Here is a 57671-nt window from a genome sequence, read left to right as displayed (position 1 = left end):
GTGCTTCACCATCTTCACGACCAAAGACATTACGGTCAATAAAGTCACCGACCACACGTGCAAAGAACATGACGAACGCATTCACAACACCTTGAATCAGCGATAAGGTGACCATGTCACCATTGGCAACGTGACCAATCTCATGAGCAAGTACTGCACGTAGCTCATCTTTATTCATGCGTTCAAGCAAACCTGTCGATACAGAAACGAGCGCATCGTTTTTGTTCCAACCTGTTGCAAAGGCATTCGATTGATAAGATGGGAAGATCCCGACATCAGGCATTTTAATACCCGCGTGTTGAGAAAGTTGAGCAACCTCTTGGACTAACCATGCTTCAGCTTGGTTACGAGGTGCATTAGGATCAATTAATTCTGTACCTGTTGTTTTTAACGCCATCCATTTAGACATGAACAGTGAGATGAGAGAGCCCACCATACCAAAGACAAAACAGATGACCAATAGGTTACCTAAGTTGAGGCCGCCAGCGCCGTGGTAACTGCCAACACCTAAAACTGATAGGATAATGCCAGCTACAACCAGTACCGCGAGGTTGGTAAGCAGAAACAAACCAATCCGCATCATCGAAAAAATCCTCTTAATAATAAAATAGTTTGATCTATAAATGATAAATCTATCAAGGAATATGAGGATAATTATGTGAAAATTCAAGAAGAATTGAAAAAAACCATGTTGATAATTTTATATTGATTTTGTTATGGGTAGAGTCAAGCCAAAAAAATAGCCAAAATAAATCGACTATTTTTATGCATTCTCTTGATGAGAGAATGGGGTTTATTTTTAGATTATTTATTTAAGACATCACTTTAGAATATTTTTTTAATTGGAAATGTAGATTTTAGCCGTTGCACTGGCATTGTTGGTGGTATACGTGCCAGCTGGTGCATCTGTAAAACTATTACCACTTGCGACAATAATTTGCCGCTGTGAATATTGAGGTTTAGTCACTGTAGTATTTTCATTTGACGTATTGTAGTTATTTGACTGGGCAATGACTTGGGGTTGTGATGTACTTGTCGTACTGTTCGTTGTATTGCTTGAGCTTAAACCTACGCCATTCGCATATAAATTACTGTAACGGCTTGATACACGTCTTACATAATCTTGGGTTTCACGAAACGGTGGGACATCGCCATATTTTTGCACATTGCCTTCACCTGCATTGTAGCCTGCCAACGCCAAACGAGTACTATTATTAAAACGTTTGAGTAGCCATGCCAGATATTTGGCACCTGCCATAATGTTTTGCTGTGGATCATAAGGATTATTCACATTAAAACGGCGTGCTGTAGCAGGCATCAGTTGCATTAAGCCTTGAGCACCCACAGGGGAGCGTGCGTAAGGATTAAAACCTGATTCAGTATGAATAACCGCTTTAATTAATCCTTCAGAAACGCCATGGGTTGCTGCTGCTTGTCGAATGATATGGTCATAGGTATTTTTGTTGCGGCTGTAACTTGGTAATACCGATGCTTCAGATTTGCCCCAATTGCTATAACTATGAATATTACTGTCTGGATAATAGGTCACTTTTACTTTTTGTAGTGAGCGATCTGAGCTTTGTTTATTGGTGAGTAAGGTGCTGCCTTGTTCATCTTTATAGATATACATTTGCCCTGCAAAACTCGGCGTAGTCCAGAGTGTAACATTTAAGCAAGCGACATAGCATAAAACCGATGTACGGATAAAATTATTCATTTTAATATTATATTTGTCCCCAATATGCTTGGAGTGTAGCAAAATTCGATACAGAGTAAAACTGTGAATTGTTTTTTATCAATACAAATAGAAAAAATCAAGCACTAACTGTTGTGCATTTGAACAAAAAAAAATTTAATTTTTTTTTAATTCAGATTGCTTGACTATCATAAACAGTTGAAAAATATAAATAAAAAACATTGGTTAAAAAATAACCAATCTAAAGAGAACGCCCATCACCGCGGTCATATCGTGTGTCAAGCCCTGAACAATCCACAATTTTATCCACAGCTTTTGTGGAAAACTGTGGAAAAGTTTAAAAGATAAACACTTAGTCGATTATTTATACGCAACAGGCTATTTTAAATGCTGCTATGCGACAACAAAATGACAAATACACATCAGGACAAAAAAACAAAAATCTTTAGATGTCATATGTCGACAAATCAGCTAAAATTGCGCAGTATTTTTTTATGGGTAATTTGCCTCTATGTACTCGCCAGTTGAGTCCGAACAAGGATTTAATTTCAAACCAGAACTTCCTACAAGTTCAGCGTATTATCGTTTGTTAAAAAAACTTCGTCGTCAGGTTGGTCACGCCATTCGTGATTTTAAAATGATCGAAGAAGGTGACAAAGTGATGGTCTGTGTCTCTGGCGGTAAGGACAGTTACACATTACTTGATATTTTGTTGCAGTTTAAACGCATCGCACCGATTAATTTTGATGTCGTTGCCGTAAACCTTGATCAAAAGCAACCAGGTTTCCCTGAAGACGTGTTGCCACGTTATATGGAAGAAAACAACATTCCATATTATATTTTGGAAAAAGATACCTATAGCATTACTAAACGTTTAACGCCTGAAGGTAAAACGTACTGTGCAGTATGTTCACGTTTGCGCCGTGGTTCATTATATGGTTTTGCACAAGAAATTGGTGCAACCAAGGTGGCTTTGGGGCATCATCGTGATGATATTTTAGCCACTTTCTTTTTAAACTTATTTCATGGTGGTAGCTTAAAAGCAATGCCACCTAAATTATTGTCTTCAGATAAAAAGAATATCTTAATTCGTCCACTTGCGTACGTGGAAGAAAAAGACATTATTAAATATGCTGAAATGCGTAAGTTCCCAATTATTCCATGTAACTTATGTGGTTCACAGGAAAACTTACAACGTGCGATTTTAAATGATATGTTGCGTGATTGGGACAAACAGTATCCGAAACGTTTACATAGTATTTTTGGTGCTTTACAGAATGTTTCACCATCGCAATTGGCAGATCGTGATTTATTTGATTTTGAAAAATTAGATGAAGAACGTGAGTTTGATCTGAAATGCGATACTGAAGAAGCGAAAAAACGTTTAGATGTTGTAAATTTAAGTTTCGCAGCTGATTGAGCATTTTTACTATTTAAATGAACAAATCAGACATTTATATTGATATGAGTGTCTGATTCTTAAATATAAAACGATAAAATCAATCAAAATAGAATAACCAGTACAAAAAACTTTAGCCTAAATTGAAATTATCGTGTTATAACCTTTAGCAAGCGAAAAGCTTCATGATGTTGTTCGGATAGACAACACAATAAATGAATAAATATTTTTGAGGAATGAACATGCCTGCATTTTTAACTGATGATTGGTTTGCAACTGTAGAAAAACTAACTGCTGAAGCGGGTGATCTTAATTTACCACCAGCATTGTCTGGTTTGGCAATTAACCTCGTAGTTGCAGATGCAGCTGGAAATACTGAGCTTGCACTTGATGGCGGTAAGATCGTAAAAGGAACTTCGCCAAATGCAAAAACAACTTTGAATATGGATGCAGAAACCTTACGTAAAGTATTCCTAGAATTTGATATGGCTGCTGCAATGCAAGCATTCATGACAGGTAAAATTAAAGTAACAGGTGATATGTCGCAATTGATGGCATTACAAACTGCTAAGCCAAGCCAAGAGCAAAAAGATTTATTTAAGAAAGTACTTGAGCAAACCGTTTAAGTGCATTTTTGAAAAAAGAGCTTACATCAATGTAAGCTCTTTTTTTCTGCGTTATTACCCAGCTCAGATCGTCATTAAAGCAGGGGTATTTTTAATATGTTCTAAATAGGCACGAATACGTGTGACATATTGAACAGCTTGTTTGTAGCGACTATTACGTGTTTGATTCTTATTTAAAAATTCATACATATTGATCCAATCATTTGGGTCTTTACCTTGAGATTTTAAACGTTTCTGAATCGAATCCACAGCACCTGGCCCCATATTATAGGCGACCAACGCATACCAGTGACGATCAGGGTTCTGGATATAGTGATAACGCGTTAACATTTGATTAAAGTACTTCGCACCACCTTGAATACTTTGAGTGGGGTCTGTACGGTTAGATACCCCCATAGCACGTGCAGTTGAATTGGTTAACATCATTAAACCACGGACACCTGTGGGAGAAACAGAGTCTGGTTTTAGGTAAGATTCTTGATAACCAATGGCAGCGAGTAAATGCCAATCCATATCGTATTGCTGTGCAGTTTTTTTGAAACTGGCTTTATAAATCGGTAAGCGTTGCTTTAAATCACGCTGAATGACATTCCAATCATTTTGCTTCACCACATTGCGGTTATAAAAAGAAGCCAAATGTTGAATAGCACCATTTTGTTTGCTTTGACAGACGAAACCACTTGCAGCTTCAGTAAGTGGGTCATCTGCGTGTTTAAATACCCAATTAATTTCAGGATTTAACCCATTTTTTTGCAAACTGTTCAAATCACCACAGGTGGCAGAAAATGAAGTCAATTTCTTGGCTTCAATACGTTCCAATGTTGCAGTCGTAATAGCGAAATTCGCTTTACCTTGTGCAACTATTTTCAATGCTGTTGCATTGTCTGAAACAGTTTTAAAATTGAGTTTTACATTTAAATTTTGCGCATAGTTATGTGCTAAATCATAGCCAAAACCGTGTTGGTATGGACCTTCGTTAAAGACAATTGTTGGTGTAGATACGGCGACAACAGTTAGAGTGTTGGTATTGACAACAGCATTGTATTGATTGGTTTTTGTTGCATTAATGGTATGAAATGGAACAAAAACACTTGCGAGTACTAAAGCTTTCAGTGGGAGTGTGGAAAAAAAAGAATCGAAGTTTAACCTCGACCCAGATGTTGAATTACTGTGCATGTTGTCTCCGCTACAAGCAATTTATGCCCAAAAAGCCGTAGCAAAAAGCTACTCAAACTTTTTAAAGTTGATAAATTCGATAAGGGTGGGCAGGCATGGACGTCATTCAAAAAATGACATTTGGGAAATAAAAAACTTTATGGAAAAACCATAAAGTATAAAAAATAGACAATCTAAAACATGTGCGAATAATAAAGTTGAAAATTTGAAATGTCAAATTTTGTACTAAAAATATTTATTTTATGTGACATAATCTACTGATTTAATTGGTAAAAAAGTTTTATAATATTTTTATGTGTAGAAAATGTGCATTTTTCATTTAAAAATGTTGAGATTATCAGCTGAAATAATAGGGCGAAATCATGAAATCAAACCTAATTACACGCGCTGGACACGATCAATTGGTGGCTGAATTGCAGCATTTATGGCACGAAGAACGTCCAGAAATTACCAAAAAAGTGAATTGGGCTGCAAGTCTCGGTGATCGTAGTGAAAATGCAGATTATCAATATAATAAACAAATACTTAGGAAAATTGATCGGCGTGTACGATATTTAGGTAAGCGTTTGGAAGAACTACGCATTATTGATTTTTCTCCTGAGCAAGAAGGTAAGGTTTATTTTGGTGCATGGGTCGAAATTGAAAATGAGGCAGGGGAACAAAAAAAAATTAGAATTGTTGGTGTTGATGAAATTTACGATCATCATCCACAAAATATTTCTGTTGATTCACCGATGGCACGTGCTTTGTTGTCGAAAGAAGTAGATGATGAGATCGAAGTACTGACACCATTGGGTAAAAAAACTTGGTTTATTAATAAAATTGAATATGAAAAGCCTGAAAATTCATCAAATTAATGATTTTTGATTTTATTTTGTACATTTAAATGCATTTTGATAGAAAAACATTTGCCAAAATTAATTTTTATTTATATGATAGCCGCCATTGGAAGCGTGGCAGAGCGGTTTAATGCACCGGTCTTGAAAACCGACGAGGGTGTGAGTCCTCCGTGAGTTCGAATCTCACCGCTTCCGCCAAATATCTAAATAAGCCCTTGTTTTTACAAGGGCTTATTTTTTGTCTGTAGTTTTACCCCACAACCTACCCCTCATCAAATTTTGGATTGGATTGGCTATTTTTAGCTGTATTTAGAAGACTAAGGAATGCAGTTTAAAAAACTGTATTTAAATCTAACTATATTCTTATTCAAACGATTCTTAATTCTAAATATTTTCACTATCCATTTGCTTAGCTTGCTTGACGCTCTATAACGTGCAGATTATCCTTAGCCTGCTGACCTACATCGTCAGCGGGTTTTGGCAGACCCATTAACAAAGACAATATGCGAAATCTCATTTTGCATGTTGTGGACCCGTTCGTCCCCCTTTCTTTGCGGTAGGGCGGAGGGGGGACGCGCTTGCGCGTGCTGGTTTCTTTGTTACCAGTCTGTCAACCCTCCTTCGTTCTGCCACCATCAATTGACAGTGATTTGGCAGAATGATGTGTGCTGATAAAAACGGAGACTTTAACTTGGTAAACTAAACTTACTCAACAGGAGTTTACCATGAGTAAAAAGCAAAAAATTTATACAACAGAATTTAAAGCTGAAGCAATAAAAGCCATTGAAGAAAATAAAGGTAATGTTTCCGAAACAGCACGACAACTCGGTATTTCCATGCAAACGCTATCGAATTGGCATAAAAAAGCAAAGGCAGGAACATTAGCTGGCACACAACAATATTCGCCTGATCTCGTTGCTCTACTCGAAGAAAATAAGAAGCTGAAACAACAACTTAAAACTTCCGAAATGGAAAGAGAATTTCTAAAAAAAGCAGCGGCGTACTTTGCCAAGGAAAATCAGTGAAGTACGCTTATATGAAAGAGCATAAAAACACATATCCAACAATAATGATGGCTAGGTTGCTAAAAATTTCAATATCAAGGTTTTATGATTGGTTAAAGCGGGGCTTAAGTAAACGAGTTATTCAAAGAAACCAACAGACCATCTTGGTCAAAATTGCCCATCAAGAAACTAAAGAAAGTTATGGACATATTCGCTTAACAAGGTATTTACAGTCACAAGGCATTCAAATTAGCGAGTATGCAGTACGTTGCATTAAACAGCAGAATCATCTGTATTGTAAGCGTCATAAGCGTTTCAAAAGGACAACAAATAGCGATCACAATCGTTCTGTTTACAATAATTTGTTAGAGCAAAACTTTATAGAGACTACCCCAAACATTGCGTGGGTAAGTGACATTACATATATATGGACAGCTGAAGGCTGGCTGTATTTAGCTGTGTTAAAAGACCTTTGCACTAAACAAGTAGTTGGGTATAGCTTGAGTGCAAGGATGACAACACAACTTGTTTGTAATGCACTGAGTATGGCTATTCGCAATCATAAACCACCTCGAAACTTAATTATTCATTCGGACAGAGGCAGTCAATATTGTAGTCATGAATATCGGAATATGCTTGAAAAATATAGTTTTCAAGGTTCGATGAGTAAAAAGGGTGACTGTTTTGATAATGCACCAATTGAAAGTTTCTGGGGAATATTAAAGAACGAACTTGTACATCATCGGAACTATAAAACGAGGGAAGAAGCTAAGGCAGATATTACAAAATACATAGAGCTCTTCTATAATCAGCAGAGAATTCAGAAAGGACTGAATTTTAAGACACCAAATCAAATGGCAGAGGACTTTTACAAGTTAGTTGCCTAGAATCTCCCAAGTGGAAGTGTCCTGTTATTTCAGCACACATCACTAGGTACAGAGTACAAAAACAAGAAAAAGAAAATTACAGAAGAAATGTTTCAAATAGTATTTTTGTGACCAAATTTAGTCACAATTTATAGGGGATTTTACCTATATGAATAAGAGCAAATTGATATTTTATTTATAGTAAATATTTATGCATTTAAGCAAAATTAAATATTTCTACAAGAAAAATTCTTAACTCAACATAGATTCATCCTTATATTTCCATGCCACCTTTCACGACTAAATTAAGTCATGCGCTAGACGATCTTACACAGCGTCAACAAGGACTTGAGCAATAAAAAGGGTGTGGTAAATGATAGGGAAATATCTAATATCTGTGGCGATGACCACATTTCTATACAGTGGAGCAACTTTAGCGATTGCAGCTGAGAATGGTGGAAGTGCTTATCCTGATGGAACAGAAAGCTTTTTTGGGGGGGCAATGCCTCCACCAGGTATGTATCTCGTAAGTTATAACCAATATTACAACGCAGACAAATTTAAAAATGATCATCCTGTTTTTGATGATTTTAAAATCGATACTTTTGCAACGGTGGCACGTGGTGTTTATGTCAGTGACAAAACATTTTTAGGTGCCACGTGGGGGATGCACGCTTTTCTTGTTTATGCCAACGCAGATTTAACCCTAGGGGGTCATCAAGATGACCACATAGCGATGGGCGATGTGATTATCGATCCATTTTTATTGGGTTGGCATAAAGGAGATTGGCATGTTGCTACAGGTGTTGATTTCTATATTCCTGTGGGTTCTTACAACAAGGATCGTCTCGCGAACATTGGACGAAACTACTACACCATTCAACCGATTGTTTCGACAACCTACCTCAACAAGCAAGGTATAGAAGTCAGTACCAAATGGATGTACGACATTAATTTTGAAAATAAAGACACCAACTATACGTCTGGTAATGCCTTGCATGTGGACTACTTAGTTGCAAAACACATGGGGCCTTTGGCTGTAGGTGTTGGTGGTTATGTTCATCGTCAGCTAGAGGGTGACTCAGGAGAAGGTGCAATTTTAGGTGATTTTAAAGCCAAAGCAGCGAGTGTTGGTCCCCAAGTTCGCTATCAGTTCCCACAAGGTTATGCCATCGCAGCGAAATATCAAAAAGAGTTTGACGTTGAAAACCGACCTGAAGGTCAGAAGTTTGCAATAGATATCACCATTCCTTTTTAAATGATTTTGAACACATTGAAATCCAAATATAAGCGCAAGCATACAGAGGTGAATTTATGAAAATAGAACATCAAGAATATGCAACTGGCAGTGTAAGTGCTGTTGATTATTTAGTTGTGAATGAATATTCAGGCGGGATTGTGGGTCCAAGTCAACGCATGCTTGGTCCTTTAAAAAATGGCGGGACTTTAAAAACAGGTACACCGCCAGGCTGTTGGGGTCCAATGATTACACCTGCATTTCAAGGCGGGCATGAAGTCACGCTTCCTGTGGCGATTGAAGGTGCAGAAGTGGGCGATGCCGTTGCCCTAAAAATTAAACAGATGAAAGTCACATCCATTGCAACCTCTTCAGGGGTCATGCAATTTGTGGAAGGGCGTTATAAGGGTGACCCCTTTGTTGCGAAATACTGCGAAGCATGCGGTACAGAACAACCAGCAAGTTATGTAGAAGGCATTGGTGATGATGCTATTCACTGTAAAAATTGTGGTGCGGAAGTCAGCGCATTTCGTTTCTCACATGGTTATGTGATTGTTCTTGATGAAGAAAATAAAGTGAGTTTGACGGTTAATCAAGAGATTGCCAACAAACTTGCAGGCAATGCCAATGAACTTGCAGCACTGCCTGAACATGCAGCACAACATTCTATTTTATCGCTTGCACGTGCAGATATGCCTGGTGTTGCAGCCCATATGCGCCCATTCCTTGGCAATATTGGGACTACGCCATCTCGTGACTTGCCTGACTCTCATAACTGTCATGACTTTGGTCAGTATCTGATTGATGCACCACACAAATTTGGCATGACGGAAGAAGAGCTGATTGCTGCAAAAACCGATGGTCACATGGACACCAATTCGATTCGTCCTGGCTGTATTTTGATTTGTCCTGTCAAAGTCCCGGGTGCAGGTGTGTACATGGGAGATATGCATGCTCAACAAGGCAATGGTGAAATTGCAGGTCATGCAACCGATGTTTCAGGTGAAACCGAGCTGCAAGTTGAAGTGATTAAAGGTTTAAGCATTGATGGTCCGATTCTTTTACAAGCTTGGGATGACTTACCGCCTATGGCACGTCCTTTTAGCAAAGAACAACGTGAAAAAGTCAAAGCGCTTGGTGAACGTTGGGGGCAAACCGAGATTGAAGAAAGTGGCCCAATTACCTTTATGGGTACTGGGAAAAACTTGAACGATGCCACTGAGAATGCCCTAAACCGCGCTGCAAAAACCACAGGTTTAAGTTATGACGAAGTCATGAACCGCTGCACGATCACAGGATCGATCGAAATCAGCCGTTTACCTGGCATGGTGCGCGCAACTTTTCTTTGCCCAATGCCTATTTTAGCCAAACTCGGCATCGCAGATTTAGTCCGCGAACATTATCAACTTTAACGTAATGCATACCTTGGGCTGTGTGCAGGATCGTGATCATTGCAGCAGCTTGAGGAAATAGAACCGTCACATCTATGTGTCTAAAAAACTTGAACAGGAATGTCATATGAACAGTAATGCAAAGCTTCGTTGGGGCGATTTATATCCAGAACTTGGGATTGAGCCTATTCCAACAGAACCGTGTATTTCACCAGAAATATATCAAGAAGAAATTGAAAAAGTTTTTTCGAAAGTGTGGTTAAAAGTGGGTCGTGTGGAAGAAATTCCGAAAAAAGGCGACTACAAAGTCAAGCGTTTAGACTTTGCTAAAACCTCAGTGATTTTAATGCACGGCAAAGATGATGAAATTCGTGGTTTTCACAATATTTGTTCGCACCGCGGTAACAAAGTGGTTGTTGAAACAGACAATGAAACTTTTGGTTCAAATAAAGCCGCAGTCGTAACCTGCCGTTTTCATGGTTGGGTGTACGATGCCAAAGGTGATCTGGTTAATGTGCCTGAAGAAGAGAAATTTACCTCTTGTTTTGACAAAGGTCATAACGGTTTAGCACCTGTGCGTACCCAAGTATGGGAAGGGTTTATTTTCGTTAACCTTGATAACGAAGGCACTCAGTCTGTAGAAGAGTTCTTGGGTGATATGGGCAAACACTTAGGCAGTTATCCATTCCATGAAATGGAAGAATGTTTTGCCTATAATACTTTATTGAACTGTAACTGGAAAGTGGCACACGATGCTTTTGCTGAGGCATATCACGTTGCAACGATTCATGCAGGTTCATTCCCAAATGTCTTTGCTTCTGGTTTGCAAGAAGTTCAGTTGTTTGGCGATCACCGTACATGTGCGGTGTGTTTAACCAAAAATGCCAATCCAAAACCTGCTGCGGCACTTTCGGGTGAAATTTCGGGTGCATCGTTGGTGAATCATTATGAACGTGTGCAATTACCTAAATCTGTCAATCCAAATGACCGTGATGACTTCTCATTTGAACTGTCTGTGATTTTCCCAAATATTTTGGTGCATGTGACTGAAGGCGTGTGGTTTACCCATCAATTTTGGCCTGTGGGTCACAATCAAACGCGTTGGGAAGGGCGTTATTACATTCCTAAAGCGAAAACCTATTCTGAGCGTTGGGCACAAGAATTTGCACAAATCTTACAGCGCAATGCATGGTTAGAAGACACAGCGACGATGGAAGATACGCAAGAAGCGCTTGAGTCTAAAGCCAAAAAAGTCATGCATTTACAAGATGAAGAAATCTTGATTCGTCATGGTTATCACGTTCTTGAACAATATCTGAATCGCGCATAAGGAGCATGCACATGTCAAACATCATTTCACAATTGCCCGCTGACTTTGCCACCCTAGAACCCTTTGTGGCGAAATGGGCATTAGGTACAGGAAAGCAACGTCACGAAGCGCGGTTAGATTCGACTAAAGCTGAGTTACAAACATTCTATGATGCAATTTTACCTGAAATGCGCAAATTGCTTGCAGCGCTTGACCAATATGCATTGGGGACCTTGCCTGAAGAATTGCACAAGTTGTATTGGCTAAGTCTGAGTTTTGCAGAAGTTGCACCACATATTGAGCTGTATAAAGGTTCAGTCGGTGTGCCCTATGCCTTTGCAGAAAAGCGTTTCATTTATGAAACAGGCAACGTAGTCAACGTTTAAAAGGATCTCAAGATGAGCCAACACAATCTAGAACAGCGTTTAAATGCTCTGGAGGCCTGTGAGGCGATTCGTAGCCTGATCGGCCGTTATGCGACAGCGGCCGATCAACGCAACAATCCAGCCATTTTGCAGCATCTTTTTCATGATGATGCGGTGTGGTGTGCCAATGGCTTTGGAGCATATCAAGGGCGGGACAATATTTTAAAAGGATTGTCGAGTATTGCAGAAGCACAAGTGCTGTGGAGTCTGCATATTATGGCAATGCCCGATATTGCAGTACTTGATCAACATCATGCTGAAGCAACTTGGATGCTATGGGAAGTCTGTCACTTGGCGACAACGGGTCAGACAGCCAAAACCAGTTGTTTAGGTGGATTTTATAAAACTGAAATACGGCGTAATGATGAAGGTGAATGGAAGTTTGAACGTGTTGAATTGAATTTAACCTTCAATCAACCCTTTCCAAAAACAGACATATAGACATGGCATCAGTACAGCCAAAAGGGAATTTAAAATGAGAAAAATTGCAATTATTGGTGGTGGACAAGCAGGTTTATTATTGGCGTTTTCGTTACTTGAAAACAAATATGATGTCACTTTATATGTAGATCGTCCTGCGGATGAACTTTTACATGGTCGTATGGTCAGTACCACGATGTTCTTTGCAAACACCTTGGAATTTGAACGCAAACTTGGGTTGAATTTTTGGGATGGTAAAGCACATCACGGTCAAGCGATTCATGTCGATTTTCGTGCTCCAAATGGTGCTATTGCACTGCCATTAACAGGGTTCTTACATGAGAACAAAGGCATAGCCATGGATCAACGGACCAAATATTACCGTTGGTTAGAAGAATATCCACGCCGTGGTGGCAAGTTGGTGCTACAAAATGTCAGTCCTGAAGATTTAGAGCAGATTGCAGCAGACAATGATCTCACGATTTTAGCGGCAGGCAAGGGCAATATCACCAGTTTGTTTAAACGGAATGAGTCACGTTCAGTGCATCAAACACCGCCACGTAAATTGGCTGCGGCTTTGGTGGTGGGTGATGACTTGTGTGGTCCACAGAGTTGGCAAGGTCAACCTGCTCAAACGCTACACTTTAACTTTGTTGCGGGTGCGGGCGAATATTTCAGTATGCCGTTCTATAGCCATACGCATGGTCCATGTCGTAGCTTTTTGTTTGAATGTGTGCCGAATGGTCCAATGGATATTTTTGATGATGTCAGCAATGGCGAAGAAATGCTGCAACGCATGAAAGAAGCTGTTGCAAAAGTAACACCTGATCAAAGTTTCCGTATGGTCGATAACATGGAGCTGAGTGATCCAAATGCGTGGTTAAAAGGCGCATTCCGTCCTGAAGTGCGTGATCCTGTTGCGACCTTAGCAAATGGCGCGAAAATTTGGGGCATTGGTGACACTGTGATCGTCAATGATCCGATTGCAGGACAAGGTGCGAACAATGCAACACGTATGGTTGAGCATTATCTTCAAGCGATTTTAGCGCATGCTGATCAGGCATTTAGTGCAGATTGGATGCAAAACGTGTTTGAACAATTTTGGAATGAATCAGGTCGATATACCACTGATTTTACAAATTTATTGCTCAATCCACCGAGTGAAAGTCTTCTACAAGTGTTAGGTGCGGCAACACAAAATCAAGTGATTGCAGATGATTTTATGGGGCACTTTAACAATCCGCGTGGTTTTTGGCCTGCAGTTGATAGTGAAGCAGGTGCGAAAGAATATCTCTCTCGCAAGGAGTTCCAACATGCAGCTGCTTGAACGATTATGGCAGGACGTTGATTTGGCTGAGGCAAAATCGCTGCGTCAAGCTTTCGGTAGATTTGCCACAGGGGTCGCGATTGTGACCTGTCTAGACCAAAACCAACAGCCTATAGGCTTAACCATTAACTCATTTAGTTCGGTGTCTTTAGATCCAGCTTTGGTGTTATGGAGTTTGGTGAACCATTCACCAAGCCGTGAAGTATTTGAATCGGCTGAATATTTTGCCATAAACATATTAGCGTCACAGCAACAAGAGATTGGTTTGAACTTTGCGAAACCCATTGCGGATAAATTTCAGCATGGCACTTGGAAGCTCCATGACCACAAGGCACCTGTTTTAGAAGATTGTGTGGTGCAATTTATCTGTAAGCGTGAGCAACAAATTGCCGCTGGGGATCATCAAATTTTTATCGGTAAAATTGAACACTGTCGCCACAGTAACCACCGTCCACTGTTGTTTTGCAAGGGTCAGTTCAATGAATGGCCTGAGTATAAGGAGGTTTCATGACAGACTTAAAGCAAAAAGTGGTCTTGGTGACGGGTGGAGCAACACATATTGGGCAAGCCGTTGTACAAGAGCTGAAAAGTTTGGGTGCAGAAGTCATTATTGCTGACATTAACCAAACGCAAGGTCAGCTTGTTGCACAAGCCACTCAAGCGCGCTACGAATATCTTGATCTTGCCAATGATGACAGTATTCGTGCATTGAGCCAAAAGTTGACGCAGTTGGATATAGTAATAAATTTGGCATGTTTATATGAAGATCACGGTTCTCAATCGACCCGTCAAGATTGGCAAAATACCTTTAATGTGACGGTGTTTGGTCATGCTGCTTTGGTTCAGGCGTGTCGTTCTCTGCTGCAAAGCAGTGAGGATGGTGCAGTCATTAACATCAGCAGTGTCAGTGCACGTATTGCGCAAAAAGAGCGTTGGGTCTATCCCGCTTCAAAAGCGACCTTAGAGCAACTGACAAAGAGTATGGCATTAGATTTGGCTCAAGATGGAATTCGAGTACATGCTTTATCTTTAGGATGGACTTGGTCTGTGCCCATGCAAATGATCGCGGGAGGCGATCGTGCCAAAACTGATCGTGTGGCAGGACGTTTTCATGTATTGGGTCGTATTGCAGATGCTGAGGAAGTGGCTCAGGCTTTGAGTTTACTGTGCAGCCCGAAAGCTAAGTTGTTGACGGGCAGTGTGATTCATGCAGATGGCGGCTATCACATTTTAGGTCCTGAAGCGACAGAGTCACCGATTGAGGAGTTAAGCCAATGAATATCAAAATGAGCAATGTGGCAGAAAAATTCTTATGCTTAACTTCTGATGTGGCACAAGGTGAGGGTTTACAGGTCATTATTGAGGGTTATCCGCCCTTGGCGGTTTTCCATTTAGACGATGGTGAGTTTTATGTGACAGATGACACCTGTACCCATGGTGATGCTTCGTTGGCTGATGGTGAGATTGATGGTTGTGAAGTGGAATGTCCTTTCCATGCAGGCGCTTTTGATATTAAAACAGGCGAGCCTTGCGGCGCGCCGTGTACGATTGCACTGAAAACCTATCCATCCATTGTACGTGAAGATCAAGTTTACTTAGTGGAGTAAGGCCAATGTATAACATTCAAATTGATGGTCAAAGTGATTTTCATTGTGCGCCAGATGATGTCTTACTCAGAGCAGGTTTGCGAGAAGGGTTGGGTATTCCGTATGAGTGCAATGCAGGCGGATGTGGGACGTGTAAAATTGAAGTTTTGTCGGGTGAGGTGGAAAACTTGTGGGAAGATGCCCCAGGTTTAAGCGACCGTGACAAACGTAAAGGACGGCTGTTGGCATGCCAATGTCGTCCCAAATCTGACTGTGTCATCAAAGTTCGTTTAGATGAACAGTGCGTGCCGAAAGTGTTGCCAAAGAAGAAAAAGGTGACGTTAAAGCATGTGCAATTTGTCACACATGATATTTTAGAAGTGCATTTACAGTCAGATGAACCTGCACAGTTTATTCCTGGTCAATACGCCTTAATTTGGGTAAATCAAACCTTATTACGTGCTTATTCCATGTCAAATTTGCCCAATGATGAGGGTGTTTGGGTATTTCAAATACGCCGTGTACCTGAGGGTAAAATGACCAATTTGCTGTTTGATGAGCAATCGCGTCAGCAAGCTGAAATTCAGATGGATGGACCTTATGGTTTAGCACATTTACAAGAGCAGCCACGCCCGATTGTTTGTGTAGCAGGCGGTTCAGGGCTTGCGCCTATGCTTGCGATTGCACGAGGTGTGGCTGTAAATCCACATTTACAACATCATAAAGTGTGGTTTTTTCATGGCGGGCGTGAACAACGTGACTTATTTACAGAAAACCAACTTCGTGAATGGACGGAGCTGGGTGATCGGCTGAATTATGTGCCTGCGACATCTTTGGAGCTGATAGACGGTATTCGTTCAGGATTTATCCATGATGTTATCAATGAAGTCTTAGGTGAGCAGCTGATTCAACATGAAATATATTGCGCTGGACCGCCGCCGATGGTGCAATCGATTGAGCAGATGGCGCATCGGGCAGGGATTCCGCAACAACAAATACATTTCGATCGTTTCTTCTAAAAACAATCATGATCCTGCTGAAAATTTTCAATCTAGCGATGGTTAACCCATCGCTGGTATAGATTTTTCCCGACACAACAACACCATATTAATAATTTGCGCTATCGACTCAGTCCCTAATTTTTGACGGATATGCGTGCGATGAATCTCTACCGTTTTATGACTGATATTGAGCATCTGCGCGATGTGTTTACTTGATAATCCATCGACCATCAAATTGATAATTTCGGTTTCACGCGGAGACAATGAGTTCAGTTTGACCATTTGTTGTTGGCGTTTTTCTTCTTTAATGAAGCTTTGTTCTGCAAGTTGCAATGATGCTTGAATTTGATTCAGCATATGTTGTGGGTTAAATGGCTTCTCCAGAAAATCAAAAGCACCTGCTTTCATGGCATTGACAGACATTGGAATATCGCCATGACCCGTCATAAAGATGATGGGCATACGGATTTTCTGCTGATTTAATTGTTGCTGTAGTTGTAAACCGCTCATGCCCCGCATACGAATATCTAGAATCAAACAGGCGGGGGTATGCGGGCGTTGATAATTTAAAAATTCAGTGGCGCTGTTAAAGGTTTTATTTTCCAATTGTACCGATTCGAGTAACCATGTTAATGAATTACAAATATCTTGATCATCATCAATAATATAGACAATGGGCTCTAAAATTTCAGAATTGGCTACATACATTTTGCACGCTCCTTTGCTGCCAAAGAAATATTAAAGATTGCACCGGTATCACCTTCACAGACCCAAAGATAACCTTGGTGACTTTCTATAATGCTGCGCGATAAGGTTAAACCAATGCCCATACTGTCACTTTTACTTGAATAAAAAGATTCAAATAGTTGTTCTGGATTTTGTCCTTGTAAACCAGGACCATTATCTGCAATCGCAATGCGGGCGTATTGATTGTATTGCCATGTGCGAATGTAAACATCGCGCTGACTGACAGGGTTTTTTTGTAAGGCATCGACTGCATTAAAAACGAGATTAATGATGACTTGGCTAAATAGCGTTTCATCAGCCTGAATATAAAGAGGGTGTACATTTAGTTCGTAATGAACTTTACAGTCACCTTGTTCTGCTTTTAACCGAATTAATGGATGTAAATCTTGGATCAGGCTGTTGAGTGAGTGATGTTGGAAATTGGCTTCACCTTTACGTAAAAAGCTCCGCATACTATGAATAATGCGATTTACTCGTTGAGTTTGATCCAAGGCTGAATTTAATGCTGCAATGGTTTCAGGGGTATTCGCTAGACCATTTTGAATACGAATAATACTGCCGCCCACATAGTTGTTGAGCGCGGCAAGGGGTTGGTTTAGCTCATGTGCTAGAGCTGTTGCAAGCTCGCCCATAGTTTTACAGCGTGACATATGTCCCAGTTGTTTTTCTCGGGTACGGGCAATCTGCTCTGCCTGAATACGTTCCGTAATATCACGATAATTGATTAAAATTCCTTGAATATTAGGATGATTTAGTAAATTTTTAAAACTAGCTTCATGGTGATGCCATTCGCCATTGTGGTGCAAAATACGATAATGCAGTACACCATCGTAAATTTGCGTTGGATGTTTAAACAAAGTCTGGCGTATTGCGGTTCTGTCATTTGGGTGAATAACGCTCAACACATTTTTGTTTAAAACAAAGCGATCACGATACCCCAAAATGCGCTGTAAAGAGGCACTTGCATATAATAATTTGCCTTGAGGGTCTAGAATAGCAATACCATCAGCAGAATTTTCTAATAAAATTTTAAAGTATTGGTCTTTAGACTGAAGTGCGTACTGATATTTTTTGATTTCACTAATATTACGAACTAAAGCCAAAAGTTTAGGCTGTTGCTCTATTTCAACTGTCTTTAAACAGACTTCAACTGGTATTTTTTGCTTATCTTTTGACTCAATGAGCCATTCAAAAGTAATAGCCTCATCTGTAGACGCTGCTACTTGTTGAACTTTTTTAAGTGCATGATGTAAATCGAAACCTTGATGAAAAGCACTGATCTTTTCAACGTTCATGTGAGTCAGTTCAGACTTACTATATCCTGTAAGCACAACAGCGGCCTCGTTCACATCCATGAATTGTACACTGCCAATATCATGTACAAAAATGGCATCGCCTGCTTTATCAAAAATGGTTTGATAATAATTTAAACTGGTCATTCTATGTCCTTACCTGAGATGGCTTCCTGCGATCGGGTAGAGGTGATGGATTATCGTGACTGATAAAACATTGTTGTTATATGATATTATATTGCATGAATGAGGTGTATGATGCAATGACATGAAAGGTTAGATTATATACTTTAAACATATGTAATAAAGCATGTGAAATATTGAATAGTGATTGCAAAATTCGAGGTTATTCAGGTTTCTATTACATCTAAATTGTTACTTAAATTTGCGTAGATAAGCGGGATTACTTTAAATGATTGAACTTCTCATTAAATAAGTTTAATCCCTCATAAAATTCGAAGGAGATATTTTTTAATCTATATCACTAATGGGATTAATTTTATGCCATTTATGTTTTATTTTCACAAAATTCAGCCCAATCCCCCATTAAGCCTTTACGTTTTTCAAGATAAGCTCCACGTAAATATGCAGCCTCAACTTCGTCAGGCAGTTTATGTGCAAGGACATGTTCACAGACTTCACGAGGGTAATCAGTTTTGTCTGCTGACCAATCACGGAAAGTAGACCGAAAACCATGTGTTGTAATCACTCGATTTTGTTTAGGATCAATATAGCCTAAGCCATTTTCTTTAAACTTCTGTTCATGCATACGTTTAATTAATGTGGTTAATGACATATCAGACAGCATTTCACCACTACGCGGTGCAGGGAATATAAACTCTTGTGGCTGACTATAAGGTTGAATTGATTTAAGCAAATTAATGGCTTCTTTAGATAGGGGAACTCGATGTTCCTTTTCCGCTTTCATTCGTTCTTTAGGAATAATCCAAACCTTATTCTTGAAATCAATTTCCTGCCATTTAGCTCCAAAAATTTCACCAGAACGACAGGCTGTTAAAATTGCAAATTCTAGAGCTTTAGGTGAAATTCCTATTTTCTGTCTCAGATGTTGAATGAATTCATAAACCTGTTCATAAGGTAACGATGGATGAGGGCGTGATTCCTGCTTTACATTCCCCAAGATTGGCTCAAGATTACCTTTCCATTCAGCAGGATTATCACCAACAAAATATCCCATGGCCTTAGCATAATCAAAAATGGTTTCTATACGACCACGAATACGTTTAGCTGTTTCGTTCTTCTCAGTCCAGATAGGTCTAAGAACTTCAGCAATATCAACTTTAGTAATTGTACCAATACTAATATTACCTAGAGTTGGATAGATATAGGTTTCTAATGTAGATGTCCATTGTCCGATATGTTTTTCATTTTTGAGTTCACGGGTTTTATTAGTAATAACAACTTCTGCGCATTCACGGAATGTTTTATCGCGCATTTTTTGAATATGAAACTTCTCAAGTTGTTCTTGTTTATACGCAATTGGATCAATACCATTTCGTATTTGTAATCTTAATTCAGTGGCTTTAGCACGAGCTTCAGCTAAAGAAACTTCAGGGTAGGGGCCAATCCCAATATCACGGCGATGAGGTCTTAGCTTCCCATCTTTATCTAACCGTTTGCCTACCACAGCACGTAAAATCCAGACACGGGAATTACCTTCGACGTTCAGGCATAAACCATCAACGCCTCCTACAGAGTGTCGACCTGTTGCTTTAATTTTTGCTACACTGAGTGCAGAGAGTTCCTTTGATTTTTTGGCATGTCTTTATTTACCCCACAACTTACCCCTCATAAAATACTGGAATTAATAGGGTTAGACAAGACAGGTTAGGATGGTGAATTATTTAAGTATATGTAAAATATGTGTTTATAATATTTCATTGGACTGGTTGGGATAGTTGTTATACGGACACCGCTTCCGCCAAATATTTAAAGAAGCCCTTGTTTTTACAAGGGCTTTTTTATTGCTTATATATTTACCCCACATTAAGTATTGGATTCATTTAGCTTTGATCAAATTGCTTTGTATTGAATTAGATTTTAGTTACAGATGGCTTTGTTGCATAAACCTACTCTTAAAGGCTTATTCAACATTATAATTCTTAAATGAATAAGCTCACACCTAAAATCTATCGTACAACCCATTGGTCTTCTTATAACAGAGCATTAATAAATCGAGGAAATATTTCTATTTGGTTTGATCCCAAAACTCAATGGTACGCTCAACCAAACGGCAAACATGGTCGAAATCAAACCTATTCTGATGTTGCTATCCAATGCTGTCTGATGATTAAATCTCTATTCCGTCTGTCTTTACGTATGGTCACAGGCTTTGTTCAAGGTCTGATTAAACTTTGTGGATTAGATTGGACAGCCCCGAATATCAGCGATATTCGTATTCCACTATTTGTAGAAGACAAAAGCATATTGATATTGCGATTAACTATCAAAAAAGCAGTAATGGTCTCCATCTACTTGTTGATTCTACTGGCTTAAAGTTTTTAGGTGAAGGCAAATGGAAACGTAAAAAACATCAGCCTGAATATCGTCGCCAATGGCGTAAATTACATATTAGTATCCATGCTGAAGCCCTTCAAATACGAGCTATTCAGCTCACAACCAACAATGTGAGTGATTCACAGGTGCTTGGTGATTTACTGAATCAGATTCCACAAGAAGAACAGATTGAATCCGTCTATACTGATGGGGCTTATGACACCAAGCAATGCCGTCAGGTCATTGCAGAGCGACAAGCGCATGCGGTGATTCTACCAAGAAAAAATACGAAACTTTGGAAAGATACAAAGACCAGCTCGCTAGAGCGAAATGAATCACTTCGAACAGTTAAACGTTTAGGGAGAACACTATGGAAAAAATGGTCAGGCTATCATCGCCGAAGTTTGGTCGAAACCAAAATGCATTGCATCAAATCTTACGAAACAGTGTTTCTCGGGCGATAAACTCAGTGCAAGAAATTTCCAAAGCCAAGTCGATGAGATGCATACACGTGTGGCAGTATTAAATAAATTTACGGCATTGAGTCGACCTCATACCCGAGTTGTCACTTAAATTTGGATAACTTGGGGGGGAGTTTAGCTTTTGAATGTTTGTGTAACAAAGTTAATTTGAATCATAATAATCATTGATATTAATTTTTGAGCCATTCAAGAATAATTTTATAGCCAATAATACAAATCATATGTGAAGGTTTTAAATCGATATTTTTAAGACTTCGAAAGTTTTTAATACGTATTTTTGAAATTTTCATCATTAAATATCTGATTAATTTTAATAGATATATTTATAAATCATAAAGCAAAAAAAGCCACCTAAAGGTGGCTTTCTAAGATCAAACTACAGCATCAAAGCGCTGCAATCTGCTCCATATTCGCTTTAATCTTCGCTAACTGGTCAGCAAATTCAGCAAGTTTCACTTTCTCGCCTTCAACCACAGCAGCAGGTGCTTTCGCGACAAAACCTTCATTGGCCAGTTTAGTGGCAATTTGGTCATGTTGCTTTTGAACCTTGTCGAAGTCTTTTTGTAGACGACCCAATTCCGCTTTCGGATCAATTAAACCCTTCATAGGAACGAATACAGACACATGACCGACTACAGAAGACGATGACAATGGCGGTTGCTCGCTATCCGCAAGGAAAGTAATGCTTTCAACTTTTGCCAACGCTTTAAACAACGGTTCAATACGAGCAATCTGTGCTTTTTCAGCTTCAGTGGTATTTTGTAGAAGTACAGGTAACAAACGCGCATTACCTAAGCCCATTTCACCACGAATATTACGCACAGCACCAATCAAACCTTGAAGCCATTGCATATCTGCTTCAGCTTGTTCATTGATTTTCGCTGCATCGGCAACAGGGTATTGCGCCAACATGATGCTTTCACCTTGAAGACCGATCATAGGTGCAAGCGTTTGCCAGATTTCTTCAGTCAAGAACGGCATGATTGGATGAGCAAGACGTAAAGAAGCTTCCATCACTGCAAGAAGAACACGACGAACTTCTGCTTTACGCTCAGTCGACACATTTTCATCATTCAGAACAGGCTTAGTCAGCTCTACATACCAGTCACAGTATTCATTCCAAATGAACTCATAAATCGCTTGCGCAGCCAAGTCCAAACGATAAGTCGCAAAGGCTTGCTGAACCGCTTGTTCCGCTTTTTGTAAACGGCTCACGATCCATTGTTCAGGCAGTTCCCAAAGGTCTTGACGAACGTCTTGACCAATGGTTTGACCTTCAACATTCATCAGAACGAAACGTGTTGCATTCCAAATCTTGTTGGCAAAGTTACGGTAACCTTCAACACGTTTCATGTCGAATTTGATGTCACGCCCCGTATTTGCAAGCGCACAGAACGTGAAACGAACCGCATCTGTACCATAAGCTTGAATACCTTCAGGGAATTCTTTACGAGTCGATTTCTCAATTTTCCCAGCTTGTTTCGGGTTCATCAAACCTGTAGTACGTTTTTGTACCAAAGTTTCAAGGTCAACACCGTCAATTAAGTCTAATGGGTCAAGCACGTTACCCTTAGACTTCGACATTTTTTGACCTTCGCCATCACGAACTAGACCATGCACATACACGGTTTTAAACGGAACTTGTGGCGTACCATCTTCATTTTTCATGAAGTGCAACGTAAACATAATCATACGTGCAACCCAGAAGAAAATGATGTCAAAACCAGTCACCAATACATCCGTCGGGTGGAAAGTATTTAAGAAATAGTTTTCTTTATCTTTCTCAGCATCGCCTGTCCAACCAAGTGTTGAGAATGTCCAAAGCGCAGAAGAGAACCATGTATCCAGTACATCTTCATCTTGGCTCAGTGCAAGATCAGCAGGCAGATTGTGTTTTGCACGAACTTCGGCTTCATCACGACCGACATAGATGTTGCCATCAACATCATACCAAGCAGGGATACGATGACCCCACCACAATTGACGAGAAATACACCAATCTTGAATGTTGTTCATCCACGCCATATACATATTGCTGTATTGCTCAGGCACAAATTTAATGTCACCGTCTTTAACCGCTTTAATCGCAGGCTCAGCAAGTGGTGCAATTTTCACATACCATTGGTCTGTGAGTAGAGGTTCAACAATCACGCCTGAACGGTCACCACGAGGTGGTTTCAATGTATAAGGTTGAATTTGATCTAACCAGCCTTCAGCTTCAGCTTGTTCAACCAATTTTTTACGTGCAGCAAAACGTTCTAAACCTACGTATTCCGCAGGCGCAGGAATAGTTTTAGAAATTTGTTCGCCCGCTTTTGCGATATATTCAAACTCAGCCAATACTTCAGCATTTTTGTTGAAAATGTTGATGATCGCGAGTTCACAACGTTTACCCACTTCATAGTCATTGAAGTCATGCGCAGGAGTGATTTTTACACAGCCTGTACCAAACTCTTTATCAACATATTCATCTTTAACAATGGCAACCGCACGACCTGTAATTGGGAGGATAATGTTTTTACCCACAAGGTGTGCATAACGCTCATCATCAGGTGCAACTGCAACTGCTGTATCGCCAAGTAATGTTTCAGGACGAGTGGTTGCCACCACGATGTAATCTTTACCATCGTGTGTGCGTAGTGACTTATCTTCAAAGAAATATTTGAAGTGCCACAATGAACCTTGTTCTTCTTTATCAGACTCAACTTCTAAGTCAGACAACGCAGTTTGTAGTTTTGGATCCCAGTTTACAAGGCGTTTACCACGGTAGATTAAGCCGTCTTCGTGCAGTTTTACGAAAACTTCTTTGACTGCATTAGATAAACCTTCATCCATAGTGAAGCGTTCACGTGACCAATCTACAGATGAACCCAAACGACGAATTTGACGCGTGATGTTACCACCAGATTGTTCTTTCCATTCCCAAACTTTTTCAATGAACTTTTCACGACCTAAGTCATGACGGCTAATATTTTGTGCGCCCAATTGACGTTCAACCACCATTTGCGTTGCAATACCCGCATGGTCTGTACCCGGTTGCCATAAGGTATTTTTACCAGACATACGGTTATAACGTGTCAAGGCATCCATGATGGCATTGTTAAAACCATGACCCATGTGCAAGTTGCCTGTGACGTTTGGTGGCGGAATCATGATACAGAATGAGTCGCCTTTACGAGAAGGTTGGAAATAACCATTCTCTTCCCAAGTCTTGTACCATTTTCTCTCGATCTCAGTCGGATCGTAGGTTGTAGCAATATTTTGCGCTGAATCAGTCATAGTAAAAACAGATCAAAAGTGAGTGAAAAATTAGATTCATTGTAGCAAATAAATTTCCTAAGTGGGGGATTCTCATCAAGTGTATAGAACGTGCTGGTTGGGGAGTAAGCTTCACTGAGCGAGTATCAAAGTTTGCGCAACAAAATTCTATCGATGAATACAGTCATCACAACAGTCATTCAAGTTGAAAAATGACATGAAAAGTTGGTCAGTATTACAATAAATATTTTTAAAAAATAGATAAATCAGTGACTTAATGTATTTTTAAAATGTAAAAACAATGAAGAAAAGCCAATGCATATCATGATAAGCTTTGCTAATATTTTGTCACCATTGATTGCCCCATAATATTAACAAAAAGGAAAATTCGTATGACTTATAAAATTAACTTAGCAATTGAAACTTCAACTTATCAAGCACTGCAAAATGTCACTGAACGTTTAAATCAGGGCGATAAAGAAAATTTATCTAAACAATTAGGCACGATTTTTACAGATATGTCTTGTCAGGTTTTAGATCAGGTTTTTGGGCGTTTGATCGAAGAAAAACGGGGCAAAAACTTAGATGCGAAAGCCCAAAAAAGTTTAAAAGAAGCCGAACAAATTTTTGAGCAAATTGAAAGTGCATTACGAAAATATATGCCATGGTCGATTTCATTTTTTGGAAATGATCGGCTAAAGCCTGTGGCAAATCATATTTTGCAGAAATTTGACCCCTCTAATTCTGAACAGATTTATATGTACTATATGTTAGACCGTCATTTAGGTGAGCAAGCGAGTCAAAATATTCAACAGGTTTTAGACGGGAATCTTCAAGCGCTCCCCGCTACTTTAAAAAATTTAATCAAAATTATTGATTTGGGCATTTCTGAGTTTATTCGAGATCCAAAAACCTTATTAAAATTTAATTTTGTGGTCGATAAAACTTTAAATGGTGTCATTAATATGATTACCAGTACAGGGTATAAACGCCTAGAAAAGGTAGGGGATGAATATAAAACAGGTGATGCTGAAAAAGCACAGCATTATGCAAAACATTTTAACAGCTTCTTGGTACGTGTATAGTTGAGTGGATGCTAACATTTTATAAATGACTTTGCTGGTCATATTTTTCATGGCATATTTAAAATCAAAGCTTTAGAGAGTAGTTTCATGGAAGGAAAAGTAGTTTGGATTACGGGTGCTTCATCAGGTTTAGGTAAAGCATTAGCTAAAGAATGTGCTTTACAAGGGGCACAAGTTGTGCTGAGCGCACGCCGTTTAGACGAGTTGGAAAATGTTCGTGTGAGTTTGCTCAATCCAGATCGTCATATTTCAGTTGCCATGGACATCACCAATGAATCACAAGTTAGACATGCTTATGAGCAAGTGCTCAAAGAAACGGGTCGAATTGATTGGTTGATTAATAATGCGGGTCTCAGTCAACGGGCATTGATTGCAGATACGACTATGCAAACTGAACGTGCTATTATGGAAATTGATTATTTTTCACAAGTCTTTTTAACGAAAACGGTATTACCGACCTTTTTAAAACAGAAATCAGGTCGAATTGCATATGTGTCGAGTATTGCGGGTTTACTTGGTACGCAATATCGTGCGTCATATTCGGCAGCAAAAGCCGCGATTCATATGTGGGCAAATAGTTTACGTGCTGAAGTTGCCAAAGACGGTGTGAATGTTTCGGTGATTTTTCCAGGTTTTGTCAAAACCAATGTATCTTTTAATGCATTGAATGGTGAAGGTAAGCCGCAAGGTCATCAGGATGAAGCCATTGAAAATGGTTTAGATGCAGATGAGTTTGCACAACAAACAGTAGAGGCTTTACAAAAAGGTGAGGAGTTTATTGTGGTTGGGGGACGCAAAGAAAAACTGGGTGTATTGGTATCGCGCATTTCACCGAAAATTTTATATAAAATGATTCGGAAAATGAAAGTGAAATAAATTTATTGATTGAAACAGGGTGGTAGAAATTTACACGAATATTGTTCTAAAAATAATGTGTGAATTTCTCTTTCACACTTGTCATCGCAACAAAAAATGATCCTAAAGTTTGATGGTCAGCAGTATCAAGTACTTGCATTATATAAACACGATTATGTTTATTCGATATAAGACGCAGTGGTTAGAGCTTTGTATTGTAAAGTTATTCTTATATGATAAAAATTGAATTAAGTGAAAAATGGTAATATGTTAAATAGTGAAATGACCTTAGCACAACTTAATCAATTTTTGGCCAGTAAAGCGCAGCAGATCCAAAAGGCATTTAAAAATCGTGATTATTTGAGTGCTAATCAACAACTTTTAGAGCTGATAGAAGTTGTTCCTTCACATCAAAATGTTTTGTGTGATTTAGCGATCACAGAAATGCGATTAGGAAATTATCAAATCGCATATGATTATTTGCAACAAGCGATACAATACCATCCTCATACTGTAGAAATTAATACTTACGATGCAATGAGTGAAGTATGTTATTTTTTAAATGACAGAAAGCAACAAAAATATTATGGACGTTTAGCAAATCAAGCAAAAAAAGATGCAGTGCAGCATGAAAAAAGATTAAGCCTTCCTCAGACTGCACCACCACAATTCAACCCACAAGAACCATCTGAAAATATTATTAGTTACTCTCTATATGGTGATTTACCACGTTATTGTGAAGGGGCAGTATTAAATACTCAATTTGCGAAGGACATTTTTCCTGAATGGACATGTCGTTTTTATATTGATGAAAGTGTACCGCTCAAAATTGTAGAACGATTAAAAGCATTAGGTGCACAAATTATTTATGTGAATGAAGAGCAAAAACAGCTTTCAGGTTTATATTGGCGCTTTTTTGTCATGCATGATCCACAAGTAAAACGTTTTTTAGTCCGTGATGCTGACTCATTTTTATCTTATAAAGAGCGTGCGGCGGTTCAAGCATGGATTGAGTCAGATTGTTATTTTCACTGTATGCATGATTCATATGATCATGTAGAGTTATTATTAGCAGGAATGTTTGCCGGTTGTTCAGGTATTTTCCCTGATATTGAGCAAGATATACGCCAATTTTTAGCTCGGGATCGACATCTGATTGAACGGGTAATGGATCAGCACTATCTACGATATTGTATTTGGCCTACAGCCGCACAAAGTATTTTGATTCATGATAGTCAAGAGTATGATGCTACAGCGTTAGATTTTCCATTACAAACAAATGAATATGATGAAAATTTTCATATTGGTCGTATTGAAGCTAGGTGGAAGGTACAAGTAGAACATTCATTTGAGCCAAATACATGGTTAATTTGGTCTTTAAAAGATGAAAATCAACACACAATTTGTGAATATGATGTTTATGTTGAAAGTAACGTATTTAATATTATGCTTCCTAAAATTTATACCGATCATTTGAATCGTGGTGAATGGTATATTGAAACTCAACCTAAGAAAATAAATAGTTACTGATGTAAGATAAATATACATAAGTCCATTGTTATTCAAACTTATGTGGCTTTATGTTCAAATAGGCATAACTTGAAAAGTTATTCATAGGGAAACTAGATGTCACAAACAAGCATGCAACAGATTATTATTACTGAGCCGGGCGGCGTAGAAAAACTTGCCTATGAAACAGTTACAGTGCCACCAGCACAAGTAGATGAGGTCTTGGTTAAAGTACATGCTTTTGGGATTAATCGCCCTGATATTTTGCAGCGTCAAGGTTTATACCCAATGCCAAAAGGTGTTACACCTGTGCCAGGTTTGGAAGTTGCAGGCGAGGTTGTGGCTGTAGGCAGCGATGTCACTAAGTTTAAAGTGGGTGACAAGGTCTGTGGTCTAACCAATGGTGGAGGCTATGCTGAATATTGTGTTGTACCTGAAAGTCAAACGATTCAAATTCCACAAGGTGTTAGTTTTGTACAAGCAGCAGCGATTCCTGAAACATTTTTTACCGTATGGGCAAATGTATTTCAAATGGGCAATGCCAAAGCAGGTGAAACAGTGCTTGTACATGGTGGTGCAAGTGGGATTGGTACAACTGCATTGATGTTATGTAAATCTTTGGGTCTAAAAAGTTTTGCTACAGTAGGTTCGGATGAAAAAGTCCAAGCCATTTCAGACTTAACAGATGCAATTAATTATAAAACGCAAGATTTTGAGCAAGTCATTAATGAAAAAAATGGCAACAGTGGGGTGGATATAATTTTAGATATGGTGGGTGCGCCATATTTAGAAAAAAATCTCAATTTGTTACGCCGTGATGGGCGTTTGGTCTATATTGCATTTTTAGGTGGAGCCAAAGCCAAAGATGTGAAATTAGGTCAAATTATGATGAAGCGTCTGACGATAACAGGTTCAACGATGCGTGCCCGCAATACCGCTGAAAAAGCTGAAATTGCCAAAGGATTGATGGAGCATGTCGCTCCACTTTGGGCGAAAGGTGAATGTCTACCGATGATTTATCGCACCTTTAAATTTGACCAAATTCAAGCTGCACATGCCTGTATGGACACAGGCGAGCATATTGGTAAAGTTGTGGTTGAAGTGCTTTAAAACTTAAAGCATTTCAACGTGAAAAGTGTCTAAATGTGTTCTGTGTAGGGGAATGTAATCTACACAGACTAGACCAACGCTATAACAATGCTGTGATGGGCGGATACTACAATTTTCAAATTTTAACTCTGATTTAATTTTAAAATTATGCGAAAATAGCCATTCAAATTTTTTGTATTTTTAGGACTCCCATGACAGATTCTTCTGCTGCACTCAGCGATATTGAAATTTTAGATATTTTACAGTCAATGAAATCTGACCAATTAAATATTGAAGCACAAAAAATCATTCGTGAAGGCGGAAAAGCAGGACGTCAAGAAGCACATAAACAGGCATTGGTAGCCCTTCATCAAAGTTTTGAAGATAAATTCGTTGAAGCAGTTACAATGGCTTTGCATTTAAATGATGCGCAAGCTAAAAAAATTCGTTATAAAAAAGACCGTATTCGTATTTTAAAAGCCAAAGGTATTGATTACTTAGCGATTGATGGTGCCGAAACAGCACAAGTATTAGGACAAGTTGCACAAGCAATTTTACGTGAAGATGCAACAGTCACTCATGATTTACATAATATTTTTCCCTTCTGGAAAGAAGGTTGGCCAATGGTGCAATTTGACAGCGCATTCAAAATTTTAGATGAAGATATTAATATTCACTATCAAGCGGTGTTAGATCGTTTAATTGAAAAACATTAAAAAAGACAAATGAAAAAAGCGCCATTAGATGGTGCTTTTTTTTAGACATTGGCGTTATGCGAAAAATCTCGTTATGCACTTGTCTCAGGCGGTTCGACTTCACTTCTTTCTAGTAAGCGTGTGACGAGTAATTGGTCAATTTTAAAATGATCGACATCGACAACTTCAAATTTATACCCATCAAAAATAACTGTATCGGCAGGGCGTGGGATTTTACGTAGTTTATACATCATAAAACCTGCGAGAGTTTCATAATTTTCTTCGTCAGGCATTTCATCAAGTGCGAGTGCATGTTTTAAATCTTCAATCGGGGTGCTGCCATCGATCAACCAAGAATTATTATCGCGCTTAATGATTTGTTGGTCTGCTTCAATCGGTGTTACCCAGTCTCCCATCACCGTGATCATAATGTCTGAAAGTGTGATGACACCGACAACAAGCGCATATTCATTAATCACCACAGCAAATTTTTCTTTGGTTGAACGAAAACGGTCAAGTAATTCAGATAAAGTTAATGTGTCGGGAATGGTTAAAACGTTACGAATAGTATTTTCATTCAGTTGTAATAAAGACTGATTATTTAAAATACGAACCAAAATATCTTTAGCATCGACATAGCCAATGACATCATCAATGTTGTTATTACACACCAAAAACTTAGAATAAGGATATTCGGCAAGTTTTTGACGAATACTTTCTTCTGATTCTTTTAATGTAAAAAATACAACATTTTCACGTGTGGTCATACTTGATGGAACATTACGTTCTTCAAGCTCGAATACATTTTCAATAAAATGGTGTTCCTGTTTTTGCAAGACACCTGCTTGTGCACCAGCATCCATCACAGCTGAGATATCATCAAAAGTGATATTGTCATCTCGAGTCGTATTGATCTTAAATAAACGAAATAATAAATTCGCAATCATGTTAATAAACCAAGCTAAGGGTTTACAAATCACGATAAAAATTTGAATCGATTCAATCACTGAGACGGCAATTTTTTCAGGTGCAATCATCGCCAAACGTTTCGGCATCAGATCTGCAAATAAAATAAATAATGACGTCACCAAAGTGAATGATAGTGAAAAACTGATGGTGTCAGCCCAAGGACCTGTATAAAAATGAGATACAAACTCAAGGAAGTAAGGTCGGAAAGCACCTTCACCTAAAATACCACCTAAGATGGCAACGGCATTTAAACCAATCTGAGATGCTGCAAAAAAATCTGCTGAATTTTCTTGTAAATCTAGAACCTTTTGTGCTCGTTCATCTCCAGCTTCAGCAAGAATTTTGAGTTTAACTTTACGTGCACCCGCAAGTGCAATCTCAGTTAAAGAGAGAAATCCTGCACCTGTAATGAGGAGTGCCATAATGACAATATTTTGAAATAGGCTCACGAATCCACCTGTGGATCTTGATTATTATGAATATTTTTAACACAAAAGCACCCAAGAGCATAAATTATTTATCCTCTTGGGTGCTTAGTATAAGCTGAAAATGAAGAATCGTAATAATTAGATCATTAATAATGTGAAAATTGTGAGTTATTCAACATAAATTCACGATTTTCTTCTTCGATCATTTGACGTGCAACATATAAAATAAGTTGGCGTAACCAACGATGTGCAGGATGATGGTGAAGTAAAGGACACCAAGCCATTTTTAACTCAAACTCTGGAATATAAAACGGTGGATCTTTGATTAATAAGTTTTGGCTTTTGGCTTGTAAACGTGCAATACGAGTCGGGAGAGTGGCAACTAAGTCAACATTAGATGCCAATAACGCAGGCATTTGATAATGACGGGTAAATACCGAAATTTTACGTTTTTGACCAATCCGCTCAAGTGCTTGATCAATCCAACCTAAGCCTGCTTGTTTCTCAGGATTCACGCCAAAGCCAACGCCCATACCTGTTTTAGATACCCAAATATGTTGTGCATCTAAATAACTTTTTAAGTTTAAATTATTGGCAGCAGGGTGTTTCCCATTTAAAAGACAAGAGAAGCTATCACGCCATACTAAAACTTGGTGAAAACTTTGTGGAATTTCATTAAAACGGTTAATGGCTAAATCAACTTTTCCTTGTTCCATATCACGATAGGACACATCACTCGGTGTTAAAAAGTCGAGTACCACATTCGGTGCTTCAGAACGTAAGGCTTTGACAAGGCGAGGCACTAAAGTTGCTTCAGCATAGTCAGAGGTCATGATACGAAAAACACGATTAGATGTATAAGGTCGGAACTCGGTACGGGGTTCCAAAATCATGGATAAATCTGAGAGCGCATCTCGAATACGAGGCTGTAATTCTAAAGCACGTTCTGTCGGAGTCATCCCTTCAGAAGAACGAATCAAAAGTGGATCATTAAACAAATTACGTAAACGACGTAAAATATTACTCATTGCCGGTTGAGTGACACCCAATTGCTCTGCTGCACGTGTAACATTTTTTTCACGTAACAACACATCAAGATAAATTAAGAGATTGAGATCAACCCGCTCAAGATTCATATAAAAAATACCGAAAATAAATTTTTAAAATCACGAGGATTATGCCATAAGCAAATAGTTTTGTGTTAAATCGAGATAAAAAAACTCAGCTTTGACTTTATTCTAGATTCTAGTGTGGTCAATCTACTTGAAGTGATCGCCTAATAAAGCAATCGCTCATTTCTAATGATTTTAATCTCTATAAAGTTAATTTACATTGAACCATAGTATTTTATTGCTCTATATATGGTGTGAAAAATATGTATTTTTTGCAGTCGAAATTATCGGCTGTGAATAAATAGGTATTTAAAAGACAATTTCAACAATTTTTTGCCGCCCCAAGACTTAAGTATAATGCGGTTTAAAATTTAAAAATGCATGAAAATTACACAAAATTAAAAAGTTGTTTAATTTTTAATTTTAATAAAAACAATGAATTAATATTTTGTAATATAATTATAATACGACTTTGATCTACATATTTTTTAAATAAATACTGAGAATTAACGCAAAATATTGGATTAATTTTAGAAGTCACTCTAAGCTAAGTCCATAACAACGAAGCGTACTAAATCTGAACAAATAGATAGTACTAGATTTAGCGATTCGATGGGATGAAATCCTAATATTAAGACAGGAAAAAATCATGACTACATACCAAACAGCGATTGATGCAATCCGCGAATTAAAAGCAAAATTCGGCAACACTTGGGCAGACATCAGTCCTGAAGATGCTGCACGTATGCAAATGCAAAACCGTTTCAAAACTGGTTTAGACATTGCGAAATACACAGCTGCGATTATGCGTCGTGATATGGCTGAGTATGATGCTGATTCTAGCAAATACACTCAATCATTAGGTTGCTGGCACGGTTTCATCGCACAACAAAAAATGATTGCGAACAAAAAATACTTCGGTACTACAAACAAACGTTATATCTATCTTTCAGGCTGGATGGTAGCTGCGCTTCGTTCAGAGTTTGGTCCACTTCCTGACCAATCTATGCATGAAAAAACTTCAGTTCCTGCATTGATCGAAGAAATCTATACTTTCCTTCGTCAAGCTGACGCAAAAGAATTAAACGATTTATTCCGTGCGCTTAAAAAAGCACAAGATGCTGGTGATACTGCAAAAGCTGCTGAAATCACTGCACAAATCGATAACTTTGAAACTCACGTTGTGCCAATTATTGCGGACATCGACGCTGGTTTCGGTAACGAAGAAGCAACTTACTTACTTGCTAAGAAAATGATTGAAGCTGGTGCTTGTGCGCTTCAAATTGAAAACCAAGTATCTGATGCAAAACAATGTGGTCACCAAGCTGGTAAAGTAACTGTTCCACACGAAGACTTCATCGCTAAAATCCACGCATTACGTTATGCATTCTTAGAAATGGGTCTTGACGACGGTATCATCGTTGCACGTACTGACTCTGAAGGCGCTGACTTGACTCAAAAAATCCCAGTGGTTAAAGAGCCAGGTGACATTGCTTCTCAATACATCAGCTACTTAGACACTGTTGAAATTGATATTGCTGATGCTCAAGAAGATGAAATCTTGATCAAACGTAATGGTAAATTACACCGTCCTAAGCGTTTAGCTTCTGGTTTATATCAATTCCGTGAAGGTACTCAAATTGACCGTGTTGTACTTGACTGTGTAACTAGCTTACAAAACGGTGCTGACCTTCTTTGGATCGAAACTGCAACGCCTAACGTTGAAGAAATCGCTCATATGGTGAACCGTGTTAAAGAAACAGTTCCAAATGCGAAACTTGTTTATAACAACTCGCCTTCATTCAACTGGACTTTAAACTTCCGTCAACAAGCTTACGACCGTTGGGTTGCTGAAGGTAAAGACGTTTCTGCTTACGACCGTGCTAAATTAATGAGCGCTGAGTACGATAACACTGAATTAGCTGCTGATGCTGATGAAAAAGTACGTACATTCCAAGCGGATGCTTCTCGTGAAGCGGGTGTGTTCCATCACTTGATCACACTTCCGACTTACCACACAGCTGCTCTTTCTACGCATGAGCTTGCTCAAGGTTACTTCGGTTCTGAAGGTATGTTGGCTTATGTTGCTGGCGTACAACGTAAAGAAATCCGTGGCGGTATCGCTTGTGTTAAACACCAAGCAATGGCTGGTTCGGACATCGGTGATGATCACAAAGAAATCTTCTCTGGTGACAATGCTCTTAAAGCGCATGACGATGCTAAAAACACAATGAACCAATTCGCTGCTCACTAAGTCGCGAACTGATTCGAAAAAACCCAGCGAAAGCTGGGTTTTTTATTGTGATCTCATCATTGTAAATAAGTTGTAATGAATTAGACCAAGATGAATTAATTTAATTCTTTTGCTAATTTATAATGTTCAGCGATAGGACCTTCAATTTTTGTACCTGTTTCACGATTGCGCGCCTCAAGAAAATTTTCTCCTACAAAGAATTTTCGTTCATCTGCATTTTTATCTAAAGTAATGATTGAGCCTGTTGAATCAAAAGTAAATTTGCCTTTAGATTCAAATTTTTTCTCGTCACCTTTGCTGCCTTTGTATTCTTCTTCTAATTCATAGGTTTTATCTGCATTTAATGTTAATTCCGTTTCTATGCCTTCACAGTCAGCACAAGGGAGTAAACCTTTATATTTTCCTGCCCAGTCCAAACTATTTTCTGCTTGATGAGCAGAGTCCGCTGCAGTTGTTGTTTGAGTCTGGGTTGTAGTAGCTTGTGTTTTATTTTCGACTTGGTCTGTATTTTTTTCAGTAGATTTGGAACAAGCTGTCAAAACAAGACCTGATAATATTAAAATAAGTACTGTTTTTTTCATACTATTTACTCACTATAAAGATATTCCAAAATTTAAAAGTTTTCTTTTTGGGAAAATAGACAATAAATGTAAGCACTTTGGTGATTTTGTATAAGTATGATTGGTAAGTAGAACTAAAATAAGTCAGATTTAAAATGATTTATTACAAAAAAGAGATGATGGATTTTTATAGATTAATTCTCAATATACGCAAAATTTACATCTAGAATATGTTGGATTAAATCAAAACTTTAAGATAAAAATCATTTGGAAAAATATAATGTACAAATGTGATTTAATTGTTTGAAAAATAATCAAATTTAAGTTTTATATTATGATGATATTGTTACAATCCGCGAAATTTTTATCTTTATAAGTGCGGAATTGTCATGTTCGAAAAATTGGCAGAACAAAGTCTTGGGGCAATGGGGTGGGAAATTGATAATCATTGGGATTTAACCATTGATCAATGTGTCATGATTGCAGCGCCACATACCAGTAATTGGGATGCTTTATATGCACGTTTAGCACTGAAAGCTTTAGGCGTGAATGTACGTATTACCATTAAAGATAGCTATATGAAATTTCCATTTGGACCATTTGTCCGGGCAATGGGAGGAATTGGTATCGATCGTCGACCTAAAAAAGAGGGGGAAGCACGCCCAAGTATGGTTGAGCTTATGACGGATTTATTTAAAACGCATCCTAAATTAGTGATGTTGGTGACACCTGAAGGGACACGTTCAAAACAAGAAAAATGGAAAACAGGTTTTTATCATGTTGCTGTCAATGCAGGTGTGCCGATTGCATTGGCTTACATGGACTATGACAAGAAAAAAACAGGTATTGGAAAGATTGTTTATCCATCAGGAGATTATGAAAAAGATATGGCAGAAATCATGGCATTTTATGCACAAATCAATCCAAAATTCCCTGAATTATTTAGTGTTGATACACGTTATTATACTGATAAATAAATAGTCAAGTAAAAATAAAAGACAGGGTTTATTCTGTCTTTTTTCTCATTATTCTATAAATAATTTTTGATCTGCTGTTAGGTGTGTTTACGTCGGTAATAGCATGTGCTGTAAACGAAGTTGTAATTTTTGTTTGATGACTTTGGTGGTTTTTTAGAACGCCACAGCACAGAGATTTAAATGAGGAATAACCACAGCTTTTTATGAAATTGGTCTTTTATTCCTTTTCAAGATTTTCATTTATTTGTGTAGATATTTTTTCACTTTGCACGCCACCTAAAGCCTCACAAGAAGATTTATATACATCATATTGTTGTTGTACAACATGATCTAATGGAATTTGAAATAAAACATCACCTGATTTATAGCTATCAATATATGACATGGCTTTTTCACGGCTTACTGCAAGAGAACGCTCATGGTAAGAGGTGATGGGACTATGTGCCAGTTCTGCGCTTTCGATATTTTTACATTCAAATTGACTGAGTAATTTTTCTGCTGATTTTATTTCGCTAGATGTGCCGATAGCACAACCTGTTAAGATGACAGCTAAACTTAACAAAAATGAGGATTTCATCACATTAGTAGTATAAAAATGAGGATTGAAATTATATGCGTAATATTTTGAATTAAATAGCTAAATTTGATTAAAAATTGACATATTGATCATCTTTTGTCTTAGGGTTTATTTAAAATTGTAAGTAAATATTTATAACAGTGTAGAAGTGCTTAAAAATAGACCAGACATAAATAATAAACTAAGCACAATTCGTTTAAATTGTTGTTCAGAAATTTTATAAAACAATTGTGCACCTAAAATTGCAGGGATGCTGACGGTAATCATCAAAACAATAATATAAGAAAGATGACTGCTATTGAGCGTGCCATGCCAAAGATAAACCAATAAGGTGAATAATTGAATGGCAAAATTAAAGTGTCGCAGGATATAACGTTGTTGCTCTTTAGAGAGTTGTTTGAGCATGACCCACGCGGAAGGTAGTGCGCCACAGAAACCGCCTAAGCCGCCCAAAATCCCGCCGAGAAATCCGACGATACGGTCAGCAGTTTTGCCCATTTTTTTGAGTCGTGGTAAGGCGGGTGCAAAATAGATGATTGGGCACCAAAAAATGAGAAATACACCTAACACAATTTTAAAAATATCTTGGTGAATATAATGTAAAAGTGCTGTACCAAGCGGAACGCCAATTAAACCAGCAAAGATATACGGCTTTACCAAAGAAAAGGGTAATGTGTGTTTTTGTTCTTTGCCAAGTGAAATGCAATGACTCCAAAGAGATGCAAAGACTAATAATGGTGCAGCAACTTGTGCGGGAAGCACCCAGATCCAACATGACATAGCGATCAAGGCGAAAGCAAAACCTGTTAAACCTTGTACAAAACCAGCAAGCATGGCACCGATACAAAAAATGACCCAAATCATGTGTTATGCCAAGCAATGAAGACATAAAATCGTAGAGATAGAAATTTAGACATGCAACTTCATCGATTTAAATAGACTTTTATTTTAAATGATTTTGATCATTGAACGTATTTTTCATCAAATAACAGGTGATCTATTTGTACTTTATGAAAAATTGAATCTTGATATAAAACTGAACTTATTCTTCACATAAGTTACATAGTTCTAACAGGTCTATTTCAATAAATTATGCTACAAAGAAAGCATATTTTATTGGAATTTGATCTATGTCACAGTTTGTTTTTTCTCATTTAAATCAAACAATTTTACATTATGCAAAATCTGCGTTATTGGTTGGTACTTTATTGGGAACGACTCAATTTGCAGTTGCAGGAGAGGCAGTAGATCAACTGAGTGAGTGTTTAGTGAAATCAACGACTGCCGCCGATAAAACGACCGTTTTGCAATGGACATTTACTGCATTGGCACAGCATCCCGATTTAAAAGCTTTTGCGCATGTCACAGATGAACAAAAAACGGCTTTAGATAAAAACTTAGCACAAACCTTACAACGCATTTTAACGGAGCAATGTTCTACGCAAGCACAAGCGGTGATTAAGGCCGAAGGTTTGCAAGCTGTGGGGGAGAGTTTTCAAGAGCTGGGGAGTATTACAGGTGAGGAAATTTTAAAAACCCCTGAAATTAAACAGCAGTTAAATGGTGTGTTGAAATATATCGATTTAAATAAATTGGTGATGACATTTTTAACCCCTGATATTTGGAATAAATTGGGTGTGGTGAGAGATAAATGATGAAAAAATTACTCATAGCAAGTTCATTACTCATGCTTGGCATGCAAGCAAGCTATGCTGATTCTAAAATCAGTCAGCAATACACAGCGTGTATGAATAAAGCAAGCAGTACCATTGGTATGGTGCAGTGTACTTCGGCTGAAATTGCTCGTCAGGATGCGCGTTTAAACAAAGCCTATAACGCTTTAATGTCAAAGCAGAGTAAAACCCGTAAGCAAGAGTTACAAACAGCGCAGCGTTTATGGATCAAGTATCGTGATGCAAATTGTAAATTTTATGTAGACCCGAATGGTGGCTCGATTGCTCAAGTAAAAAGTGCCAATTGTGTGATGAATGAAACGGCAAATAGAGCGACTGAGTTGGAGAATTTGGCTGCGCTTTGATCTGAAATAAGCGTAAAAGACCTGAATTTCTCAGGTCTTTTTATAGAAAAATCAATTGTGAAAGTGCTTGTGTATTTAGTTGCGAATAATACTGTTTGTAATGGGGCGAGCATACATCTTAAATCAGATCAGGATAAAACTTTTCATATTCAGGATTCGGTTCAGGAGTAACTTTTAAATTGCCTTTATAGCCTGTAATAAAACTATAAATTTCCTTTCTCGGTTGCTCATGCCAAGATAAATTAAAGGCACAGAAGGTGTCTTTACGTTTAAAAAATTGCATATGGCTATAGGGTAAATGGTTATGGATCCAATAAGCGATTTGTTTCCAATTGGAAGTATCTTTTTCAATGAGATCAATCAATGAGGGAATAACGATACACGCTGTTGCGCCATAGCCTTTTGGGTTAGGGTAATCCCAAATATGGCTCGCATAGTTACTTTCGTTACTACCACAGTTATGTTTATTGTCATTGCCGAGTTGATTTACAGTACTTGAGCGATAGGCAGAACGAATTTCAAGTCGCCCAAATTTTCTTGGAGTGGTTCTAGCAGTTGTTGGCAGAGTTCTGAGCCTGTACGAATAGCAATATCAGGATGGTCGGGGAAGTTTTGTATACCATACCAATTGGCGATTTCACTATAAAGAAAGTCGCGCATAAAGAAGGATTTTGAGAGGCGTACACGCCCAAGCTCTTCGAGTTTGTCGATGGAGGATACTTTTTTGATGGTCATCTTATTTAATAAACAGTTCTTTGTGCTAGATTACATCATAAATTTAGGGGGAAGAAATGAGTTATTTTTCTATAGATGAATCCATTGAAAATATTAAAAATCCATATACTAAAGAATTATTTAAAGAAGTTCATTCCTCTTACACAATGGGAAACTATCGATCAGCTACAGTAATGTTGTGGTCAGTTGTTGTAACGGATCTTGTAAGTAAATTAAATGATTTGGATAGTATTTATAATGATCCAAAAGCCTTACAAATACTTAATGATATTCGCCAAGAGCAGACTAGAGATCCTAAATCTTCAAAATGGGAATCTGAGATTATTGACAAGTTTCATAAACAATTAAATTTTTTTGAAACTTATGAAGTCGCTGATTTAGAATATTTGCAACAAATGAGACATGTATCAGCACACCCAGTGATAACCTCTGCCGATTTATTACATGTGCCTGCTAAAGAAAAAGTTTATAGCCTAATTAGAAGTGCTTTAGAGAGTGTTCTAACCAAAGAAGCTCTTTTTTCATCAAAGATTCTTGAAGTTATTTTTACAGATTTGAACACTGTAAAAGATACATTAGTGACTTTTGAAGATCGTGAGCGTTATTTTACTCATAAGTTTTTAAATAAAATTCCCAATAATGTATTAATTAAATTTATAAAAACATTATGGAAATATATTTTTAAAATTAACAATACGGATGTTAAAGCTAATAGGGAAATTAATCTCGATATACTGCAAGTTATTATTAAAAATAAAAAAGAATCATTCTTGGTCTTTTTACAAAATGAAAAAACATTCATTTCAGACTTGAAGCTTGAAAATGAATTAAAAGAAGCATTACTAGATTTTCTGGTATTAAATCGATTTGTTATTGATTTTTTTGAAAGTGAAAGTATACAAACTATTCATGCAATTATAGATGATGGAAACTCTGACAAAAAATATCAAATCATAAAGTATCAAAGGATAATTGATTATATTAATTATTTGCTCACAACTGATCCAAGATATTTTGTTATAACTAATTTAGAAATTATTGAAAAACAATCTATTGAACATAATTGTATAGAAGAATTTAATGATTTATGTGTTTATGGATATTGTCAGTCTGGCTCATTTAATGAAGCTGATAGAACATTTGATAAACTAATCAGACCTAATTTAGAAAATTTTAATATTGTTCAATTGAAAAGCCTTATTGAAAGAGCAAATTCTAATGATCAATGTTGGGCTCGTTGGGGGAAAAGCTCTGATCATTTATTAGTTAAAACAGCAATAACTAATTTAGATCCGAACTTTGACTTTAGTCCTTATACTAATTTTGAAATAAAAAACCCGCTTTAAAGCGGGTTTTTTATTTCAAAATTAATCAGTCTTAACCAATCAATTTCTTCATTAATTCATTTACTTGCGCAGGATTCGCTTTGCCTTTTGCAGCTTTCATCACTTGACCAACAAGACCGTTAAAGGCTTTATCTTTACCAGACTTATACTCTTCAACCATCTTCTCGTTTGCAGCAAGTACGTCTTTAATGATTGCTTCAATTGCACCTGTATCAGTTTCCTGTTTCAAGCCTTTTTCAGCAATAATCTCGTCCGCAGTTTTGCCTTCTTCCCACATAAAGCCGAACACTTGTTTCGCAATCTTACCGTTAATGGTGTTGTCCACAATACGTGCAATCATGCCACCCAATTTTTCTGCAGAAACAGGAGAGTCAGCAAGTTCTAAGCTCGCTTTGTTTAAAGCGCCTGAGAATTCACCCATGACCCAGTTTGCAGCAATTTTACCTTGTGTAGCACCGCCCGCAGCTTTCACCACGTCTTCATAAAACTCTGACATTTCACGAGTCAGTGTAAGCACGTGAGCATCGTACTCAGTCACGCCAAAGTCAGCCACAAAACGCGCACGACGTGCAGCAGGAAGCTCAGGCATCGTCGCTTTAATCGCTTCGATTTGTTCGTCTGCAATGATCACAGGCAACAAGTCAGGGTCAGGGAAGTAGCGGTAATCGTTCGCTTCTTCTTTAGAACGCATTGAACGCGTTTCCATCTTCACAGGGTCGAACAAACGTGTTTCTTGGTCGATCGTGCCGTCCCATTCCAAGATTTCCATTTGACGTTCAATTTCAACATTGATCGCTTGTTCAATGAAACGGAATGAGTTCAAGTTTTTCAACTCACAACGTGTACCAAACGGTTGACCCGGACGACGTAAAGACACGTTACAGTCGGCACGGAACGAACCTTCTGCCATGTTACCGTCAGAAATGCCTAACCAACGCACAAGCGTGTGAATCGCTTTAATATACGCCACAGCTTCTTCAACTGAACGCATATCAGGTTCAGAAACGATTTCAAGAAGTGGTGTACCTGCACGGTTTAAGTCGATGCCTGACATACCTTCGAATTGGTCATGGATCGATTTACCTGCATCTTCCTCAAGGTGTGCACGTGTCACGCCGATGCGTTTGACTGTGCCATCTTCAAGTTGGATATCGATATGACCTAATCCCACAATGGGGTTATCCATTTGGCTGATTTGGTAGCCTTTAGGCGAGTCAGGGTAGAAGTAGTTTTTACGTGCAAATACTGACGCTTGGTCGATGTAGGCATCGATCCCCAAACCAAAGCGAATCGCTAAATCCACCACTTCTTTGTTCAATACAGGCAGTACGCCCGGCATTGCCAAATCAACAAGGCTCGCTTGTGTATTTGGGTCTTGACCAAATTCAGTTGAAGAACCTGAGAAGATTTTAGATTTAGTCGCAAGTTGAGTGTGAATCTCAATACCTATAACGACTTCCCAACCATCAATCAAATTTGACTTAGGTTTTGCATTGTTCTTCGCCATTATGCATTCTCCTCAGCAATTGTCGCACGTTTGGTATGCCAATCCGTTGCTTGTTGATACTGATGTACAACAGACAACAATTGAGATTCTGACCAGTAGTTTCCGATCAACTGTAAACCGACAGGAAGGTTATTTGCATCAAAACCAACAGGGGCATTGATTGCAGGTAAGCCTGCTAAGTTCACTGCGATGGTATAAATGTCACCTAAGTACATTTCTACAGGGTCTAAAGAGGCACCAATTTTATAAGCAGTGGTTGGTGCAGAAGGTGCAGCAATCACATCGACAGATTCAAAGGCTTTTAAGAAGTCTTGTTGGATGAGACGACGTACTTTTTGTGCTTTGACATAGTAAGCATCGTAATAACCCGCAGATAGCGCATATGTTCCGATCAAGATACGGCGTTGGACTTCTGCTCCAAAACCTTCAGAACGTGAACATTTATATAAGTCTAAAATATCTTTTGGATTTTCAGCACGATAACCGTAACGTACACCATCATAGCGCTGTAAGTTTGAAGATGCTTCGGCAGGCGCAATCAGATAATAAGTCGGTACATAAGCGTCAGTCATGTTGAGGTCGATTTCAACCAACGTTGCGCCCATCTCTTCTAATTTTTTCAAAGATTCTTCAACACGTGCTTTAACGTCAGCATCCAGACCTTGTACATTGAAGTATTGTTTTGGAATACCAATACGTAAACCTTTGACTGTCGTTGCATTTAAGTCAGCAACATAATCATCAACGTCTTTGTTGACTGATGTTGAGTCTTTTTGGTCATGACCTGCCATGACATTCATCAAATAGGCACAGTCTTCTGCCGAACGTGCCATTGGCCCACCTTGGTCAAGTGATGATGCATAAGCAATCATCCCGAAACGGGAAACACGACCATAGGTTGGTTTTAAGCCTGTTAAACCACAGAATGATGCAGGTTGACGAATTGAACCACCCGTATCAGTCCCTGTTGCAAAAGGAGCAAGGTCTGCTGCAACTGCTGCGGCAGAACCACCAGATGATCCTCCCGGTACGCAGTCTAAGTTCCACGGGTTCTTAGTTGCACCATAGTATGAGCTTTCAGAGGTTGAACCCATAGCGAATTCATCCATATTGACTTTACCTAAAGTCACTAAGCCAGCTGCTTTGGCTTTGCTGACTACAGTTGCGTCGTATGGAGAAATGAAGTTGTCTAAAATTTTTGAACCCGCAGTGGTTTTGATGCCTTGGGTACAGAAAATATCTTTATGCGCAAGCGGAACACCTGTTAGTGCACTTGCCATTCCTGATTTTAATAAACCATCAGCAGCATCAGCTTGGGCAAGTGCATGTTCAGGGGTAACCGTTACATAAGATTTCACGTGTTGGTCAATCTTTGCAATACGGTCTAAATAATGTTGTGTTAATTCACGAGATGAAAACTGAGCGCTTTTTAAGCCTTCAGCCATTTCACGAACAGATAAGCGATGTAAATCAGTCATGGGAACAATTCTTTACGATTAATTTGGGAAATAGATTTAACTGTTTAAATTTTATTCAATCACACGTGGTACGAGATACAAACCGTCCTGTACAGCAGGAGCAACGGCTTGATATTCTTCACGATGATTGCTTTCAGTTACAACGTCTTCACGCAAAGGTTGTGGATTGTCAAATGGACTCTTAAGTGGCTCAACACCTTCGGTATCAATGCCTTTCAGAGTTTCCATCATCCCTAAAATTTTATTTAAACTTTGAGCATATTCAGTAGATTGCGCATCATCTAGCGACAATCGAGCGAGGTTAGCAATCTGCGATACAGTTTGCGCATTTAAGTCTGCAGAATGCTGAGCATCTGAAGTTGACATGATGTCTCACCTAATCAGTTTTAAAAAAAGTTAAAATATCGTGCGTTATAATAAGCGATTGACTTGTCCAAAGCATCACATTTAGTTAAAGTTGCCATCTTGCGTCCATACTAAAGTTTAACTGAGAACGACCCGTGATTCTAAAACGACTAATTGGCTTGTTTTCGCCAGATCTTGCCATTGATTTAGGTACTGCTAATACACTGATTTATGCACCAGGACGGGGCATTATATTAAATGAACCGACGGTTGTGGCAATTCGCCACAGCGGTTCACAAAAAATTGTAGCAGCTGTAGGCTTAGATGCTAAGCAGATGCTAGGCCGTACCCCTGCAAACATTTCTGCTATTCGTCCAATGAAAGATGGTGTAATTGCAGATTTTGAAGTCACTGAAACCATGTTAAATCAATTTATTGGCAAAGTGCACGAAAAACGTTTATTTCCACCTGCGCCACGTGTAGTTGTATGTGTTCCATGCAAATCTACACTAGTTGAGCGCCGTGCGATTCGTGAGGCTGTATTTAATGCTGGTGCGCGTGATGTGCGCTTAATCGAAGAACCAATGGCAGCAGCAATTGGTGCAGGTATGCCTGTTGAACAAGCATGTGGTTCAATGGTCGTTGATGTGGGTGGTGGTACCACTGAAATAGCCATTATTTCGCTACAGGGTTGTGTGTACGCAGATTCTTTACGTATTGGCGGCGATGTATTTGACGAACAAATTATTAACTATGTCCGTAAAGCACATGGTTGTGTGATTGGTGAAACCACAGCTGAAATCATTAAGAAAGAAGTGGGCATGGCGATTCCTGAAGAAAAACCTTTAGAAATTGAAGTGCGTGGTCGTAACTTGGCAGAAGGTGTGCCACGTGCCATTACTGTCACTTCAGATGAGATCTGCCAAGCGATTGCTGATCCATTACAAAGTATCGTTTCTGCTGTCAAATCAGCACTTGAACAAACACCGCCTGAATTATCTTCAGATATTGCAGAACGTGGAATTGTGTTGACTGGTGGTGGTGCTTTATTACGTAATTTAGATAAATTACTGGCTAAAGAAACAGGTTTACCTGTAGTCGTTGCCGAAGATCCTTTAACATGTGTCACCCGTGGTGGTGGAAAAGTCTTAGAATTCTTTGATAATCCGAACCATGATATGCTTTTTGTAGGCTAATCTTCTGTAGACTAAGTTTAAGGACGAGGCGGTGCAACCGAATCTCTTTTCAAGACAACCGCCATCTTTTCGTTCATTCATCATTGCGGTGATTACATGTGTGGTTGTGCTGTTTTTTAATTGGCGTATGCCCCATGTGATTCAACCTGCAAGAGATGTCTTGTATGCCGCATATAACCCCATTTATGCGCTTGCGAGTTATCCTGTATTATCGAAAGAATGGCTTAACCAGCAAACTAAGTCTGAAGCCCAATTGCGCCGTGAAAATACTGCGATGCAAGCGGAATTGCTTCAGGCACAAGTGCGCCTACAGAAATTGTCCGAGCTTTCTGCGGAAAATACTCGTTTGCGTGGATTACTCGATACGCCTTTGATTATTGATGGACGCATGGAAATTGCAGAAGTGATTGGTACAGATGCAGATCCACTACGTCACATCATTATTATTAATCGCGGTTCGTCTAGCCAATTACGTGTTGGGCAGACGGTATTGGATGATAAAGGCATTATGGGACAGATTATTAATGTCTATCCACATAGTAGCCGTATCATGCTGTTATCTGACAAAGAGCATTCGCTTTCTGTGCGTTTAGAACGTTCAGGTATGCGTGCAATTGTGACGGGTACAGGTGATTTGGGGCGCTTGAAAATGGAATATGTTCCAACCAGTGCCAATATTAAAGTTGGGGATAAAGTCTATAGTTCAGGTTTAGGACAACATTTTCCAGCAGGTTATTTAGTGGGAATAGTGTCGAAAGTAATGCGTCATAACTCAGGTGAGTTTGCGAGTATTGATGTTGCGCCTGCAGCACAATTAGCAGGGGGGCATCATGTGGTGGTATTATTTTCTGACTCATTAGCGATGGAGCAGCCGCATGTTGATCGCTAAAAAATTGTCTTCGCAACGTCAGCGTAAAGATCCATTTATTATCATTATCTTGTCGGTGGTGATTGCCTCGATTTTAGTGGTCTATCCTTTGTCTTATGGCATTGCAGGCTGGCGACCTTTGTTTATGCTGTTAATCACCTTATTTTGGGTGTTGTGTCAGCCGACATGGTGTGGTGTTTGGTTCGCATTTTCGATGGGTTTGTTTACAGACTTGTTGCTTGATGCACCACTGGGAATGAATGCACTGAGTTACGTGGTGTTGGCATTTTTGACACGCTATTTCATTCGAGAAAGACGTGTACTGACGTTTAGTAATTTATGGGTCATTATTAGTTTAGCTGTGATTGCGCATCTCGTCTTTACCTTGTTGGCACAAACCATGTTTGGGATCAACTTTTCTTTAACACGACATTGGCAACCTTTAGTTGCAAGTATTTTAAGTTGGCCAATCTTATATTATCTTTTGAAAAAATGGCGAATTTAATATTAGCCTCTAGTTCACCTAGACGTAGAGAACTGTTGCAACAATTGGGTTTAAGCTTTGAAGTTTTAAGCCCAGATATTGATGAATCTGTTTTAGAAAATGAACATATAGAACAGTATGTACGCCGTTTGGCAGAAACGAAGGCGAAAACTGTACTGGCAAGTCAACCGCATGCTGTAGTGCTTGCAGCAGATACAAGTTTAGTATTCAATGATCAGATCATTGGTAAACCTGAATCTAAACAGCATGCTTTTGAAATTTGGTCATTATTATCTAATAATGAACATGAAGTTTTGACTGGAATTTCTGTCGCGACAGCTGAAAAATCAGTAACACAAGTGGTTAGCACACGTGTTCAATTACAAAAATTAAGCCTAGAAGATATGGAATATTATTGGGCAACTAGAGAACCTTTAGGTAAAGCAGGTGCTTACGCCATTCAGGGGATTGCTGCACAATATGTCACTCGTATAGAGGGGAGTTATACGAATGTGGTGGGGCTTCCTTTACACGAGACTGTACAGTTATTAAAAGCGGTTAAGGCATTAAATTAACCACTTCAAAAGAATTTTTATAATGTTTTGAGTTTTATTATGTCTGACGAGTTATTGATTAACGTCACCCCTATGGAATGTCGGGTAGCGCTAATCCAAAATGGCACGGTCAATGAATTATTTGTTGAACGTACAGTAAAGCGTGGTCTTGTAGGCAATATTTACAAAGGAAAAGTTGTGCGTGTGCTGCCCGGAATGCAGGCTGCTTTTGTGGATATCGGACTTTCTCGTACAGCATTTTTACATATTAATGATATGGTTTGGCAAAAAAATCAGCCTACACCCAATGTCTTTGAGTTATTACAACCCGGACAAATCCTGACCGTTCAAGTCATGAAAGACATGTTAGGAACCAAAGGTGCTCGGCTCAGTACAGACCTTTCTATCCCTTCACGTTATTTAGTATTAATGCCATATGGAAGTCATATTGGTGTATCGCAACGAATTGAATCAGAAGAAGAACGAGACCGTTTGCGCTCGATTATTGAACGTATTCAGGGTGAACATAAATTACCGGGCTCAGTGATTGTACGAACTGCGGCGGACGGTATAGATGAAGCATCCATTATGCAAGATATGTGCTATTTGGTTAAGCTTTGGGAATATATTCAACGTAAACAAAAAGCCATTGCTGTACCGTCGTTAATTTTTGAAGAATTACCTTTGCCGCAACGTGTGATCCGAGATTTGGCAAATGAAAATACGGCTAAAATTTATGTAGATTCACGTGAAATTCACAGTAAATTACAAGAGTTTGTCAAAGAGTTTGTACCGAATATGGAGCAACACTTGCTGCATTATCCGGGTGAGCGTCCATTATTCGATTTATATAATGTTGAAGAAGACATTCAAAAAGCATTGCAAACACGGGTTGCCTTGAAGTCTGGTGGTTATCTGATGATTGATCAGACGGAAGCCATGACGACCATTGATGTGAATACCGGCTCTTATGTGGGTGGCCGTACACTTGAAGACACCGTATTTAAAACAAATATGGAAGCAACGCAAGTGATTGCACGGCAATTACGTTTACGTAACTTGGGCGGCATTATCATTATAGATTTTATTGATATGCAAGAGGCAGAACACCGCGAAGCGGTGATGCAGCATTTCGATAAAATGTTGGAACGAGATCATGCTAAAACCAAGATTACCCAAGTGTCGGAACTTGGCTTGGTGGAGATGACGCGTAAGCGTACCCGCGAGTCTTTAGAGCATCTGCTGTGTGAGTCTTGCCCAACCTGTCAAGGGCGTGGTTATGTTAAAACTGCCGAGACAGTATGTTACGAAATTTTTCGAGAAATTTTGAGATATGCGCGGGCTTTTGAGTCACAAAGTGGTTTTACTGTCGTTGCACATCCATCTGTGATTGACCGTTTATTAACAGCAGAAGCGCCTGCTGTGGCGGATTTGGAGCATTTCATCCATCGTGTGATCAAGTTCCAAGTCGAAAATTTATATACGCAAGAGCAATACGATATCATTTTAAGTTAAAATTGTAACAGGATATCGTTAAACACTTGTTACAACTGACATTTTACTTTCTAGCAGATTAATTTCACAATACTAAGCATAACAAGTAGCCATAGATTCGGATTTGAATCTTAGCAAGTGAGGTAAATATGACAGTAAGTGAAAAAATTATCACACGTAATCTACAACATGTGTTGGACAACCAACCGAAGAATACCTGTGTAATGTTAGATGAAAATGGCAAAGAAGTGAGCATTACTAAAGATATGGTCGTGACCATGTGTCATCAATTGCTCAAACAATGTCGTAATATTAAAAACTAAGGGGCAATTTAATCGCCCCTTAATTTATTTGTATCGTTTCAACATCATTTTTCAAAAATAGCAATCAGAAAAATAATTTTAAAATTGCACATTTTAAGCCGATACTGTCTTGGCAATATCTTCCACTTGATCATGTTCTGCAATAAGCTTTTCAAAGCGTTGAATCTCATCTTCTAAATGAGTCAACAGATTTTGCATTTTAGGCAAAGTACGGCGGCAACCTGTTAAACCCACTTCAAGTTTATCTAAATAACTGGTCATTGTGATATTGAGGGCTTGTCCATCAAGTACGATTGATGCTGGGTAGAGGGCATCGAGTTTGGCACCATTCCAATAGAGAGGTTCGCGAGGGCCGGGAACATTAGAAATAATCACGTTAAATGCTTGGCGTTTAGGCAATATGCCTGAAGCAATATTTAAACCTGCAGGCCCATATACAAAGGCACTATAATTTAAAATTTGATTGGCATTCATGCGTTTAAAACGATTTTTTGCATTTTGTACACTGCGTTTAATAATGTCTAAACGCTCTAAAGGCTCATCTTTATGCGTCCCTAAATTTGCCAAAATCATCGTGATCCGGTTACTTACGTCTGAATCATCATCACGTAATGAAGCAGGCACCATTGCAATCAAAGGCTTTTTAGGTAAAGCGTTTTGACTGGTCAAATATTCACGTAAAGCACCTGAACAAACAGCTAAAACCACATCATTAATGGTGACATTTAGGGCTTTGGAAATGGTGCGAAAACGATCTAACTCAAAAGACTGAGCTGCAAAACGACGAGACGAACTTACCCGTTGGTTAAAAATACTACTTGGTGCTTGAAAACTTGATACATAGTCAGGATTTTTGCCCATTTCTTTAAAAATAGTTTGGCAAAGTTCTTGGGTAACTTTTGGTGTAACCTCAATTTGCCCTTTAATGGTGGATAAAATATTTTTAATTTTACTGACTTTAGGTGCTTTTAAGCGTTTGGCACGTTTGCCTTCCACACACCAAGGAGGAATGATTGATTTTGAATTGGGATCTTTGGAAAATGATTTTTCCAATAAACGCATACCTGCAACACCATCGATCATGGCATGATGGATTTTAAAATACATGGCAAAACGATTACCTTCAATGCCTTCAATGATATGGCATGTCCATAATGGTTTAGCACGGTCAATTAAAGCACTATGTTCTTGTGAAATATAAACCAATAATTCGCGTATTCTTCCGGGATGTGGCAGTGCGATATGGCGAAAATGGTGGTCAATATCAAATTCTTCATCTTCATCCCAAAATAGACCATTTAAACGATTATTAAAGGGTGGAACAGGAATAGATTTCGAGTTTCGTATGTCTGCAACGAGGTCTTGAATAAACGTAGAGGGCGCATCATCGGGGATTTGAAATAAAAACAATCCTCCAACATGCATGGGTTGTTGGCGCTTTTCTAGATTTAGAAAAATAAAATCAAGAGGATGTAATGGTCGCATAGTAATGATTTGCCTCACTGCAAAAACAACAACGACTCAGATAATTTGAGCGCTGATTTTTTAGAATTATCCATCTGATTTTAGTATAAAGTGAAACAAAAAAGAATAGTGAATAAAGTGTGAATACTAGGGCTATAAAAAAAGCCACTGAATATCAGTGGCTTTTTTTGAACTACTTTTTAAGGTTGCCTGCGTGTAAACCACACTCTTTATGGGTTGCTTCTTCCCACCACCAGCGACCCTCACGTTCATGTTGATTTGGCAGTACAGCTCGAGTACAAGGTTCACAGCCAATGGAAATAAAGCCTTTTTCATGCAGTGGATTAAATGGTACTTCCATCATACGGATATAACTCCATACGTCAGCACTTGACCAATTGGCTAAGGGATTATATTTAATCAATTGTTTGCCTTCGCCTGAAAATCCTACATCTGCTTGAATCACAGGAATTTCTGTACGTGTTCCTGGACTTTGATCTTTACGTTGACCTGTAATCCAACCATCTAGCGTTGCAAGTTTTTTGCGTAAAGGCTGAACTTTACGAATACCACAGCATTCTTTATGTTCATCTTGATAAAAGCTAAATAGCCCTTTTTCAGTAACAAGTTTTTGAACGGCTTCTGCTTCAGGAAAGCAGATTTCGATTTGAATATTGTAATGCTTACGAACGGTTTCAATGAACTGATAGGTTTCAGCGTGTAGACGTCCAGTGTCTAAACTAAACACGCGAAAGGGCTTGCCTAAATTTGCAGCCATATCAATCAGTACGACATCTTCAGCACCTGAAAAAGAAATGGCAATTTCACCGTGTTGTGAAAGGGCTAAGGCAAGAATGTCTGATGGAGATTTATCAGCATATTCTGCTGCAAGCGCATCTACATGATCAATTGTAGGAATAACAGTCATTTGTTGCCTCTGGCTTTAGCTTGAAGCTATGTTGTACTTTGAAATTGATCATATTTTAAAGTAAATGAAATAAACTGCTTAGCAGATTAAATACAATGCTTATGAATAAAATAGATTTATAAAGTTTCGTTAAATTGCGCAATCTTTAATGCTATGATAGCGCCAAAATTTACAATTGGCATTTGGGAGAACCCATGGAAATCGTATGTCTTGATCTTGAGGGTGTATTGGTACCAGAAATCTGGATCAATTTTGCTAAGAAAACAGGAATCAAAGAACTAGAAGCAACAACTCGTGATATTCCTGACTATGATGTGTTGATGACACAGCGTTTGAATATTTTAAAACAGCATGGTTTAGGCTTAAATGATATTCAAGCTGTCATCGCAGATATGGGACCTTTCGAAGGTGCAAAAGAATTTGTGGAATGGGTGCGTACTCATTTTCAACTGATTATTCTTTCTGATACATTCTATGAGTTTGCACATCCTTTGATGCAACAATTAGGTTGGCCAACCATTTTCTGCCATAAATTAGAAACGGATGAAAATGGCATGATCACTGCGTATAAATTGCGTCAGCCAGACCAAAAGCGTCAAGCTGTAAAAGCGTTGCATGGTTTAAATTATCGTGTGATTGCAGCAGGTGATTCTTATAATGATACAACCATGCTAGGTGAAGCAGACCAAGGTTTCTTGTTTGATGCACCTGAAAATGTAATTCGTGAATTCCCTCAATTTCCACCGATTCATGGTTATGCGGCATTAAAAGAAGCGATCCGTAACGCTTCTGTACGTGATATTCCTGCTTAATCAATTTTTTAGAATTGTTAAAGATTGAATATGTAAGAAAAGGTGCTTCAGCGTCTTTGTCACACGACACATAAGTCGTCATTGATAAAAATAGAGTCATCGGACTCTATTTTTTCTTACTCATCGTTGAGCATACCACTGAGTGTCAGAATCGAACCAAATAGAAATATTACCTCGGTTGACGAAAGCTCGATTAAAGCAAGAACAATTGGTTGTACAATAGATTTTAGGTATAAGCTTATTCATATTGAAATTATAATGCTGAATATGCCTTGAGATAGATTTGTGCAACAAAGCCGTACGCCTCTTATTGATTCCCTTATTATTTTTGAAATTTAAAACAGAGACACATGTAAGAGCTTTCGACTTTGTATAACGACCATTATGTTAAATAAAAATAAATGAATTAAAGACTATTCTTCTAGTATAACTATCATGAAAAAACTGAAAAATTGATATATAATTGATATATATGATTTTTAATTTACTGTTGAATATTACTGATAATATAATTATTGTAATCATCTTTATATTTAAGAGAATAATAATAACAAACTCTACTACCGACTTTTAAATTTATAGCCATACTTTTATGAATTTTAGGAATGTATCTAAATTTATCAACCTCTCCATCCTTCAACTCAAAAAGCCAATAATCTACATCATTAATATTTTTAGAAATATAAAGTGGGCTTACAGTTTGAATTCCTAAGAAATAACCACATTTTTTAACCTGATCACTAGCAGTTAAAGATTGATAAAGCTTATCATTAAGATGAAAAAATAAATAAATTAGATAAAAAATTAAAAAAAATAAAACTAAAAAAGCAACCTTATGCATATATGCTCCCCATAAAAACACAAGAATTTCTAAAATTAACATAATACACCTTATGTGAAATGTAGCATGTTTAACTTATATATTTCAGTATCTTAATCAATTTCTAAAAGCCCATTCATCACTGGGTGGGCTGTTTTGATGAATCTTACCGTTCCGCATCTAATATTTAATCAATTCTCCATGGTTTTATGAAGTCTATCTTCATTTTATAACGGTTAAACATCATCTTTGATCTCATTGATTTTGTAGTCTACTTAAGATGTTTTACTTGACCTTACTTTACTAAGTATATCAAGCATCTAATCTGCAATATTTTTTAGAAAGATAATAATAACCCATTATAACGCACCTTTAATCAGTGGATATGCATTATCCAACAAAATCTTTTGCGCTGTTGCATTTGGATGAATCAAATCTTTTTGCATTAAATTTTGATGACCTGCAACCCCTTGCATAAAGAATGGATGCATTTTCACTTTATATTGTTGGCTAAGGACTTTGTAATTATTTTCAAAGGCTTTGCTATAGGCCGTGCCATAATTGGGTGGAATTTTCATTCCCAATAGCACGACAGTGGCTTTACTTTGTTGACTTTTTTGAATCAGTTGCGCCAAATTTTTTTGAATCATTTGTGGTGGCTGACCGCGTAAACCATCATTTCCACCGAGTTCAATGACCACAACTTGTGGTTTATGCGTTTGTAAGAGTTTTGGCAAACGTGCCAAAGCACCGCTGGTGGTTTCTCCGGTCACGCTGGCATTTACGACTTTATGCTGCTTTGGAAATTCTTGATTTAGGCGTAACTGTAATAAATTGACCCAACCTTGTTGCGGATTTATTCCATAACCTGCACTTAAACTGTCTCCCAAAATCATCACAGTTTTTGCAAAACTACTAACAGGTAGTAGCCAGATCGTGCTAAAAAATAAGCAAGCACTTATTTTTTGAACTTTTTTAAACTGAATTAAATTTTTAGTTTGCATATAGGGTTTCTTTGCCATGTCTTCGGTTTTGCCAAATTCGACTTTTATCATGCCACAAGCAATTATTTCTGCACAGCAACTTACACAAAGCATTCAATTACCACATCAAACTTTAACGATTTTTGAAAATTTAAATTTAGAGATTTTAGCAGGGCAGCAAGTGGCGATTACTGGACGTTCAGGTTCAGGGAAGTCCACCCTATTGGGGATATTGGCAACTTTAGACCAAGCCAGTTCTGGGCAATTGTCGATCTGTGGTGAAACTGTCCACAATTTAGATGAAGAACAACGGGCTTTGCTACGTTTGAAATATATTGGTTTTGTATTTCAGTCTTTTCAATTATTACCGCATTTATCGGCACTTGAAAATGTGATGTTGCCTTTGCGTTTACATGCCAATTTTAACTATGCTGATGCCGAAAAAAAAGCGCTAAAATTATTACAACGCGTTGGTTTAGAGCGACAAAGTACACAAGCACCTAAAGTTTTATCAGGTGGTGAACAACAGCGGGTTGCAATTGCACGGGCACTCATTTCTGAACCTAAAATCATTTTTGCAGATGAACCTACAGGGAATCTAGATGGACATACAGCACAAGAGATTGAGCAATTATTATTTGAACTGAATCGTGAATTAGGCACAACTTTGGTGTTGGTTACGCATGATCCCAAGCTTGCTGCACAATGCCAAAGGCATTTTGAACTTAAAGAGGGTCAACTGATTGAGCAGACAGAGGTGTCGCGATGATGGCATTATTTAAGCCGTTGTTTCGACAGAGTTTCGGCACAACAGGTATTTATTTGTTGATCATTGCATTAAGTATTGCCATTAGTGCCACAACCGCCTTGAAATTTAGCAATGAACAAGTACAAGATGCGGTGTCCTTGCAAGCAGCAAAAATGCAAGCTGCGGATTTGGTACTCAGTGATAATGCACCTATTGCAGCGCCATGGATCAAGCAAGCAGAACAACTTGGGTTGAAACAGTCGCATGTCACGATGTTTGGTACGATGGCATCTACCGATGATCAATTTGTTATGGTGAATGTCAAAGCCATTGATCAAGCTTTTCCTTTACGTGGTGAGTTACGCATTCAACCACAAGCGCAATATTTACAATCTGGACAAGTGTGGTTGAGCCCACGTGCGATGGATTTGTTAAAAACGAATATTGGTGACGATATTCAAATTGCGGATGGAAAGTTTAAAGTTTCGGGGAAGATTGAACGTGATTCGAATCAAGAGCTTGGCTTTTCAGCATTTTCTCCTACCGTGATTATCTCCCAAGCGGATATTGCTAAAACCAATGCGATACAAGTCGGGAGTCGTATTGACTATCGTTTATTGCTTGCAGGTGATAAACCCCAAACACAGCGCTATGAGCAAATTTTTCAGGCTTTTCAAGATAAACAAAAACAACGTTTAGCAGCCTTACAACACAGTTCGACAGCCCAAGAAAATTTGGCGCAACAAGACATTGCAGCCGCATCAGACTTAAAACTACGTAATGCGAATGAAGGTAATACACGTCTTATTAAACCGATTGAAAATTTGGATACTTTTCTACAATTGGCAAATATCATGACGATTTTGCTTTGCGGTTTAGCGATTGCTTTAACCAGCCAACGTTATGTGCAACAAAATCAAGATTATATTGCTTTGATGCGGTGTATGGGGGCAAGTAAAAAGCAGATTTTTCAAACTTTTATGGCATTGCTTGCGGTGGTGATCGTTATTTCAATGGTGCTTGGCAGTGTTTTAGGGATGCTGTTGGGTTATGGGTTGTTACAACTGATGTTGCAATTGATCCCATCGCTTGAGTTGCAGTTTTCAGTACTTGGCATGTTGTTTGGACCTTTACCTATTGCGATTTTTACCAGTGCAATTGTATTGTGCGGTTTTATTTTGCCAAGTTTATGGCAACTGTTGCGTACCCCCCCGATTCGGGTAATTCGTCAGCAAGAACAGTCGAAAAGTTCTTTATTATGGATGTTTGTAACGGGCTTATGCAGCCTAGTGATTTTTAGTTTGGTGTTGACTGAAAATCTAGTCTTGACCAGTGTGGTGATCGGCGCAATCATCGTGCTGAGTATAGTGTTATTTGTTGTGGTTTATGCGATTTTAAAACTGATTAAATCTTTGAAAAATCGTTGGTCAAGTTATGTACGTATCCCTACGCAAACGGCGATTCAGATCACGGCTTTGGCTTTAGGGCTGAGTTTAATTACCGTGTTGAGTGTGTTAAGAACGGATATTTTAGAGCGGTGGCAACAGCAATTGCCTATGGGTACACCGAATCAATTTATTTATGGTTTACCGCCTCAAGATGTTGCAGATTTTAAGCAACAGATTGCAGCACACAACTGGACAGCGACACCGTTATATCCCAATGTGCGCGGACGTTTGATTGCGAAAAATGGACAAGCATTTCCCAATGCTTTGGTAGAGAAGAATAATGCTTTAAGAAGAGAATTAAATCTCACCCAAGCGGATCATTATCCTAAAGACAATGTGATTGTAGAAGGACAAAGCCAATTAGCGGCAGGTGAAGTCTCAATTGAAGCCAAGCTTGCACAAGATTTGGCGATCAAAATTGGTGATCGTTTAACGTTTAGTTTGCCTGAAGGACAGTTTGAGGCTCAGGTGACCAATTTACGCAGTGTGGAATGGCAAAGTTTTAGCCCAAATTTCTTCTTTATTTTTGCACCCAATACTTTGGATGAAAATGCAGGAAGTTTCCTCGGCAGTTTTTATGTACCACCTGAGCAAAAGGGTCAATTGGTAAAGGTTATTCAACAGTTTAGCAATACTGTTTTTATTGATGTCTCAGTGATTTTGGATGAGATCAAGCGTTTGGTGAATGTCTTGGTGCAAATCATTACTGTATTGGCTGTGTTGGTGACGATTTCAGGTATTTTGGTTTTGGTCGCATGCATTAATTTACTTTTAGATGAACGTAAACGAGAAGTCGCATTGTTGCGTTCCTTTGGGAGCACCAAGGCACAATTAAAAAATAGACTCACGATGGAAATAGGTTTTATTGGTTTCATTGCAGGCATTGTTTCGTGTTTCTTTGCTGAAATTATCAGTGCAATTGCCAGTCATCGTATGGATCTGCAGATACAAATGCATTGGCAAATTTGGATGATTCTGCCGATTTTAATGACGGTGATCTGTGCTTTGATTGGGCGTTATCGTTTGAGCTACTTAAGTGATATTCCGCCCTTACAAAGTCTAAGAGAAATGAATTAATCTGTGTAAATGTAGAAAAAGCCAATGGCCCAACCATTGGCTTTTTTATGCATCCATTTTAATTATATTTTGCTGAGTTTAATTGATCTATATGTTTAATACCATTCGATTAAAGTTAGATAATATAATTAAAAGTTTGCACAGACTCGAAATACATCGAGAGGTTTAAATTACTTTGCGTAGTCGATGCCTCACTTTTGAAGGATCAAAAGTGACAAAAATCCTTTATTGGACAAAGGGGATATCCATATCACCCTTGTCCAACGGCGACATCCTTGTCGCCTCACGATAGCATCACCCTGTTTAAATCAATTG

The 57671-nt window shown here is 38.4% G+C and carries 54 protein-coding genes, 1 tRNA gene and 2 pseudogenes (1 of these 57 only partly in view); 35 read left to right on the top strand and 22 right to left on the bottom strand.

Annotated features, from left to right (window positions below):
* On the bottom strand, positions 1 to 583 hold the 5' portion of the coding sequence (gene htpX / locus HX129_RS05575) for a protease HtpX (protein ID WP_130074899.1). 323 nt of this gene lie to the left of the window's left edge; only the first 583 of its 906 coding nucleotides appear in the window; it begins with the start codon at positions 581 to 583; the stop codon falls past the left edge of the window.
* A 255-nt stretch (positions 584 to 838) separates the two neighbouring features.
* Positions 839 to 1717, bottom strand: coding sequence for a lytic transglycosylase domain-containing protein (locus HX129_RS05570; RefSeq protein ID WP_286434014.1), 879 nt, complete (start codon positions 1715 to 1717; stop codon positions 839 to 841).
* A 490-nt stretch (positions 1718 to 2207) separates the two neighbouring features.
* Here HX129_RS05570 and ttcA point away from each other — a divergent pair, with 490 nt between their 5' ends.
* Positions 2208 to 3116 (top strand): tRNA 2-thiocytidine(32) synthetase TtcA, encoded by a 909-nt coding sequence (gene ttcA / locus HX129_RS05565; protein WP_130074897.1) that lies wholly within the window; start codon positions 2208 to 2210, stop codon positions 3114 to 3116.
* A 221-nt stretch (positions 3117 to 3337) separates the two neighbouring features.
* A complete protein-coding gene (locus tag HX129_RS05560) occupies positions 3338 to 3721 on the top strand; it encodes an SCP2 sterol-binding domain-containing protein (protein ID WP_286434013.1) in 384 nt (127 codons plus the stop codon).
* Between the two features lie 63 nt (positions 3722 to 3784).
* Here the strand turns inward: HX129_RS05560 and HX129_RS05555 are convergent, their stop codons facing one another.
* Positions 3785 to 4897 (bottom strand): MltF family protein, encoded by a 1113-nt coding sequence (locus tag HX129_RS05555; RefSeq protein WP_286434011.1) that lies wholly within the window; start codon positions 4895 to 4897, stop codon positions 3785 to 3787.
* A gap of 362 nt (positions 4898 to 5259) precedes the next feature.
* On the opposite strand from HX129_RS05555, the gene greB reads away from it, so the two are divergent.
* From greB to HX129_RS05490, 13 genes are all read left to right on the top strand, one after another.
* Positions 5260 to 5754 (top strand): transcription elongation factor GreB, encoded by a 495-nt coding sequence (greB, locus tag HX129_RS05550; protein ID WP_286434010.1) that lies wholly within the window; start codon positions 5260 to 5262, stop codon positions 5752 to 5754.
* A 90-nt stretch (positions 5755 to 5844) separates the two neighbouring features.
* Positions 5845 to 5934, top strand: a tRNA-Ser gene (locus tag HX129_RS05545).
* A 527-nt stretch (positions 5935 to 6461) separates the two neighbouring features.
* A protein-coding gene (locus HX129_RS05540; RefSeq protein WP_286434008.1) for an IS3 family transposase occupies positions 6462 to 7627 on the top strand; the annotation gives its coding sequence in 2 pieces (ribosomal slippage) (positions 6462 to 6729 and positions 6729 to 7627; 1167 coding nt in all).
* Between the two features lie 352 nt (positions 7628 to 7979).
* The gene (locus HX129_RS05535; protein ID WP_174492234.1) at positions 7980 to 8864 is read left to right on the top strand and encodes a SphA family protein; all 885 of its coding nucleotides are present in this window, start codon (positions 7980 to 7982) and stop codon (positions 8862 to 8864) included.
* Between the two features lie 56 nt (positions 8865 to 8920).
* Entirely contained in the window at positions 8921 to 10255 is a 1335-nt protein-coding gene (locus HX129_RS05530; RefSeq protein ID WP_121974343.1) for an acetamidase/formamidase family protein, read from the top strand.
* A 106-nt stretch (positions 10256 to 10361) separates the two neighbouring features.
* A complete protein-coding gene (locus tag HX129_RS05525; protein ID WP_121974344.1) occupies positions 10362 to 11564 on the top strand; it encodes an aromatic ring-hydroxylating oxygenase subunit alpha in 1203 nt (400 codons plus the stop codon).
* An 11-nt stretch (positions 11565 to 11575) separates the two neighbouring features.
* Positions 11576 to 11929 (top strand): hypothetical protein, encoded by a 354-nt coding sequence (locus tag HX129_RS05520; RefSeq protein ID WP_121974345.1) that lies wholly within the window; start codon positions 11576 to 11578, stop codon positions 11927 to 11929.
* A gap of 12 nt (positions 11930 to 11941) precedes the next feature.
* Positions 11942 to 12409: a nuclear transport factor 2 family protein gene (locus tag HX129_RS05515; RefSeq protein WP_174492235.1), complete on the top strand. Its 468-nt coding sequence runs from the start codon at positions 11942 to 11944 to the stop codon at positions 12407 to 12409.
* Between the two features lie 34 nt (positions 12410 to 12443).
* On the top strand, positions 12444 to 13715 hold the full coding sequence (locus HX129_RS05510) for a styrene monooxygenase/indole monooxygenase family protein (RefSeq protein WP_286436041.1): 1272 nt from the start codon (positions 12444 to 12446) through the stop codon (positions 13713 to 13715).
* Positions 13702 to 14226, top strand: a complete 525-nt coding sequence (locus HX129_RS05505; RefSeq protein WP_286434003.1) for a flavin reductase family protein — start codon at positions 13702 to 13704, stop codon at positions 14224 to 14226. The genes HX129_RS05510 and HX129_RS05505 overlap by 14 nt, the downstream gene beginning before the upstream one ends.
* A complete protein-coding gene (locus HX129_RS05500; RefSeq protein ID WP_286434002.1) occupies positions 14223 to 14993 on the top strand; it encodes an SDR family oxidoreductase in 771 nt (256 codons plus the stop codon). Before HX129_RS05505 ends, HX129_RS05500 begins: the two co-directional genes overlap by 4 nt.
* A complete protein-coding gene (locus HX129_RS05495; protein WP_121974350.1) occupies positions 14990 to 15322 on the top strand; it encodes a non-heme iron oxygenase ferredoxin subunit in 333 nt (110 codons plus the stop codon). Before HX129_RS05500 ends, HX129_RS05495 begins: the two co-directional genes overlap by 4 nt.
* A gap of 5 nt (positions 15323 to 15327) precedes the next feature.
* Complete coding sequence (locus HX129_RS05490) at positions 15328 to 16320, top strand: 2Fe-2S iron-sulfur cluster-binding protein (RefSeq protein WP_286434000.1); 993 nt, start codon at positions 15328 to 15330, stop codon at positions 16318 to 16320.
* A 42-nt stretch (positions 16321 to 16362) separates the two neighbouring features.
* Here HX129_RS05490 and HX129_RS05485 read toward each other — a convergent pair whose 3' ends face one another.
* The 3 genes from HX129_RS05485 to HX129_RS05475 all read right to left on the bottom strand — a co-directional run bounded on the left by HX129_RS05485 (position 16363) and on the right by HX129_RS05475 (position 20079).
* Positions 16363 to 17010 (bottom strand): response regulator transcription factor, encoded by a 648-nt coding sequence (locus HX129_RS05485; protein WP_286433999.1) that lies wholly within the window; start codon positions 17008 to 17010, stop codon positions 16363 to 16365.
* On the bottom strand, positions 17001 to 18488 hold the full coding sequence (locus HX129_RS05480; RefSeq protein WP_174492241.1) for a PAS domain-containing sensor histidine kinase: 1488 nt from the start codon (positions 18486 to 18488) through the stop codon (positions 17001 to 17003). The genes HX129_RS05485 and HX129_RS05480 overlap by 10 nt, the downstream gene beginning before the upstream one ends.
* Positions 18489 to 18849: 361 nt before the next feature.
* Positions 18850 to 20079 (bottom strand): tyrosine-type recombinase/integrase, encoded by a 1230-nt coding sequence (locus HX129_RS05475; protein WP_174493566.1) that lies wholly within the window; start codon positions 20077 to 20079, stop codon positions 18850 to 18852.
* Between the two features lie 389 nt (positions 20080 to 20468).
* Here HX129_RS05475 and HX129_RS05470 point away from each other — a divergent pair.
* A pseudogene (locus HX129_RS05470) lies at positions 20469 to 21431 on the top strand (IS5 family transposase).
* Positions 21432 to 21724: 293 nt separating this feature from the next.
* Here the strand turns inward: HX129_RS05470 and HX129_RS05465 are convergent.
* Complete coding sequence (locus HX129_RS05465; protein ID WP_286433998.1) at positions 21725 to 24619, bottom strand: valine--tRNA ligase; 2895 nt, start codon at positions 24617 to 24619, stop codon at positions 21725 to 21727.
* Positions 24620 to 24990: 371 nt separating this feature from the next.
* Here HX129_RS05465 and HX129_RS05460 point away from each other — a divergent pair, with 371 nt between their 5' ends.
* From HX129_RS05460 to HX129_RS05440, 5 genes are all read left to right on the top strand, one after another.
* A complete protein-coding gene (locus tag HX129_RS05460) occupies positions 24991 to 25683 on the top strand; it encodes a hypothetical protein (RefSeq protein ID WP_180045291.1) in 693 nt (230 codons plus the stop codon).
* An 87-nt stretch (positions 25684 to 25770) separates the two neighbouring features.
* Positions 25771 to 26559 carry an SDR family NAD(P)-dependent oxidoreductase gene (locus HX129_RS05455; RefSeq protein WP_174492244.1) on the top strand — a complete coding sequence of 263 codons (789 nt, stop codon included), beginning with the start codon at positions 25771 to 25773 and terminating at the stop codon, positions 26557 to 26559.
* Between the two features lie 246 nt (positions 26560 to 26805).
* A complete protein-coding gene (locus tag HX129_RS05450) occupies positions 26806 to 28068 on the top strand; it encodes a tetratricopeptide repeat protein (protein WP_286433997.1) in 1263 nt (420 codons plus the stop codon).
* 96 nt (positions 28069 to 28164) lie between these two features.
* Positions 28165 to 29157, top strand: a complete 993-nt coding sequence (locus HX129_RS05445; protein WP_286433996.1) for an NAD(P)H-quinone oxidoreductase — start codon at positions 28165 to 28167, stop codon at positions 29155 to 29157.
* A gap of 191 nt (positions 29158 to 29348) precedes the next feature.
* On the top strand, positions 29349 to 29852 hold the full coding sequence (locus HX129_RS05440) for a hypothetical protein (RefSeq protein ID WP_130074687.1): 504 nt from the start codon (positions 29349 to 29351) through the stop codon (positions 29850 to 29852).
* Positions 29853 to 29923: 71 nt separating this feature from the next.
* Here the strand turns inward: HX129_RS05440 and paeA are convergent, their stop codons facing one another.
* Both paeA and HX129_RS05430 read right to left on the bottom strand, forming a co-directional pair.
* A complete protein-coding gene (gene paeA, locus HX129_RS05435) occupies positions 29924 to 31249 on the bottom strand; it encodes a polyamine export protein PaeA (protein WP_286433994.1) in 1326 nt (441 codons plus the stop codon).
* Positions 31250 to 31374: 125 nt separating this feature from the next.
* Positions 31375 to 32364 (bottom strand): LysR family transcriptional regulator, encoded by a 990-nt coding sequence (locus HX129_RS05430; protein ID WP_111860377.1) that lies wholly within the window; start codon positions 32362 to 32364, stop codon positions 31375 to 31377.
* Positions 32365 to 32989: 625 nt separating this feature from the next.
* Between HX129_RS05430 and HX129_RS05425 the strand changes: the two genes are divergently transcribed.
* Positions 32990 to 34594, top strand: a complete 1605-nt coding sequence (locus tag HX129_RS05425; protein WP_130074689.1) for an isocitrate lyase — start codon at positions 32990 to 32992, stop codon at positions 34592 to 34594.
* Positions 34595 to 34689: 95 nt separating this feature from the next.
* On the opposite strand, the gene HX129_RS05420 is transcribed toward HX129_RS05425, so the two are convergent.
* Positions 34690 to 35175: a copper resistance protein NlpE gene (locus tag HX129_RS05420; protein WP_286433991.1), complete on the bottom strand. Its 486-nt coding sequence runs from the start codon at positions 35173 to 35175 to the stop codon at positions 34690 to 34692.
* A gap of 368 nt (positions 35176 to 35543) precedes the next feature.
* Here HX129_RS05420 and HX129_RS05415 point away from each other — a divergent pair, with 368 nt between their 5' ends.
* Complete coding sequence (locus HX129_RS05415) at positions 35544 to 36131, top strand: 1-acyl-sn-glycerol-3-phosphate acyltransferase (protein WP_180045286.1); 588 nt, start codon at positions 35544 to 35546, stop codon at positions 36129 to 36131.
* Between the two features lie 217 nt (positions 36132 to 36348).
* On the opposite strand, the gene HX129_RS05410 is transcribed toward HX129_RS05415, so the two are convergent.
* Complete coding sequence (locus HX129_RS05410) at positions 36349 to 36708, bottom strand: hypothetical protein (protein WP_130074692.1); 360 nt, start codon at positions 36706 to 36708, stop codon at positions 36349 to 36351.
* 132 nt (positions 36709 to 36840) lie between these two features.
* Positions 36841 to 37572: a sulfite exporter TauE/SafE family protein gene (locus HX129_RS05405; RefSeq protein ID WP_174492251.1), complete on the bottom strand. Its 732-nt coding sequence runs from the start codon at positions 37570 to 37572 to the stop codon at positions 36841 to 36843.
* Positions 37573 to 37838: 266 nt separating this feature from the next.
* On the opposite strand from HX129_RS05405, the gene HX129_RS05400 reads away from it, so the two are divergent.
* Positions 37839 to 38363: a hypothetical protein gene (locus HX129_RS05400; RefSeq protein WP_286433989.1), complete on the top strand. Its 525-nt coding sequence runs from the start codon at positions 37839 to 37841 to the stop codon at positions 38361 to 38363.
* Positions 38360 to 38746, top strand: a complete 387-nt coding sequence (locus HX129_RS05395) for a lysozyme inhibitor LprI family protein (protein ID WP_286436040.1) — start codon at positions 38360 to 38362, stop codon at positions 38744 to 38746. The genes HX129_RS05400 and HX129_RS05395 overlap by 4 nt, the downstream gene beginning before the upstream one ends.
* Positions 38747 to 38864: 118 nt before the next feature.
* Here the strand turns inward: HX129_RS05395 and HX129_RS05390 are convergent, their stop codons facing one another.
* Together HX129_RS05390 and HX129_RS05385 are read right to left on the bottom strand one after the other, a co-directional pair.
* Positions 38865 to 39110 carry a hypothetical protein gene (locus tag HX129_RS05390; protein WP_286433986.1) on the bottom strand — a complete coding sequence of 82 codons (246 nt, stop codon included), beginning with the start codon at positions 39108 to 39110 and terminating at the stop codon, positions 38865 to 38867.
* Positions 39111 to 39232: 122 nt separating this feature from the next.
* Positions 39233 to 39406 (bottom strand): hypothetical protein, encoded by a 174-nt coding sequence (locus HX129_RS05385; protein WP_286433985.1) that lies wholly within the window; start codon positions 39404 to 39406, stop codon positions 39233 to 39235.
* Positions 39407 to 39537: 131 nt separating this feature from the next.
* Here HX129_RS05385 and HX129_RS05380 point away from each other — a divergent pair, with 131 nt between their 5' ends.
* Positions 39538 to 40827 (top strand): hypothetical protein, encoded by a 1290-nt coding sequence (locus tag HX129_RS05380; protein WP_286433984.1) that lies wholly within the window; start codon positions 39538 to 39540, stop codon positions 40825 to 40827.
* A gap of 31 nt (positions 40828 to 40858) precedes the next feature.
* On the opposite strand, the gene gatB is transcribed toward HX129_RS05380, so the two are convergent.
* From gatB to gatC, 3 genes are read right to left on the bottom strand one after another with little or no spacing between them, the layout of a single operon-like run.
* Positions 40859 to 42334 carry an Asp-tRNA(Asn)/Glu-tRNA(Gln) amidotransferase subunit GatB gene (gene gatB / locus HX129_RS05375; RefSeq protein ID WP_286433983.1) on the bottom strand — a complete coding sequence of 492 codons (1476 nt, stop codon included), beginning with the start codon at positions 42332 to 42334 and terminating at the stop codon, positions 40859 to 40861.
* The gene (gatA, locus tag HX129_RS05370) at positions 42334 to 43812 is read right to left on the bottom strand and encodes an Asp-tRNA(Asn)/Glu-tRNA(Gln) amidotransferase subunit GatA (protein ID WP_286433981.1); all 1479 of its coding nucleotides are present in this window, start codon (positions 43810 to 43812) and stop codon (positions 42334 to 42336) included. Before gatA ends, gatB begins: the two co-directional genes overlap by 1 nt.
* Positions 43813 to 43863: 51 nt before the next feature.
* Positions 43864 to 44178 (bottom strand): Asp-tRNA(Asn)/Glu-tRNA(Gln) amidotransferase subunit GatC, encoded by a 315-nt coding sequence (gene gatC, locus HX129_RS05365; RefSeq protein ID WP_130074700.1) that lies wholly within the window; start codon positions 44176 to 44178, stop codon positions 43864 to 43866.
* A 134-nt stretch (positions 44179 to 44312) separates the two neighbouring features.
* Here gatC and HX129_RS05360 point away from each other — a divergent pair, with 134 nt between their 5' ends.
* The 6 genes from HX129_RS05360 to HX129_RS05335 all read left to right on the top strand — a co-directional run bounded on the left by HX129_RS05360 (position 44313) and on the right by HX129_RS05335 (position 49076).
* Positions 44313 to 45353: a rod shape-determining protein gene (locus HX129_RS05360; RefSeq protein WP_130074701.1), complete on the top strand. Its 1041-nt coding sequence runs from the start codon at positions 44313 to 44315 to the stop codon at positions 45351 to 45353.
* A gap of 31 nt (positions 45354 to 45384) precedes the next feature.
* On the top strand, positions 45385 to 46242 hold the full coding sequence (gene mreC / locus HX129_RS05355; RefSeq protein WP_286433980.1) for a rod shape-determining protein MreC: 858 nt from the start codon (positions 45385 to 45387) through the stop codon (positions 46240 to 46242).
* On the top strand, positions 46229 to 46726 hold the full coding sequence (mreD, locus tag HX129_RS05350) for a rod shape-determining protein MreD (protein ID WP_174492258.1): 498 nt from the start codon (positions 46229 to 46231) through the stop codon (positions 46724 to 46726). Before mreC ends, mreD begins: the two co-directional genes overlap by 14 nt.
* Positions 46714 to 47280, top strand: coding sequence for a Maf family nucleotide pyrophosphatase (locus tag HX129_RS05345; RefSeq protein ID WP_130074704.1), 567 nt, complete (start codon positions 46714 to 46716; stop codon positions 47278 to 47280). The genes mreD and HX129_RS05345 overlap by 13 nt, the downstream gene beginning before the upstream one ends.
* 39 nt (positions 47281 to 47319) lie before the next feature.
* Positions 47320 to 48774: a ribonuclease G gene (gene rng, locus HX129_RS05340; RefSeq protein WP_174492260.1), complete on the top strand. Its 1455-nt coding sequence runs from the start codon at positions 47320 to 47322 to the stop codon at positions 48772 to 48774.
* Positions 48775 to 48902: 128 nt separating this feature from the next.
* The gene (locus HX129_RS05335) at positions 48903 to 49076 is read left to right on the top strand and encodes a PA1571 family protein (RefSeq protein WP_165353094.1); all 174 of its coding nucleotides are present in this window, start codon (positions 48903 to 48905) and stop codon (positions 49074 to 49076) included.
* Positions 49077 to 49169: 93 nt separating this feature from the next.
* On the opposite strand, the gene HX129_RS05330 is transcribed toward HX129_RS05335, so the two are convergent.
* Together HX129_RS05330 and HX129_RS05325 are read right to left on the bottom strand one after the other, a co-directional pair.
* Complete coding sequence (locus HX129_RS05330) at positions 49170 to 50561, bottom strand: WS/DGAT/MGAT family O-acyltransferase (RefSeq protein WP_180045279.1); 1392 nt, start codon at positions 50559 to 50561, stop codon at positions 49170 to 49172.
* Positions 50562 to 50733: 172 nt separating this feature from the next.
* Positions 50734 to 51468 (bottom strand): phosphoadenylyl-sulfate reductase, encoded by a 735-nt coding sequence (locus HX129_RS05325; protein WP_180045278.1) that lies wholly within the window; start codon positions 51466 to 51468, stop codon positions 50734 to 50736.
* A gap of 194 nt (positions 51469 to 51662) precedes the next feature.
* Here HX129_RS05325 and thrH point away from each other — a divergent pair, with 194 nt between their 5' ends.
* A complete protein-coding gene (thrH, locus tag HX129_RS05320) occupies positions 51663 to 52280 on the top strand; it encodes a bifunctional phosphoserine phosphatase/homoserine phosphotransferase ThrH (RefSeq protein WP_286433978.1) in 618 nt (205 codons plus the stop codon).
* A 126-nt stretch (positions 52281 to 52406) separates the two neighbouring features.
* Here the strand turns inward: thrH and HX129_RS05315 are convergent.
* From HX129_RS05315 to HX129_RS05305, 3 genes and pseudogenes are all read right to left on the bottom strand, one after another.
* Positions 52407 to 52526: pseudogene (locus HX129_RS05315) on the bottom strand (IS5/IS1182 family transposase); the annotation flags it as partial.
* Positions 52527 to 52764: 238 nt separating this feature from the next.
* Positions 52765 to 53163, bottom strand: coding sequence for a hypothetical protein (locus tag HX129_RS05310; RefSeq protein ID WP_130074709.1), 399 nt, complete (start codon positions 53161 to 53163; stop codon positions 52765 to 52767).
* A 296-nt stretch (positions 53164 to 53459) separates the two neighbouring features.
* Complete coding sequence (locus tag HX129_RS05305) at positions 53460 to 54104, bottom strand: arylesterase (RefSeq protein WP_502872630.1); 645 nt, start codon at positions 54102 to 54104, stop codon at positions 53460 to 53462.
* Positions 54105 to 54120: 16 nt separating this feature from the next.
* On the opposite strand from HX129_RS05305, the gene HX129_RS05300 reads away from it, so the two are divergent.
* Both HX129_RS05300 and HX129_RS05295 read left to right on the top strand, forming a co-directional pair.
* A complete protein-coding gene (locus tag HX129_RS05300; protein WP_286433977.1) occupies positions 54121 to 54852 on the top strand; it encodes an ABC transporter ATP-binding protein in 732 nt (243 codons plus the stop codon).
* The gene (locus HX129_RS05295; RefSeq protein ID WP_286433976.1) at positions 54849 to 57356 is read left to right on the top strand and encodes an ABC transporter permease; all 2508 of its coding nucleotides are present in this window, start codon (positions 54849 to 54851) and stop codon (positions 57354 to 57356) included. Before HX129_RS05300 ends, HX129_RS05295 begins: the two co-directional genes overlap by 4 nt.
* The last annotated feature ends 315 nt before the right edge of the window (positions 57357 to 57671 follow it).

Origin of the sequence: Acinetobacter sp. 251-1, from assembly GCF_030329305.1 — a bacterium.
GTDB classification, from domain to species: Bacteria; Pseudomonadota; Gammaproteobacteria; order Pseudomonadales; family Moraxellaceae; genus Acinetobacter; species Acinetobacter piscicola_A.
This window is presented reverse-complemented; position numbering and strand designations above follow the sequence as displayed.

Bases quoted from the DNA above. Each gene is read 5' to 3' on its own strand.
- HX129_RS05570 (WP_286434014.1), bottom strand. From the start codon at position 1,717: ATGAATAATTTTATCCGTACATCGGTTTTATGCTATGTCGCTTGCTTA.
- ttcA (WP_130074897.1), top strand. From the start codon at position 2,208: ATGTACTCGCCAGTTGAGTCCGAACAAGGATTTAATTTCAAACCAGAA.
- HX129_RS05560 (WP_286434013.1), top strand. From the start codon at position 3,338: ATGCCTGCATTTTTAACTGATGATTGGTTTGCAACTGTAGAAAAACTA.
- HX129_RS05555 (WP_286434011.1), bottom strand. From the start codon at position 4,897: ATGCACAGTAATTCAACATCTGGGTCGAGGTTAAACTTCGATTCTTTT.
- greB (WP_286434010.1), top strand. From the start codon at position 5,260: ATGAAATCAAACCTAATTACACGCGCTGGACACGATCAATTGGTGGCT.
- HX129_RS05535 (WP_174492234.1), top strand. From the start codon at position 7,980: ATGATAGGGAAATATCTAATATCTGTGGCGATGACCACATTTCTATAC.
- HX129_RS05530 (WP_121974343.1), top strand. From the start codon at position 8,921: ATGAAAATAGAACATCAAGAATATGCAACTGGCAGTGTAAGTGCTGTT.
- HX129_RS05525 (WP_121974344.1), top strand. From the start codon at position 10,362: ATGAACAGTAATGCAAAGCTTCGTTGGGGCGATTTATATCCAGAACTT.
- HX129_RS05520 (WP_121974345.1), top strand. From the start codon at position 11,576: ATGTCAAACATCATTTCACAATTGCCCGCTGACTTTGCCACCCTAGAA.
- HX129_RS05515 (WP_174492235.1), top strand. From the start codon at position 11,942: ATGAGCCAACACAATCTAGAACAGCGTTTAAATGCTCTGGAGGCCTGT.
- HX129_RS05510 (WP_286436041.1), top strand. From the start codon at position 12,444: ATGAGAAAAATTGCAATTATTGGTGGTGGACAAGCAGGTTTATTATTG.
- HX129_RS05505 (WP_286434003.1), top strand. From the start codon at position 13,702: ATGCAGCTGCTTGAACGATTATGGCAGGACGTTGATTTGGCTGAGGCA.
- HX129_RS05500 (WP_286434002.1), top strand. From the start codon at position 14,223: ATGACAGACTTAAAGCAAAAAGTGGTCTTGGTGACGGGTGGAGCAACA.
- HX129_RS05495 (WP_121974350.1), top strand. From the start codon at position 14,990: ATGAATATCAAAATGAGCAATGTGGCAGAAAAATTCTTATGCTTAACT.
- HX129_RS05490 (WP_286434000.1), top strand. From the start codon at position 15,328: ATGTATAACATTCAAATTGATGGTCAAAGTGATTTTCATTGTGCGCCA.
- HX129_RS05485 (WP_286433999.1), bottom strand. From the start codon at position 17,010: ATGTATGTAGCCAATTCTGAAATTTTAGAGCCCATTGTCTATATTATT.
- HX129_RS05480 (WP_174492241.1), bottom strand. From the start codon at position 18,488: ATGACCAGTTTAAATTATTATCAAACCATTTTTGATAAAGCAGGCGAT.
- HX129_RS05465 (WP_286433998.1), bottom strand. From the start codon at position 24,619: ATGACTGATTCAGCGCAAAATATTGCTACAACCTACGATCCGACTGAG.
- HX129_RS05460 (WP_180045291.1), top strand. From the start codon at position 24,991: ATGACTTATAAAATTAACTTAGCAATTGAAACTTCAACTTATCAAGCA.
- HX129_RS05455 (WP_174492244.1), top strand. From the start codon at position 25,771: ATGGAAGGAAAAGTAGTTTGGATTACGGGTGCTTCATCAGGTTTAGGT.
- HX129_RS05450 (WP_286433997.1), top strand. From the start codon at position 26,806: ATGTTAAATAGTGAAATGACCTTAGCACAACTTAATCAATTTTTGGCC.
- HX129_RS05445 (WP_286433996.1), top strand. From the start codon at position 28,165: ATGTCACAAACAAGCATGCAACAGATTATTATTACTGAGCCGGGCGGC.
- HX129_RS05440 (WP_130074687.1), top strand. From the start codon at position 29,349: ATGACAGATTCTTCTGCTGCACTCAGCGATATTGAAATTTTAGATATT.
- HX129_RS05430 (WP_111860377.1), bottom strand. From the start codon at position 32,364: ATGAATCTTGAGCGGGTTGATCTCAATCTCTTAATTTATCTTGATGTG.
- HX129_RS05425 (WP_130074689.1), top strand. From the start codon at position 32,990: ATGACTACATACCAAACAGCGATTGATGCAATCCGCGAATTAAAAGCA.
- HX129_RS05420 (WP_286433991.1), bottom strand. From the start codon at position 35,175: ATGAAAAAAACAGTACTTATTTTAATATTATCAGGTCTTGTTTTGACA.
- HX129_RS05415 (WP_180045286.1), top strand. From the start codon at position 35,544: ATGTTCGAAAAATTGGCAGAACAAAGTCTTGGGGCAATGGGGTGGGAA.
- HX129_RS05410 (WP_130074692.1), bottom strand. From the start codon at position 36,708: ATGAAATCCTCATTTTTGTTAAGTTTAGCTGTCATCTTAACAGGTTGT.
- HX129_RS05405 (WP_174492251.1), bottom strand. From the start codon at position 37,572: ATGATTTGGGTCATTTTTTGTATCGGTGCCATGCTTGCTGGTTTTGTA.
- HX129_RS05400 (WP_286433989.1), top strand. From the start codon at position 37,839: ATGTCACAGTTTGTTTTTTCTCATTTAAATCAAACAATTTTACATTAT.
- HX129_RS05395 (WP_286436040.1), top strand. From the start codon at position 38,360: ATGATGAAAAAATTACTCATAGCAAGTTCATTACTCATGCTTGGCATG.
- HX129_RS05385 (WP_286433985.1), bottom strand. From the start codon at position 39,406: ATGCGCGACTTTCTTTATAGTGAAATCGCCAATTGGTATGGTATACAA.
- HX129_RS05380 (WP_286433984.1), top strand. From the start codon at position 39,538: ATGAGTTATTTTTCTATAGATGAATCCATTGAAAATATTAAAAATCCA.
- gatB (WP_286433983.1), bottom strand. From the start codon at position 42,334: ATGGCGAAGAACAATGCAAAACCTAAGTCAAATTTGATTGATGGTTGG.
- gatA (WP_286433981.1), bottom strand. From the start codon at position 43,812: ATGACTGATTTACATCGCTTATCTGTTCGTGAAATGGCTGAAGGCTTA.
- gatC (WP_130074700.1), bottom strand. From the start codon at position 44,178: ATGTCAACTTCAGATGCTCAGCATTCTGCAGACTTAAATGCGCAAACT.
- mreD (WP_174492258.1), top strand. From the start codon at position 46,229: ATGTTGATCGCTAAAAAATTGTCTTCGCAACGTCAGCGTAAAGATCCA.
- HX129_RS05345 (WP_130074704.1), top strand. From the start codon at position 46,714: ATGGCGAATTTAATATTAGCCTCTAGTTCACCTAGACGTAGAGAACTG.
- rng (WP_174492260.1), top strand. From the start codon at position 47,320: ATGTCTGACGAGTTATTGATTAACGTCACCCCTATGGAATGTCGGGTA.
- HX129_RS05335 (WP_165353094.1), top strand. From the start codon at position 48,903: ATGACAGTAAGTGAAAAAATTATCACACGTAATCTACAACATGTGTTG.
- HX129_RS05330 (WP_180045279.1), bottom strand. From the start codon at position 50,561: ATGCGACCATTACATCCTCTTGATTTTATTTTTCTAAATCTAGAAAAG.
- HX129_RS05325 (WP_180045278.1), bottom strand. From the start codon at position 51,468: ATGACTGTTATTCCTACAATTGATCATGTAGATGCGCTTGCAGCAGAA.
- thrH (WP_286433978.1), top strand. From the start codon at position 51,663: ATGGAAATCGTATGTCTTGATCTTGAGGGTGTATTGGTACCAGAAATC.
- HX129_RS05310 (WP_130074709.1), bottom strand. From the start codon at position 53,163: ATGTTAATTTTAGAAATTCTTGTGTTTTTATGGGGAGCATATATGCAT.
- HX129_RS05305 (WP_502872630.1), bottom strand. From the start codon at position 54,104: ATGCAAACTAAAAATTTAATTCAGTTTAAAAAAGTTCAAAAAATAAGT.
- HX129_RS05300 (WP_286433977.1), top strand. From the start codon at position 54,121: ATGTCTTCGGTTTTGCCAAATTCGACTTTTATCATGCCACAAGCAATT.
- HX129_RS05295 (WP_286433976.1), top strand. From the start codon at position 54,849: ATGATGGCATTATTTAAGCCGTTGTTTCGACAGAGTTTCGGCACAACA.